Origin of the sequence: Desulfovibrio piger ATCC 29098, assembly GCF_000156375.1 — a bacterium.
GTDB classification, from domain to species: Bacteria; Desulfobacterota; Desulfovibrionia; order Desulfovibrionales; family Desulfovibrionaceae; genus Desulfovibrio; species Desulfovibrio piger.
Map to the genome: position 1 here is coordinate 174736 of NZ_DS996359.1, position 51375 is coordinate 226110.

General features: G+C 65.1%; 39 protein-coding genes, 4 tRNA genes, 1 pseudogene and 1 riboswitch (1 of these 45 only partly in view). Of the genes and pseudogenes, 11 read left to right on the forward strand and 33 right to left on the reverse strand.

Translation table 11 applies throughout. The features are described from left to right. Positions 1-475, reverse strand: the 5' portion of a protein-coding gene (locus DESPIG_RS07425; RefSeq protein WP_006006980.1) for an Hsp20/alpha crystallin family protein. Its footprint begins 62 nt before the window's first position; only the first 475 of its 537 coding nucleotides appear in the window; its start codon is at positions 473-475; its stop codon lies off the left edge, out of view. 195 nt (positions 476-670) lie between these two features. After that, positions 671-825, forward strand: a riboswitch (FMN riboswitch). 120 nt (positions 826-945) lie between these two features. Between DESPIG_RS07425 and ribB the strand changes: the two genes are divergently transcribed. Further along, complete coding sequence (gene ribB / locus DESPIG_RS07430; protein ID WP_040369678.1) at positions 946-1602, forward strand: 3,4-dihydroxy-2-butanone-4-phosphate synthase; 657 nt, start codon at positions 946-948, stop codon at positions 1600-1602. A gap of 198 nt (positions 1603-1800) precedes the next feature. Here ribB and DESPIG_RS07435 read toward each other — a convergent pair whose 3' ends face one another. Beyond that, positions 1801-2775, reverse strand: a complete 975-nt coding sequence (locus DESPIG_RS07435; RefSeq protein WP_006006986.1) for a DMT family transporter — start codon at positions 2773-2775, stop codon at positions 1801-1803. A 128-nt stretch (positions 2776-2903) separates the two neighbouring features. On the opposite strand from DESPIG_RS07435, the gene DESPIG_RS07440 reads away from it, so the two are divergent. Beyond that, positions 2904-3812, forward strand: coding sequence for a LysR family transcriptional regulator (locus DESPIG_RS07440; RefSeq protein WP_006006988.1), 909 nt, complete (start codon positions 2904-2906; stop codon positions 3810-3812). Between the two features lie 187 nt (positions 3813-3999). Here the strand turns inward: DESPIG_RS07440 and DESPIG_RS07445 are convergent, their stop codons facing one another. The 3 genes from DESPIG_RS07445 to DESPIG_RS07455 all read right to left on the reverse strand — a co-directional run bounded on the left by DESPIG_RS07445 (position 4000) and on the right by DESPIG_RS07455 (position 7041). Beyond that, positions 4000-4470 (reverse strand): hypothetical protein, encoded by a 471-nt coding sequence (locus DESPIG_RS07445; RefSeq protein WP_006006990.1) that lies wholly within the window; start codon positions 4468-4470, stop codon positions 4000-4002. Between the two features lie 16 nt (positions 4471-4486). Beyond that, on the reverse strand, positions 4487-5845 hold the full coding sequence (locus tag DESPIG_RS07450; RefSeq protein WP_006006992.1) for a vWA domain-containing protein: 1359 nt from the start codon (positions 5843-5845) through the stop codon (positions 4487-4489). A 203-nt stretch (positions 5846-6048) separates the two neighbouring features. Next, on the reverse strand, positions 6049-7041 hold the full coding sequence (locus tag DESPIG_RS07455; RefSeq protein WP_006006994.1) for an AAA family ATPase: 993 nt from the start codon (positions 7039-7041) through the stop codon (positions 6049-6051). 106 nt (positions 7042-7147) lie between these two features. On the opposite strand from DESPIG_RS07455, the gene DESPIG_RS12880 reads away from it, so the two are divergent. Continuing rightward, complete coding sequence (locus DESPIG_RS12880) at positions 7148-7792, forward strand: class I SAM-dependent methyltransferase (RefSeq protein ID WP_050760292.1); 645 nt, start codon at positions 7148-7150, stop codon at positions 7790-7792. 92 nt (positions 7793-7884) lie between these two features. On the opposite strand, the gene DESPIG_RS07465 is transcribed toward DESPIG_RS12880, so the two are convergent. From DESPIG_RS07465 to panC, 6 genes are all read right to left on the reverse strand, one after another. Continuing rightward, entirely contained in the window at positions 7885-8934 is a 1050-nt protein-coding gene (locus DESPIG_RS07465) for an acyltransferase family protein (RefSeq protein WP_006006998.1), read from the reverse strand. Between the two features lie 96 nt (positions 8935-9030). Next, a complete protein-coding gene (gene recD2, locus DESPIG_RS07470; RefSeq protein ID WP_006007000.1) occupies positions 9031-11328 on the reverse strand; it encodes an SF1B family DNA helicase RecD2 in 2298 nt (765 codons plus the stop codon). 111 nt (positions 11329-11439) lie between these two features. Beyond that, positions 11440-12537 (reverse strand): chorismate synthase, encoded by a 1098-nt coding sequence (gene aroC / locus DESPIG_RS07475; RefSeq protein WP_006007002.1) that lies wholly within the window; start codon positions 12535-12537, stop codon positions 11440-11442. 1 nt (position 12538) lies between these two features. After that, complete coding sequence (locus tag DESPIG_RS07480) at positions 12539-13939, reverse strand: Na+/H+ antiporter NhaC family protein (protein ID WP_006007004.1); 1401 nt, start codon at positions 13937-13939, stop codon at positions 12539-12541. Positions 13940-14402: 463 nt separating this feature from the next. Further along, positions 14403-15575, reverse strand: a complete 1173-nt coding sequence (gene metK, locus DESPIG_RS07485) for a methionine adenosyltransferase (protein WP_006007010.1) — start codon at positions 15573-15575, stop codon at positions 14403-14405. A gap of 155 nt (positions 15576-15730) precedes the next feature. Next, positions 15731-16579, reverse strand: a complete 849-nt coding sequence (panC, locus tag DESPIG_RS07490) for a pantoate--beta-alanine ligase (protein WP_006007013.1) — start codon at positions 16577-16579, stop codon at positions 15731-15733. A 171-nt stretch (positions 16580-16750) separates the two neighbouring features. Here panC and DESPIG_RS07495 point away from each other — a divergent pair, with 171 nt between their 5' ends. From DESPIG_RS07495 to DESPIG_RS07505, 3 genes are all read left to right on the forward strand, one after another. Next, on the forward strand, positions 16751-17335 hold the full coding sequence (locus DESPIG_RS07495; RefSeq protein ID WP_006007018.1) for a hypothetical protein: 585 nt from the start codon (positions 16751-16753) through the stop codon (positions 17333-17335). Positions 17336-17483: 148 nt separating this feature from the next. Continuing rightward, positions 17484-18848, forward strand: a complete 1365-nt coding sequence (gene rimO, locus DESPIG_RS07500; RefSeq protein WP_081446851.1) for a 30S ribosomal protein S12 methylthiotransferase RimO — start codon at positions 17484-17486, stop codon at positions 18846-18848. Positions 18849-18984: 136 nt separating this feature from the next. Beyond that, positions 18985-21321, forward strand: a complete 2337-nt coding sequence (locus DESPIG_RS07505; protein ID WP_169304817.1) for a long-chain-fatty-acid--CoA ligase — start codon at positions 18985-18987, stop codon at positions 21319-21321. 188 nt (positions 21322-21509) lie between these two features. Here DESPIG_RS07505 and DESPIG_RS07510 read toward each other — a convergent pair whose 3' ends face one another. After that, entirely contained in the window at positions 21510-22193 is a 684-nt protein-coding gene (locus DESPIG_RS07510) for a metal-dependent hydrolase (protein WP_006007021.1), read from the reverse strand. Positions 22194-22424: 231 nt separating this feature from the next. Here DESPIG_RS07510 and DESPIG_RS07515 point away from each other — a divergent pair. Beyond that, a tRNA-Arg gene (locus DESPIG_RS07515) sits at positions 22425-22501 on the forward strand. Positions 22502-22701: 200 nt separating this feature from the next. Here DESPIG_RS07515 and DESPIG_RS07520 read toward each other — a convergent pair. From DESPIG_RS07520 to DESPIG_RS07540, 5 genes are all read right to left on the reverse strand, one after another. Beyond that, positions 22702-24912: a hypothetical protein gene (locus DESPIG_RS07520; protein WP_006007022.1), complete on the reverse strand. Its 2211-nt coding sequence runs from the start codon at positions 24910-24912 to the stop codon at positions 22702-22704. A gap of 25 nt (positions 24913-24937) precedes the next feature. Continuing rightward, positions 24938-25399, reverse strand: coding sequence for a CesT family type III secretion system chaperone (locus DESPIG_RS07525; RefSeq protein ID WP_006007023.1), 462 nt, complete (start codon positions 25397-25399; stop codon positions 24938-24940). 304 nt (positions 25400-25703) lie between these two features. Further along, a tRNA-Asp gene (locus tag DESPIG_RS07530) sits at positions 25704-25780 on the reverse strand. A 79-nt stretch (positions 25781-25859) separates the two neighbouring features. Beyond that, positions 25860-25936: transfer RNA gene (locus DESPIG_RS07535), tRNA-Asp, on the reverse strand. 4 nt (positions 25937-25940) lie between these two features. After that, positions 25941-26016: transfer RNA gene (locus DESPIG_RS07540), tRNA-Val, on the reverse strand. Between the two features lie 207 nt (positions 26017-26223). On the opposite strand from DESPIG_RS07540, the gene DESPIG_RS12885 reads away from it, so the two are divergent. Then, positions 26224-27552 carry a polysaccharide deacetylase family protein gene (locus DESPIG_RS12885; protein WP_081446852.1) on the forward strand — a complete coding sequence of 443 codons (1329 nt, stop codon included), beginning with the start codon at positions 26224-26226 and terminating at the stop codon, positions 27550-27552. A 118-nt stretch (positions 27553-27670) separates the two neighbouring features. Here DESPIG_RS12885 and nspC read toward each other — a convergent pair whose 3' ends face one another. The 12 genes from nspC to DESPIG_RS07605 all read right to left on the reverse strand — a co-directional run bounded on the left by nspC (position 27671) and on the right by DESPIG_RS07605 (position 43889). Then, the gene (gene nspC / locus DESPIG_RS07550) at positions 27671-28900 is read right to left on the reverse strand and encodes a carboxynorspermidine decarboxylase (RefSeq protein ID WP_006007025.1); all 1230 of its coding nucleotides are present in this window, start codon (positions 28898-28900) and stop codon (positions 27671-27673) included. Positions 28901-29053: 153 nt separating this feature from the next. Beyond that, on the reverse strand, positions 29054-30256 hold the full coding sequence (locus DESPIG_RS07555; RefSeq protein ID WP_006007027.1) for a saccharopine dehydrogenase family protein: 1203 nt from the start codon (positions 30254-30256) through the stop codon (positions 29054-29056). Between the two features lie 412 nt (positions 30257-30668). After that, positions 30669-31418 (reverse strand): FadR/GntR family transcriptional regulator, encoded by a 750-nt coding sequence (locus DESPIG_RS07560; protein ID WP_006007029.1) that lies wholly within the window; start codon positions 31416-31418, stop codon positions 30669-30671. 430 nt (positions 31419-31848) lie between these two features. Continuing rightward, positions 31849-33441: a CoA-acylating methylmalonate-semialdehyde dehydrogenase gene (locus DESPIG_RS07565; RefSeq protein ID WP_006007031.1), complete on the reverse strand. Its 1593-nt coding sequence runs from the start codon at positions 33439-33441 to the stop codon at positions 31849-31851. A 113-nt stretch (positions 33442-33554) separates the two neighbouring features. Then, positions 33555-36056, reverse strand: coding sequence for a (2S)-3-sulfopropanediol dehydratase (gene hpsG, locus DESPIG_RS07570; RefSeq protein ID WP_006007032.1), 2502 nt, complete (start codon positions 36054-36056; stop codon positions 33555-33557). 9 nt (positions 36057-36065) lie between these two features. Then, positions 36066-37571 carry a tripartite tricarboxylate transporter permease gene (locus tag DESPIG_RS07575; protein WP_006007033.1) on the reverse strand — a complete coding sequence of 502 codons (1506 nt, stop codon included), beginning with the start codon at positions 37569-37571 and terminating at the stop codon, positions 36066-36068. A gap of 11 nt (positions 37572-37582) precedes the next feature. Beyond that, complete coding sequence (locus tag DESPIG_RS14545) at positions 37583-38125, reverse strand: tripartite tricarboxylate transporter TctB family protein (RefSeq protein ID WP_006007035.1); 543 nt, start codon at positions 38123-38125, stop codon at positions 37583-37585. A gap of 10 nt (positions 38126-38135) precedes the next feature. Further along, positions 38136-39128, reverse strand: a complete 993-nt coding sequence (locus tag DESPIG_RS07585) for a tripartite tricarboxylate transporter substrate binding protein (RefSeq protein WP_006007036.1) — start codon at positions 39126-39128, stop codon at positions 38136-38138. Positions 39129-39588: 460 nt separating this feature from the next. Next, positions 39589-39921: a CGGC domain-containing protein gene (locus tag DESPIG_RS07590; RefSeq protein ID WP_006007040.1), complete on the reverse strand. Its 333-nt coding sequence runs from the start codon at positions 39919-39921 to the stop codon at positions 39589-39591. A gap of 19 nt (positions 39922-39940) precedes the next feature. Beyond that, the gene (locus tag DESPIG_RS07595; protein ID WP_050760295.1) at positions 39941-41131 is read right to left on the reverse strand and encodes an ATP-grasp domain-containing protein; all 1191 of its coding nucleotides are present in this window, start codon (positions 41129-41131) and stop codon (positions 39941-39943) included. A 248-nt stretch (positions 41132-41379) separates the two neighbouring features. Next, positions 41380-42699 carry a homoserine dehydrogenase gene (locus DESPIG_RS07600; protein ID WP_006007046.1) on the reverse strand — a complete coding sequence of 440 codons (1320 nt, stop codon included), beginning with the start codon at positions 42697-42699 and terminating at the stop codon, positions 41380-41382. An 8-nt stretch (positions 42700-42707) separates the two neighbouring features. Continuing rightward, complete coding sequence (locus DESPIG_RS07605; RefSeq protein ID WP_006007048.1) at positions 42708-43889, reverse strand: aminotransferase class I/II-fold pyridoxal phosphate-dependent enzyme; 1182 nt, start codon at positions 43887-43889, stop codon at positions 42708-42710. 168 nt (positions 43890-44057) lie between these two features. On the opposite strand from DESPIG_RS07605, the gene mtnA reads away from it, so the two are divergent. The 3 genes from mtnA to DESPIG_RS07620 all read left to right on the forward strand — a co-directional run bounded on the left by mtnA (position 44058) and on the right by DESPIG_RS07620 (position 47979). Then, positions 44058-45107, forward strand: a complete 1050-nt coding sequence (gene mtnA / locus DESPIG_RS07610) for an S-methyl-5-thioribose-1-phosphate isomerase (RefSeq protein WP_006007050.1) — start codon at positions 44058-44060, stop codon at positions 45105-45107. Positions 45108-45166: 59 nt separating this feature from the next. Next, positions 45167-47074, forward strand: coding sequence for a TIGR04326 family surface carbohydrate biosynthesis protein (locus tag DESPIG_RS07615; protein WP_006007052.1), 1908 nt, complete (start codon positions 45167-45169; stop codon positions 47072-47074). 329 nt (positions 47075-47403) lie between these two features. Further along, positions 47404-47979: a hypothetical protein gene (locus tag DESPIG_RS07620; protein ID WP_246118339.1), complete on the forward strand. Its 576-nt coding sequence runs from the start codon at positions 47404-47406 to the stop codon at positions 47977-47979. A 516-nt stretch (positions 47980-48495) separates the two neighbouring features. Here the strand turns inward: DESPIG_RS07620 and amrA are convergent. From amrA to DESPIG_RS07645, 4 genes and pseudogenes are all read right to left on the reverse strand, one after another. Next, positions 48496-49062, reverse strand: a complete 567-nt coding sequence (amrA, locus tag DESPIG_RS07625) for an AmmeMemoRadiSam system protein A (protein WP_006007058.1) — start codon at positions 49060-49062, stop codon at positions 48496-48498. 522 nt (positions 49063-49584) lie between these two features. Further along, positions 49585-49821 carry a dissimilatory sulfite reductase D family protein gene (locus DESPIG_RS14390; protein ID WP_006007064.1) on the reverse strand — a complete coding sequence of 79 codons (237 nt, stop codon included), beginning with the start codon at positions 49819-49821 and terminating at the stop codon, positions 49585-49587. Between the two features lie 60 nt (positions 49822-49881). Further along, on the reverse strand, positions 49882-51027 hold the full coding sequence (gene dsrB / locus DESPIG_RS07640; protein ID WP_006007066.1) for a dissimilatory-type sulfite reductase subunit beta: 1146 nt from the start codon (positions 51025-51027) through the stop codon (positions 49882-49884). 17 nt (positions 51028-51044) lie between these two features. After that, a pseudogene (locus DESPIG_RS07645) lies at positions 51045-51375 on the reverse strand (dissimilatory-type sulfite reductase subunit alpha); the annotation flags it as partial.

Sequence of the window (51375 nt, forward strand, 5' to 3'; positions counted from 1 at the left end):
CGATGGTCAGCACACCGTTCTTGTGGCTGGCGCTGATGTTTTCCACATCAGCATCTTCAGCCAGGCCGATCTGGCGGCAGAAGGAGCCGTAGACGCGTTCCTGCACATGGCAGACGGGTTCCTTGGCTTCCGCCTTTTCGCCTTCGGCGGCAGGGGCGGCGCAGCTTTCCATCTTCTTTTCACCTTCAACGGTCAGCATGCCGTCACGGACTTCGACCTTGACTTCATCGGGATCCACACCGGGCACTTCCATGTGGATGGTGTAGGCCTTGTCATCGCTGTGGATGTCCAGGCTGGGACGGATGTCGGCCTGCGGCTTGTCCATCAGGCTGGTCGGCCAGCCGGGCGTGAAGAAACCATTGAACAGACGGTCGATATCGTGATGCAGGCGATCCAGGGGCTGGAAGCTCTGTTCGGGCTGCTGGGCGTTGCGGGGAGAGAACCAATGCTGGGGATATACACGGATAAGGCTCATTTCAATGCCTCCTGATATTTTTCCTTGTTGACATAGAGGTAAGGTGGGATGGCTAGTTGTCAACATGTTGTGGAAAACTTTTTTCAAAAATGGGGAAAGACGCCACCGCGCGTCCCGGCCTGTCCCCGGCAGCCGGGGAGGCTTCCGTCTTTTATGGCCGGGGATTGCCAAATGCCGGAGGCGGGCGTATGGTGGCTCCATTCTCAGGGCGGGGTGCAAGTCCCCACCGGCGGTGATGGCGGTTTTCCGCATGAGCCCGCGAGCGCCGTACCATGCAACGTGGTGCGGGTCAGCAGATACCGGTGAGATCCCGGAGCCGACGGTAACAGTCCGGATGAAAGAGAACGGTTCGTTTTTCTGCCGTGTGGGGCGCAAAAAAGGACGGTCTTGGCGGCCGCCCCGCAGCGCGCACGGCAGCCGTGCCCTGATGCACATCTTCCGGCCCGTCCGGGCCGACCAAGGAGACGATGATGCATCAGTCCCCCGATATCCTGGCTTCTTTTGGTGATTGGGAAACGCGTATGGAACGCGCCCTGGCCTCCGTGCGTGCGGGCAGGGGCGTCCTGGTGGTGGACGACGAGGATCGCGAGAACGAAGGCGACCTTATCTATCCCGCCCACAGCCTGACCGATGCGCAGATGGCCCGTCTCATCCGCCATTGCAGCGGCATCGTGTGCCTGTGCCTCACCGATGAGCGCGCCACCCGCCTGGGCCTGCCGCCCATGGTGGCCCACAACACCAATACCCAGCAGACCGCTTTCACCATCTCCATCGAGGCCGCCGAGGGCGTGACCACCGGCGTTTCCGCCGCCGACAGAGTGACCACCATCAAGGCCGCCGTGGCCGAGGGTGCGCGTCCCGAGGACCTGCGCCATCCCGGCCATGTGTTCCCGCTGCGTGCCCGTCCCGGCGGCGTGCTGGAACGGCGCGGCCATACCGAGGCCACCGTGGACCTGATGTCTCTGGCGGGCCTGCCGCCCTGCGGTGTGCTGTGCGAGCTGACCAACGATGACGGCACCATGGCGCGTCTGCCGCAGGTGGCGGACTTTGCCCGTGCCAACGACCTGCCCCTGCTGGCCGTGGCGGACATCGTGCGCTGGCGTGAACGGCAGGAAGGCCGGGCCTGAGCCCCAGCCGTCTGATCCCCTTTTCCTGTCCCAGGACAGGGCTTGCCGTGGTCGCCGGCTGGAGTTGATGAATACCAGGAAAGAAAGCTGCCGGCGGCCGGCCGGGCAAGTATGAAAAAAAGGACGCTGTACGGCGTCCTTTTTTTCATGCCCGGGCCTGATCCCGGCGGGGGACGGAGGAGGGGCGCCCCCGCAGGATCAGTGCTGGCGGTGCAAGATTCGGTCGATGAGGAAGGGACGCACGGCCAGGAGCGTCTCCCAGGTGGGGATCATGGAGACCACGGAGGCCACCAGCATGAGGCCGATACCGGCCCACATGTTCCAGGGGATCTCTTCGCCAAGGATCAGCATAGCCAGGATGGGCGCCAGCACGGGCTTGAAGAAGAAGACCAGCGAGCCCTGCATGGCGGAGGTGGCTTCCATGCCCATGAAGTAGCAGGCATAGCCGCCCGCGGTGACGAAGACGCAGATGTAGAGCACGTTGAGGAGGTTGCCCGTGGTGTAGCCGCTGAAGAAGGGCATGGCGGCGAACATGGGCAGACCGGCGGCCTGGAGGGCATCGGCCACGGCGGGGATGTGGCTGATGAGCATGAGGACGATCATCTCGGCGCTGGCGGCCAGGCAGCTGAAGCAGGTGACGGCCACGCCGGAATACTGGGCGCACTGCTTTTTGCCCAGCACGGCATAGAGCGCGAAGGTGGCGGCCGAGAGCAGCACCAGGGTGACGCCCGTGGGGTCGAGCGTGGTGTGCAGCGGGTCGATGATGATCAGGGCGGCCAGCACTTCCATGACCAGGGCGGCGATGTGCTGGGGCCGGATGTCGGCGCGCAGGATGAGATAGGCGAAGGCCAGCACCAGCACGGGGTTGCAGCTGAACAGCACGCTGACCACCGAGGCCGGGGCGTAGAGGATGGACATCTGGTAGAACATCATGCTCACCACCAGGCCCACGAAGCCGAGCCAGGCAAAGCCTTTCCACGCGGCGGCGGTGACCCGTGCCCCGTGCTGGCGCAGGCCGCGCAGGGCAAAGGGGATGAGCAGCAGGCCGCCCACGAGGAAGCGGGTGCAGTTGAGCTGCATGGGATTGAAATCATGGGCCACGGTCTTCAGGGCCACTTCCATGGAGCTGAAGAAGACGGTGGCAAGAAAGATGAAAATGTATCCGCGGTTCATCGTTCAAGGTCCCTGGTTGGAAACTGTTGCTGGAGAAGTGCTGCGCTTGCCTATAGCAAGGGCCCCTGATACGGTAAAATGCTTAGTTGATATCGTAGATATATCAAAAATGCATGACAGGAGAGCGCATGGAGCTGAACTGGGAGCTTTGCCGGATATTCTATCAGGTGGCGCGTTGCCGCAATTTCAGCCGGGCGGCGGCCATGCTGTTCACCAGCCAGCCCGCGGTATCGCGCTCCATGGCGGCCCTGGAGCGCGAGCTGGGCTGCCGTCTGTTCATCCGCAACCGGCGCGGCGTGGAGCTTACGCCCGAAGGCCGCATGTTCTACGCCCATGTGGAGGCGGGCTGCGAGCAGTTCCGCCGGGGCCGGGAAGAGCTGGAACAGGCCGTGGGCCTGCAATCGGGCAGCATCGCCCTGGGGGCCAGCGAGACGGCTCTGCGCCACTGGCTGCTGCCGCGGCTGGACCGCTTCCATGCCCTGTATCCGGGGGTGCGGCTCCGGCTGTTCGGCGGTACGTCCCGGCAGGCCATCGATGAACTCAAGTCCGGGGCCATCGACTTTGCCGTGGCCGCCGTGCCCGGTGGCGGCTTCCGGGCCCTGAAGGAGACGCGCCTGTGCCCGCTGCGGGATGTCTTCGTGGCCTCGTCGGCCTTCGGGCAGCTGCGCGGCAGGGACGTGCCCCTGGATGAGGTGATGCGGCATCCTTTCATCTGCCACAAGCAGGGCAGCCTCACCTTTGAATTCCTGGAAAGCATGTGCAAGGCGCGGGGCGTGGACTTTGCCCCGGCCATGGAGCCGGACACCACGGGCCTGGTGCTGGATCTGGCCCGGCACGGCCTGGGCATCGGTTTTTTACCGGAAGTGGCCGCCAGAGAGGCCTTGGCCGCCGGGGAGGTGTTCGCCCTGCGGCTCGCGGAGGAACTGCCGTCGCGCAGCATCAGCCTGCTGGAGTACGACGGCCATACCCTGAGCCTGGCCGCACGCCGCCTGCGCGACATGCTCACCGAAGACGCGGCGGCCGGGGACGCGCTGTGAGGACTGAGGCCGACCAGGCACGGGCCCACAGGCTTTTTGCCGACCCTCTTTTCCAGGGGGACGGCACGGTGGCCGCTCCTGCGAGATCTGCCGGACGTTGACGGCATGACGAAAGGCCTTCCCGGGGGAAGGCCTTTTCCTTTTGGCGCGGTTTTGCCCTTCCGGGCAGGAGAAGTGTCAAAAGGCCCTAGGCCTTGCCCACGGCTGCCAGGAAACGCTGGCCGAGGATGGCCGGAGCCACGGTGCGCAGGGCCGTGCCGCCAAGCTCCAGGCTGTTTTCCTCATGCATGGGGCGGCTGGCCCCGGCCCGTTCCAGTTCTTTTTCAAAGGCTTCGCGCAGCAGGCGGAAGGAGGCCTCCACCTCGGGATAGCTGTTGTCCTCGCGCCAGGGCAGGCGCAGGCTCTGGCTGCCGTGCCGCCCTTTGTGGGACGGGATGGAGAGCTGGTAGCACGGCCGGTCATCAGTGTCCTGTCCGGCCCGTTCGTGCTGCCCGGGCCAGCAGTGTTCCTGCCAGGATTCCGGCGGTTCGGGGATGAGCGAGGTGATGCTCAGCGGCGGTGTGGCCAGCTCTCGCTCGAAGTCTTCCAGGGTGACGGCATAAGTCAGGACAGGGCGCAGGTTGCCGCGCTTTTTCTCTATTTTCCAGGTGATCCGCATACGGGCTCCTTGATGGTCAGGCTCCGGCGGGCAGACGCAGCAGCTCGCCGAAGGGGGGCTGTTCCCCTCCCTGTCCCCAGACGGCCCAGAGCAGGGGGCAGGCGGGTTCGTCGGGGAAGGAGGAACATTCCAGATCCGTGAACCAGAGCAGGCAGGCCGGGCGCAGGCCGTTGTCGTCCAGCCAGCGGCCCACGGGCTTAAAGTCCGTACCGCCGCCGCCCACGGGGCTCAGATGCAGGGGCAGGTCCTGCCGCCGAAAGGTCCGCACGGCCTGCACGCGGCTGTCGTGGAAGATGACCACCAGCTCCGTCTCGTAGGCCGCCAGGATGGACGACAGCTCCGCGCAGAACAGGGAGAGAGCGGCATCGTCCACCGATCCCGAGCAGTCCACGGCCACGGCCAGCTGCGGGATGCGCTGCTCCTGCCGCCCGGGCAGGTAGATGCCGTGATGCAGGTAACGCCGGTTGGGCGCGCTCCAGGTATAGTCATTGAGCGCGCAATTCTCCAGGAAGCGGCGCAACAGGCCGCGCCAGTCCGTGCCGCCGTCGTGGCGGCCGCCGCGCAACAGGCGACTGAAGCCCGCAGGCTCGCGGCCCATGTGCCGCGCCCGTTGCAGGGCCTGTTCCAGGCGCAGTTCGGCCTCCTGTTCCGCCTTGTGGCGCGCGTCTCCCTGCCCGTCCTCCAGCAGGGGATGGTCGCGGACCTCACCGGAAAAATACGGGACAGGCTGTTCTTTTTCCGGCTTGTCCCCGGCGGGGCGGGCCTTGCCTGCGGCTTCCGGGGCGGCATCATCCGTTTTTCCTTCACGGGAAGGGGCGGCCGCAGGGGTGTCCTGCCGCTCTTTCCCGTCATGTTCTTGCCGGCTGGCCTCCTTTTCCCGGGGCCTGCGCCCGGCGGCCTGTTGCTGCGCACCGCCGTGCAGGGGTGTGTCCTGCAGGGCGGCAAGGCGGCCATAGACCTCGTCCACGCTGAGCCCCGCATATTCGGGATGCTCCAGATGTCCCTGCGGCAACCGGAAACCGGCGCCGAGCAGCAGGGCATCCACCACCACGTCGCAGGCTTCGTTCCAGAGCCGGGCATCGCGCCCGTTGCGCCGGACATGGTGGGCGCAGGCAAGATGCATGACCTCGTGGGCCTGGGCCCCCACCAGCCGCTCGTGGGGCAGGGTGGCCGCCCAGACAGGGTTGAAGCCCAGCGTGCGGCCGTCGGTCCAGAGGTGGCGGCAGGAGCTGTCCGCTTTCAGCTCCAGATGCAGGGCCAGGGAGCCGAAAAAGGGCTGCCGGAGCACCAGTTCCGCCCGGGCCCGGATCATGGCCGTGAGGGCTCGCTGCTGCAGGGGGGTGGCCGGAACGTCCGCCGCAAGGCCGTGGCGCATACCTTGTGGTGCGGACGGGCGTTCCGGCCGGGGTCCCTGCCCTGCTGTCCCGGGCGTTTCCGGGGAAGGCGGGCATACCGCGGCGTCTGGTTTGGAGCGGGTGTCTTCGGCCGTTGGGACGGCATCCCGGCGGCTGACGGAGGAGGGGACACGCACGCCCCGGGAGAGGGGGGCTCGGTGCAGGGCAGGAAGATCGTCCCTGTTCACATCAGGACCTCGGCGTTGTCGCGGGCCCAGCGGGCAAAGGGCTCGCTCTCCACCACGGCGGGATCCTGACGGACGGCATCGCGCATGAGCAGCACGCCGAACTCGGCGGGCAGGCGTCCGGCATAGGCGGCCAGGGCTTCCATGGTGGCGGGCGCGGTACGCAGGGCCAGGGCCTCGCACAGGGCATAGAGGGAGGCCGGGTCAACGGGCACGGGGGCTTCTTCGGGAGCGCTGAGGACGCTCTCCACGCTGGGCAGATGGCGCCATTCCCGCAAAAAGCCGCTCAGTTCCGCCGCGGCCGCCTGGCCTATGGTCCCGGCCAGCAGCTCTTCTTCCAGCGGGCCTTCCGGGGCGGCATCGAGGATGCGGGAGGCGAATTCCCAGGAGCGCGGCGAGGCGAAGGCCCTGTCCGACGAGCGGGGATCGAAATTATGCAGCAGACGCGGCCGGAAGCGCAAAAAGGCCTGGATGTCCTCGCGGATACCGTTGTCTCGGGCCCAGTCCAGCCAGTCGTCGATATGGCACTCCACATCCAGATGCACCATGCGGTTGGCCAGGGCCGAAGGCATGCGGTAGGTCACGGCCCGGTCGCTCTCGCGGTTGCCCGCGGCCACCACGGCCCAGCCGTCGGGCAGGCGGTACTGGCCCACGCGCCGGTCGAGGATGAGCTGGTAGCAGGCGGCCTGTACCAGCGGGGGCGCGGCGTTGAGCTCGTCCAGGAAGAGGATGCCTTCTTCCGTGTCCTGCGGATGGGGCAGGAATTCCGGTACGCACCAGGAGGTGATGCCGTCGTCGCTGATGTGGGGCAGGCCGCGCAGGTCCACAGGGTCCAGCAGCACGGCGCGCAGGTCGTAGAGCTTGCGGCCCTGACGGCGGGCCACGTCGGCCACCAGCCGGCTCTTGCCCACACCGGGCGGTCCCCAGAGGAACACGGGTTGCCGGATACGCACCAGATGGTGCAGTGCCTCACAGACATGGCTGGGTCTCATGCAGGGGTCCTTTTAAATAAATTGAATTTCATTTTCAATTACGATATACGGGGAGGGCATGCAAGGCAAGTCTTTTTTGGGGGCGGCCGCATGCAAGGAGCAAAGCATGGATATCTGGCAGCATATCATCCATCCCAGGGACGTCTGGGGGCATCTTTCCCGGTACCTGAAACAGGGCGGGCACGCTGCCGTGCAGCGGGAAGTCGTGCGTTCCCTGCGGCTGAGGGCGTGCGACGTTGTCCTGGATCTGGGCGGTGGCGGCCATGCCCTGGCACAGCTGGCCCTGTATTCGGGGACCGTCTACGGCGTGGCCGCCAGCACGGCAGCGGTATCGGCGGCCACGGTACGCAACCGCCATGACGTGGCCCGGGGCAGGATCCATATCTGCCGGGGCGCATTCCCCGCCCTGCCGTTCCCTGCGGCCATGTTCCACGTCATCACCGCGTTCGAACCCGCGTTCTGGGCAGGGGACCTGTCCGCCTGCCTGCGCGAGATCCGGCGCCTGCTGCGGCCCGGCGGCCAGTGCGTGCTGGTGTGCGCTGACGAGCGGCAGAGCGGCGGCCACGTCCCGGCCGGACAGGGGCCGGACGAACTCAACGCCCTGGCGGACAGGGCCGGGCTGCTATGCCTGCCGCCCCTGCGTTTGCGGGGCAAGGGCCGTGTGGTCCTGCACTGGTTGCAGCCCGCCTGCGATCTGTGCCGCCCCATGCCGCTGGACGTGTTCCCGGCGGGCTGGGCCCAGGCCTGCTAGGGGGGTGGGGGAAGGGGCTCCCATCCTTTCTCCCTTTTATGCGTCACCGGCGTTGGCCCGCAGGACTGCGGCCAACGCCGGTGTTTTTTGTCCTAGCCGCCGATGAGGTAGCGCGAGCGTTTGCCCATGATCTTCTTGATGGCCAGGATGCTGAGGATGCAGAGGCCGATCTCCACGGTCACGGTGAGGTTGGCGATGGTGAAGACCTGCCCGGGCAGCGCGGCGCCGAGCACCTGGAACAGGGGCTGCTGGAAGATGCCCTGGAAGATGGCGTGCAGGAAGAAGAGCGGGAAGCTGTAGCGGGCCAGGAAGTCCAGGGCCAGCACTTCCCTGTCCATGCCTTCCAGCAGCTCCAGCACCCAGGAGCCGATGCAGAGTTTCTGCACATAGTAGGCCCCTTCGATATTGGGCATGAAACTGCCGAAGTAATGGTCGGCCACGATGAGCAGGGAGGTCAGCACGGCCGTCACGCGGATGGCGCCGAGGTGGCGGCGGATGAAGGCCATGCAGGCGTCACGGTTGCGGGCGCAGTAGACGCCCATGAGGAAGATGGGCACGAAGAAACAGAGGTTGCGCAAGGGCGAGACCAGCAGGCGCGGCACCATCAGGGGCAGGACGGAGGCCGGGAGCAGGATCTTTTGCAGCAGCCCGGTGGGCAGGTGGAAGATGAGCGGGCCGACGCTGAACACGGTCATGATGAAGGGGATGTACCAGTACGGCACCAGACTGGCCGACCCGTAGGCCAGACAGCGCAGCACGTCCCACAGGGAGGCCACGGGCGTGCCGTCATTGATGAAGGGGATGTCGTAGCCGAACCAGTGGTGGGAGACCCAGCCCGCAGCCAGCAGGAGCAGCGAAAGGATGAAATAGGGACAGAAGACGTTGACGATCTTGGACTTGTAGAAGCGCAGGGGGGAGAACTGGCCTTTCCGGCGGTTCACGAAATCGAACAGATAGCCGGAGATGAAGACGAAGTAGATGGTGGCGGAGTGGAAAAGACATAATCGCAGGCTGTCCTGGAGCCTGGCGGCGTCCTCGCTGCCCGCGAGGACGGGGCCCACCCACATGTGGGTGAGCATGACGGAGACGATGGCGAAGGCCCTGAAATAGTGGAAGGTCAGGTCATAGTTCTTTTGCGTCATGCAGTACCTTTGATCCGGCCGGATATCCGGCGCAGGAGTGGCGAAATTCCTTATCGTACAGATAAGGATTATTGCCTCCTAAACCGGATGGGCGGCCTATGTCAACGGTTGCAGACGCAGGGCAAGGCGGGTGTGGCGGGTGCGGGTCTTGTTGTTCTTGACGGCCATGTGCAGGGCGCGGCTCTCGCCCACCAGCACCACCAGCTTCTTGCCGCGCGTGACGCCGGTGTAGACCAGGTTGCGCTGCAGCAGCACATAATGCTGCATCATCAGCGGGATGACCACGGCAGGGTATTCTGAGCCCTGCGATTTGTGGATGGAGATGGCGTAGGCGGGCGTCAGCTCGTCCAGCTCCTCGAAGTCGTAGGGCACCACGCGGTCGTCGTAGCGCACGCTCAGGGTCCGCTCCTTGCCGTCCAGAAAGACGATGCGGCCCACGTCGCCGTTGAAGACGTCCTTGTCGTAGTTGTTGCGGATCTGCATGACCTTGTCGTGCAGGCGGAAGCTGCGTTCGCCGCGCCGCACTTCCAGCCCGTTGGGGTTGAGGCTGGCCTGCAGGCGCAGGTTGAGCTGCGCCGCGCCCACGGCGCCCTTGTGCATGGGCGTGAGCACCTGGATGTCGTTGACCGGGTCCAGGCCGAAGCGGCGCGGGATGTGGTTGCGCACCAGATCCACCACCATGTCGGCGGCGCGTTCCGGATCGTTCTGGTGGATGAAATAGAAATCCGAGAGCCTGTCCTTGCTGGATTCCAGCGAGGGCACCTGCCCCTTGTTGATGAGGTGGGCGTTGCAGATGATCTCGCTCTCCGCCGACTGGCGGAAGATCTCGGTCAGCTCCACCACGGGCACCGCCCCGGAGGCGATGATGTCGGCCAGCACGTTGCCCGGGCCCACGGAGGGCAGCTGGTGCACGTCGCCCACCAGCACCACGGTGGCGCCCATGGGCACGGCCTTGAGCAGGTGGTAGAAGAGCAGGGTGTCCATCATGGAGGCCTCGTCCACCACCAGCAGGCCGCAGGCCAGCGGGTTGTCCTCGTTGCGGGCAAAGCCGTCCTCCTGCGGGCTGTATTCCAGCAGGCGGTGGATGGTGCGGGCCTCGCGGCCCGAGGTCTCGCTCATGCGCTTGGCGGCGCGGCCCGTGGGCGCGGCCAGCAGGATCTTGGCCTTGACCTCGGCGAACAGGCGGATGATGGCGTTGATGATGGTTGTCTTGCCCGTGCCGGGGCCGCCGGTGAGCACCATGACCTTGCTGCGCGCCGCGGTGCGCACGGCCTCCAGCTGTTCCGGGGCCAGGCTGATGGACAGGGACTCCGTGACCTTCTCCACCAGGGCGTCGGGCTCGGCAAAGCGCACGGCCTTGGGCGAGTGCAGCAGGCGGTGCAGATAAAAGGCCGTCTTGGATTCGTAATGGTGGTAGCGGCGCAGGTAGACGGCCACTTCCGGCGCTTCCGCCTCGTCGCCGTCCTCGCGGAAGACAGCGGGCAGGCGCCCGGGCAGCTCGTCCAGGCTCTCGCGCACCACGCGTTCTTCCTGTTCCAGGGCCAGCACGGCCTGCCGGGCCAGATCGCGGTCCACGGCCAGCTGCTGGCAGGCCTGGTCCAGCAGTTCCTCCTCGGGCAGGAAGACGTTGCCGTCGTCCGTGGCCTTTTGCAGCACATAGAGCAGCCCGGCCTGGATCCGCAGGGGGTGATCCTCGGCAAAGCCCAGCTTGCGGGCCGCGGCGTCGGCCGTCACGAAGCCGATGCCCCGGATGTCCATGGCCAGGCGGTAGGGGTTCTCGCGCACCACGTTGAGGGCCTCGCCGCCGTAGGCGCGGTAGATGCGCACGGCATAGGCGGGCGTGATGCCGTGGGGCTGCAAAAAGAGCAGCAGGTCACGGATGCCCCGGTGTTCGGCCCAGCTTTCCTTGATCTTCTCGAAACTCTTCTTGCCCACGCCCTTGATCTTGAGCAGGCGTTCGGGCTCTTCGTCCAGCACGCGGATGGTGTCCGTGCCGAAGGCGGCCACGATGCGTCCGGCCATCTCCTCGCCCACGCCCTTGATGAGGCCCGAGGCCAGGTACAGGCGGATGCCTTCGCTGGTGGCGGGCAGCATCTCCTCGGCCATGTCGAAGGCCAGCTGGCGGCCGAAGCGCGCGTTGTTGACCCAGCGGCCGCTGACCTGCAACTGGACGCCCACCTGCGGATTGACCATGTGGCCCACGCAGGTCACGGGATCGCGGCTCACCGTGCGGCTGGGCGCGCCCTTGACCTTGGCCTCCACGGGCAGGGCTCTGTCGGGCAGCAGGCGCAGCACGGTATAACCGTTCTCTTCGTTGTGGAAGACCACACGCTCCAGCGTGCCGGTGAGTTCCACGGCATCGGGATCGCGCAGCAGGGGAAGATCGTCGGACATGGCGGACCAGATGAGCGGTTTTTGGGGGGATGGGGGAGTTCGAGGGGGAAGGGAGACCTTTTTACCGCAGGAAAAAGGGCCCCTTTCCCCCTCGCCAGACTTTCTTGAGACTTAGAACCAGTCCACGCCGTCGGGCACGGGCAGGACGGCCATGCGTTCCTGCAGCAGCAGGGCGTCGGCCAGCACCAGGGCGGTCATGGCCGTGAGCACGGGCACGATGCGCGGGATGGCCGCCAGGTCGTGACGGCCGCCGATGAGCACGCTGGCGGGCTGGTCGTGGACGTCGATGGTCCGCTGCTCCTGCGCGATGGAGGCGATGGGTTTGACGCCCACGCGCAGCACGATGTCCTGGCCGCTGGAGATGCCGCCCAGGATGCCGCCCGCATGGTTGCTGGCAAAGCGGCCGCCGGGCAGCATGGGATCGTTGTTCTGCGAGCCGGTGAGGCGCGCGGCGGCAAAGCCTTCGCCCACTTCCACGGCCTTGACCGCGCCCACGCCCATGAGGGCATAGGCCAGCCGGGCGTCCAGCTTGTCGAAGCAGGGCTCGCCCAGGCCGGCGGGCACGTTGCGGGCCACCACCTGCACCACGCCGCCCAGGGTGTCCCCGGCGGCACGGGCCGCGGCGACGCGCTCTTCCCAAAGCGGGACCACGCTGTCGGCGGCGGCGAAGAAGGGACGGCTCAGGGCCGCATCCAGATCGCATGCGTCAGGGGGCACGGCGATGCCGCCCAGCTCCACGGCCCCGGCCACGATCTGGATGCCGCGCGTGGCCAGCAGCTTTTTGGCGATGGCCCCGGCCGCCACGCGGGCCACGGTCTCGCGCCCGGAGGAGCGGCCGCCGCCGCGATAGTCGCGGATGCCGTGGAACTTTTTGAAAAAGCCCCAGTCCGCGTGCCCGGGCCGGAAGACTTGAGCCAGGTTGCCGTAATCGCGGGAGCGCTGGTCCTCGTTGGCGATGTGGAAGGCGATGGGCGTGCCGGTGGTCAGGCCCTGGAACACGCCGGAAAGGATGCGGACGGTATCGGATTCCTTGCGCTTGGTGGCCGTGGCGCCCTGTCCGGGCTTGCGCAGGTCAAGCTCGCGCTGCAGGTCTTCCTCGCTCAGGGGCAGACCTGCGGGGCAGCCGTCCAGCACGCCGCCCAGACCGGGCCCGTGGGATTCGCCGTATGAGGTGAGGCGCAGGATGCGCCCAAAGGAATTGCCTGCCATATCACGCCTCCGTACTGCGGGCCTTGATGCGGGGCAGGCCCAGGATGATGGCCAGGATGCCGGCCACGGCCAGCAGCATGCAGTACCAGTTGTTGATGGTGATCTCCAGCGGCGAGATCTTGGCCAGGGAACCGGCCAGCAGCAGCTGGGCGGCCCAGGGGATCAGGCCCTGGAAGACACAGGAAAAGATGTCCAGAAGGCTGGCGCTGCGGCGCGGATCGATGCCGTTCTTGAGGGCGATTTCGCGGGCCAGGCCGCCGGTGAGGATGATGGCCACGGTGTTGTTGGCCGTGCAGATGTCGGCCAGGCTGGCCAGCAGGGCGATGCAGGATTCCCCCACCCGCGAGGAGCCCTTGCCGCCGCTTTTCCCGGCCAGGCGACGGGCCAGGCCGTCCACACGGGCCAGCAGCCAGGCGATGCCGCCGTGGTAGCGGATGAGCTCGCCCAGGCCGCCGATGAGCATGGACAGGACCATGATCTCGTTCATGCCGGTGAAGCCCTTGTAGATGTCCTGCCCCCAGCGGAGCAGGCTGTAGGGCACGATCTGGCCGTCCGCGCCGGGGATGCCGCAGAACAGGCCCACCAGACCGCTGAGCAGGATGCCCGTGGCCAGGACGATGAAGGCATTGAGCCCGGTCAGGGCCAGCACCAGCACGGCGATGTAGGGCAGGACGCGGATCAGCTCGAAGTCGTGCAGGGTCACTTCGGTACCGCCCGAGGCCGAGAACCAGAGCAGGGCCACGGTGAGCAGGGCGGCGGGCAGGACGATGAGGAAGTTCATGCGGAACTTGTCGCCCATCTCGCAGCCCTGGGTGCGGGTGGCGGCGATGGTGGTGTCCGAGATCATGGACAGGTTGTCGCCGAACATGGCCCCGCCCAGCACCACGCCCATGAGCACGGGCACTTCGATGCTGGTCTGGGCGGCCACGCCCAGGGCGATGGGCGTGATGGCGGCCACGGTGCCCATGCTGGTGCCCATGGCCGTGGACACGAAGGCGCCGATGAGGAACAGGCCGGGCAGGATGAAGGCCGGCGGCACCAGCGAAAGGCCGAAGTTCACCGTGGCATTCACGCTGCCGATGGCCGTGGCCGTGGCGGCAAAGCCGCCCGCCAGCAGGTAGATCATGCACATGGTGATGATGTTGATCTCGCCCACGCCGGTGAGGAAGATGGTGATCTTTTTGGACAGGCGGGCCCGGCCCTGCATCAGGGCCAGGGCGATGGCGGGCAGGATGGCCACGGTGGCGGAGAGCTGGTAGAAGGCCATGTCCACACCGGCCAGGCTCAGGCTGACGCCCGTACCGATGAAGATGAGCAAAAAGAGCAGCAGGGGCAGGATGGCGGCAAAGGAAGCCGGCGCTTCCTGCTGTTCCTGCGGGGCCATGTAGGTTTGCGGGTTCATGATGCCTCGGCACGCGGAAAGGTGGATGGGATGGCGGCAGGCCCGCGGGCCCCGCCTTGCGGGTCAGTGGCTGTGCCGCGCGCCGGGCGCGGCGGCGGATGTCACGGCATCCGTAATCGCTCAATGTACTTAATACGCACAGGGCTTGCAAGTTGCAGGCCGGGCGCGAGCGCCTAGGGGGAGGGCCGCCATCCCGGCAGGGGCGGGCGCCCTGCGGCATGGCAGCGGGCCGAAGCGGGGCCGGTACGATGCCTGACGCATCCCGGTCCGGCAGAGGGACCTGCGGGGCCGCAAGGGCCGGTTCCCGGTGGCGGCAAGATGCCGGGAGGGGCTTGTCCCTCTCCTATGCGGTCATCGGGGCGAGTGGCCGCATAGGGCCGCCCACGGGAGGACGGGACGCCCGGCGGCGGAAACAAAAAAGGCCGGGGGAAGCCCCGGCCTTCGTCAGGATATGTCGTGCGGGCTAGACCTTGGCGGCGGTGCGCAGGTCGGCCACGGCGTCGGTCTTTTCCCAGGTGAACTCGGGCAGCTCGCGGCCGAAGTGGCCGTAGCAGGAGGTCTTGGAGTAGATGGGACGCTTGAGGTCCAGACGCTTGGTGATGAAGTAGGGGCGCATGTCGAAGACTTCACGCACGGCCTTGGTCAGCACTTCGTCGGGGATCTCGCTGGTGCCCTGGGAGGAGACCAGCACGCTCACCGGGTCGGCCACGCCGATGCAGTAGGCGATCTGGACTTCGCACACGGGGGCCAGACCGGCGGCCACCACGTTCTTGGCGATGTAACGGCCCATGTAGGCGCCGGAACGGTCCACCTTGGAGGGGTCCTTGCCGGAGAAGGCGCCGCCGCCGTGATGGCCGCTGCCGCCGTAGGTGTCCTGGATGATCTTGCGGCCGGTGAGGCCGCAGTCGCCCATGGGACCGCCCACCACGAAACGGCCGGTGGTGTTGATGAAGATCTCGCAGTCCTTTTCATCGAAGTAGCCGGAGGGCTCCAGCACGGGACGGATCACGTGCTTCTTCACGGCTTCGATGATGTCGGCCTGGGAGGCGGAGGCGGCGTGCTGGGTGGAGACCACCACGTTGTTGATGCGCACGGGCTTGCCGTCCATGTATTCGAAGGAGACCTGGGTCTTGCCGTCAGGACGGAAGAAGGGCACGGTGCCGTCCTTGCGCACCTTGGTCAGCTGCTGGGAGAGCTGGTGGGCCCAGAAGATGGGGGCGGGCATGAGGGTGGGGGTCTCGTTGCAGGCAAAGCCGAACATCATGCCCTGGTCACCGGCGCCCTGATCTTCGGGAGCGGCGCGCAGCACGCCCTGGGCGATGTCGGGGGACTGGTGGTCGATGGAGGAGATCACGGCGCAGGTGTCGGCGTCGAAGCCCATGTCGGAGCTGGTGTAGCCGATCTCGCGGATGGTCTCGCGCACCACATGGGGCAGGTCGGCGTAGCCCGTGGTGGTGATCTCGCCGGCGATGACCGCCATGCCGGTGGTCACCAGGGTCTCGCAGGCCACGTGGGCGTTGGGGTCCTGGGCCAGCAGGGTGTCCAGGACGGCGTCGGAGATCTGGTCCGCCACCTTGTCGGGATGGCCTTCGGTCACGGACTCGGAGGTGAAGAAATATTTGCCCTTGGTTTGCATTGGTCTGTTCTCCATGGTTCAGTATGGCCCGCGGCCGTCGCCGGGCCGCAGGTCGCCTGCACCGCCCGTGCGGGCGGCCGGGCAGGCATGGGGAAGCCGGACCGGCGCATCGGCACCGGTCCGGCCCCTGCCGAAAAAAGATGATGGCCTGTCCGCTAGTCCCTGAGCAGGATATTGTCGATCAGGCGGGCCTTGCCCATGCGGATGGCACAGGCCATGAGGGCCGGGCCTTCCACGGTGTCCAGGGGCTCCATGGACACGGGGTCCACCACGCTGAGGTAATCCAGACGGCCCAGGGTCAGGTGGTCCGCCCAGGTGCAGAGGGCGGCCTCACGCAGGATCTTGGCGTGGGTCTGTCCCTTCTGGGCCATGTCGCGGGCCAGCTGCAGGCCGCGATGGATCCAGGGGGCCTGGCGGCGTTCTTCCTCGGTGAGGTAGACGTTGCGGGAGGAGAGGGCCAGGCCGTCTTCCTCACGCACGATGGGACAGGTCTCGATGCGCACCGGCACGTTGAGGTCGCGCACCATGCGGCGCAGGATGGCCTGCTGCTGCCAGTCCTTCTGGCCGAAGACGGCCACGTCGGCCTGGGTGATCATGAACAGCTTCAGCACCACCGTGCAGACACCGCGAAAATGGGTGGGCCGGCTCAGGCCGCACATGATGCGGGAAAGGTCCGGCACCTCCACCCAGGTGGCGTGGTCTTCCGCGTACATGGACGCGGGCTCGGGGATGAAGATGGCGTCCGCGCCGTGGGCGGCGGCGATCTGCGTATCGCGCTCGATGTCGCGCGGATAGGCGGAAAGGTCTTCATTGGGACCGAACTGGGTGGGGTTCACGAAAAGGCTGACCACAAGACGCTTGGCAAGGCCGCGGCCCTGGTCCATGAGCGCCTCGTGACCGGCATGGTAATAGCCCATGGTGGGCACAAGGGCGATGTCTTCGCCGGCCGCGTGCCAGGAGCGGCACTGGGCCGCCAGATCTTGGGGATTGGTGAATATCTGCATATCAAGGTATGGTGATATAGTTAGTGGGGATTCCCTTATACCTGCTGCGGCAGGCCTTGTAAAGCCGCAAAAGCCCCGCGGGCGGGCCGGGGAGAAAAAACTTCTGTCCTGTCCGGCGTTTCCGGTTGCCTTGCCCGGGGGGAACAGGCATAACAGCATGCGGAGGTTCGTATGCTCAAACCTTTTTTCCAGGGGAAACTGGATACGTTTTGTGCCATCTATGCCGTGCTCAACGCCCTGCGCCTGACCCACGGCATCCAGACGCTCAAGGCGCGCGACATCCTCAACGAGACCCTGCTTTCCCTGGCCGAGAAGCCCGGTGCCCTGCGGGCCGTGCTGGAGCAGGACACGGACTACATGCAGCTGGTGGACGACATGATCCAGGCCCGCCAGCAGCGCTACCCCCTGCTGGTGGAAAAGCCCTTTGCCGAAGGCGAGGCCGTTTCGCCCGATGCCCTGTGGGACGCCTGCCGCGAGTGGCTGGCCCCGGGCGAGGGCCGCTGCATCCTGTTCCGCTTTTTGCGGCACCTGACGCCCGAGACGCCGCCCATGAACCGGCACTGGACCTGCGCCGACCGCATGGACGGGGACCTGCTGCATCTTTTCGACTGCAGCCACGAAGACGAAGCCGTGACGCTGATCCCGCGCGGGAGCTTCGTGACCCGCAGCGCCGACGTGCAGCGGGAACGCCTGCTGGTCATCCAGCCGCACAGCCTGCGCTTCCTGGCCCTGCCGTGGCGCGTCCACGCCTTCTAGCCTGACATTTCTCCGTTCCGCCCCGTTCCTGCGGGGCGGTCCCGCACGGCGGCGTCCCTGCTGCCGGACGCAGTCTATCCCGTTGCCTGCGCAACCATATCGCGCAATTTGTGATGACAAAAAAAACAGAGACGGATAGGCTATCTCCATGACTGTCCATTCCTTTTCTTCCGCAGCCGGAGCGGCCGCGCCCCTGACGCGCGCCCGTGTGTCCGGCTCTTTGCCGGTGTGGTCCCTGAGTCTGGGCTGTCCCAAGAACCGTGTGGATACCGAGCATCTGCTGGGGTCGCTGGGCATGCCCGTGCACAGCGTGGAACACATGGGCCGGGCACGTCTGGTCTTCATCAATACCTGCGGTTTCATCGAACCCGCCGTGCGCGAGTCCATCCGTTCCATCCTCGATGCCGTGGAGCGTCTGGGCCGCTGCAAGCGCCGCCCCCTGCTGGCCGTGGCCGGCTGTATGGTGGGGCGCTACGGCGTCAAGGATCTGGCCGCCGACCTGCCCGAGGTGGACCTGTGGCTGCCCACCGGTGAGCTGGAAAACTGGCCCGTCATGGTGCGCGAGGCCCTGGGCCTGCCCGCCGCGCCCGCGGCGCCGGGCCGCCTGCTCTCCACGGGCCCGTCCTATGCCTGGCTCAAGGTGGGCGAGGGCTGCCGTCACAAGTGCGCCTTCTGCACCATCCCCTCCATCCGGGGCCCGCTGCGCTCCGTGCCTGCGGCCGACCTGCGCGAGGAGGCCCGCGGCCTGCTGGCCGGCGGGGTGCGCGAACTGGTGTTGGTGGCCCAGGACCTGACCTCGTGGGGCAGCGATTTCGACACGCCCCAAAGCCTGCCCCATCTGCTGGACGAGCTGCTGCCCCTGGACCGCCTGACCTGGCTGCGCCTGCTCTACCTCTATCCCAGCGGCGTCACGCCCGAAATGCTGCGCTACATGCGCGAGGCCGGGCCGCAGCTGCTGCCGTACTTCGACATCCCCTTGCAGCATGCCCACCCCGAAGTACTGACCCGCATGGGCCGTCCCTTCGCCAATGATCCCCGCCGCGTGGTGGACCGCGTGCGCGAGGCCTTGCCCGAGGCCGCCCTGCGCACCACCTTCATCGTGGGCTATCCCGGCGAGACCGAGGAACATTTCCAGACCCTGTGCCGTTTCGTGGAAGAGACGCGCTTCCGCCACTTGGGCGTCTTCGCCTATCAGGCCGAGGAAGGCACGCCCGCGGCGGCCATGCCCGACCAGGTGCCCATGGAAGTGCGCGAGGAACGCCGCGCCACGCTCATGGAGATCCAGGCCGAGATCAGCGAACAGCAATTGCAGGAATCGGTGGGCCAGACCATGCCGGTGCTGGTGGATGCGCCGCATGACGAGTGGCCGGGCCTGCATGTGGGCCGCGTCTGGTTCCAGGCGCCCGAAGTGGACGGCATCACCTATGTGAGCGGCCTGGGCGTGGCCCCCGGCGCGCTGGTGCAGGGCGATATCGTGGAGAGCAGCACCTACGATCTGACCGCCCTGGCCTGATCCCTTTTTGATAGTGTTCGGCAGGGGCGCTTCGGCGCCCCTCCTGATGACGGCCCCCGGTCTCCGGGCCGGGGGATGACAACGCGTGTGCCGTAAGGCCGCGCCCAACTTTTGCAGCATGCATCTGGAGCAGCGCATGACTACCCCTTCGCAGACGGAAACGGCCCGCCCCCTGGACGGCGCCATGGAAAACATCCTGGACGACGGTCAACGCCCCGGCTGGTGGCGGCATTTTGTGGGCCACGAAGACACGGAATGCGTCATCCGGCCCATGCATCTGGCCTCGCTGCTGGACAGGGCCGCCCGGACGCACGGCAACCGTCTGGCCATCCGTTTCCAGAATTTCCAGATGACCTACAGCCGTCTGCACGAAGCGGCGGAACGCTTCGCCGAGGCCCTGCGTCTGCGCGGCGTCAAGCCCGGCCAGCGGGTGGCCGTCATGCTGCCCAACATCCCGCAGACCGTCATTGCCTTCTGGGGCATCATGAAGGCCGGGGCCGTGGCGGTGATGACCAATCCGCTCTACATGGAAAAGGAGCTGCTGCACCATTTCAATGATGCCGGGGCTGAAGTGCTGGTGACCCTGGACCTACTCTGGGCCAAGCTGGAGCCCCTGCGTGACCGCCTGCCCCTGCGCCTTGCCGTGGTCACGACCATCTCGGACGGTCTGGCCTTCCCGCTCAACTGGCTGTACCGCATCAAGGCCCGCCGCCAGGGCCAGGTGCCGCAGGTGCCCTACGGGCAGGAAGTGCTGCGCTGGAAGGATTTCATCAAGGTCCGCGGCCGCTTCAGCGTGCCCACCGACGAGGATCCCGGTGACGCCCTGGCCCTGCTCCAGTACACGGGCGGCACCTCCGGCCAGCCCAAGGGCGCCATGCTGGGCCATGCCTGCATCTCGGCCCAGATGCAGCAGCTGCTGGCCATCCTCCATATGGACTGGGAAAACTGCAAGCCCATGTCCTTCCTGAGCATCATGCCCTTCTTCCACGTTTTCGGCTTGGTGGGCAACATCATCCTGCCCACGGCCCTGGCGGCCACCACCATCCCGGTGCCGCGCTACACGCCCGCCGACCTGTTGCGGACCATCGCCCGTTTCCGCCCCACCTTCTTCGTGGGCGCGCCTTCGGTCTACATGTCGCTCATGCAGCAGAAGGACATCAAGAAATACGACCTCACCTGTATCGAGATCTGCGTCTCCGGTTCCGCGCCGTTCCCCACCGAGGCCCTGCGCCGCTGGGTGAGCATGACCCACGCCAGCATCACCGAAGGCTTCGGCCTGACCGAAGCCTCGCCCTGCGTCACGGCCAACCCGCTGGACGGCCCGCAGAAGGAAGGCTCCATCGGCGTGGCCTTCCCTCACACCGAGATCCGCATCGTGGACATCAACGACAGCAGCCGTGTCCTGGGCCCCAACGAAGAGGGCGAGATGCTGGTGCGTGGCCCGCAGGTCATGCAGGGCTACTGGAACCGTCCCGAGGAGACGGCCGCCACCCTGACCGACGGTTGGCTGCATACCGGCGACATCGCCTACTACGACGAAGAGGGCTACTACTACATCGTGGACCGCAAGAAGGATCTGGTCATCGTGGGCGGTTACAACGTCTACCCCCGTGAAGTGGACGAGGTCCTGTACGAGCATCCCAAAGTGGCCGAGGCCGTGGCCGTGGGCGTCAAGCATCCCACCCGAGGCGAAGTGCTCAAGGCCTATGTGGTGCCCCGTCCCGGCGAGACCCTGACCACGGCCGAGCTGACGGCCCATTGCCGGACGCGTCTGGCCAACTACAAGGTGCCCAAGTTCTTCGAGTTCCGCGAGGAGCTGCCCAAGAGCCTCATCGGCAAGGTGCTGCGTCGCATCCTGCGTGACGAGGAGGCCGCGCGCGTGGCCCAGGGACAGGGGGACGAGGACCGTCTGCTGCCCACGCCGGACCAGCCCGCCGCGGCGCCCACCCGTGCCCAGGCCCTGGGCCAGCAGGCGGGCGAGCTGCTGGACGAGGCCCGGGAAAAGATGGATTCCCTGCGCGGCCAGGCTGAAGAGATGATGGAGGAGGCCCGCCAGAAGGCCGGAGAGCTGCGCCGCCAGAGCGGTGAACTGCTGGACGAAGCTCGCGGCAAAGCCGGAGAGATGATGGAAGAAGCGCGCCAGAAAGCCGGTGAACTGCGTCGCCAGAGCGGCGAGATGGTGGACAAGGCGCGCGGCAAGGCGGGCGAACTGGGCCAGCAGGCCGGTGAGCTTTTGGAAGACGCCCGGGAAAAGATGGGGTCTTTGCGCGGCCAGGCCGGAGAAATGATGGAGGAAGCCCGCCAGAAAGCCGGTGAGCTGCGCCGCCAGAGCGGTGAAGTGGTGGACGGTGCCCGCCAGAAGGCCGGGGAACTGTTGCAGGAAGCCCGCGGCAAGGCCGGTGAGCTGGGCCAGCAGGCGGGCGAGCTGCTGGACAAGGCCCGCGGCAAGAGCGGTGACGACGAAAAGAAATAAGCAACACCATATCCGGGAAGCGGCCCTGCGCCCCTGCGCGGGCGGGATCGGCCCGGCTTCCTGACGCTGAAAAAGCGAAAAGCCCTTCCTGCGTGGCAGGAAGGGCTTTTTTTGCCCGCCAGGATGCGTTGAAGGAACGTTACGGGGGGCCCCCTGCCGGTGTGCGGGGAGATCCCTCTCGAAAGACGCTAGATCTGCACGGACTGGCCGGGCAGCAGGTCGATGCAGGTACAGCCGGGAGCCACGCGGGCCAGTTCGGCCTTGAAGGCTTCGGTATCCTGGGCCAGCACCGGGAAGGTGCCCCAGTGCATGGGGATGACCTGCTTGCAGCCCAGCAGCTTGCAGGCCAGGGCCGCCTGGCGGGCGTCCATGGTGAAGACGCCGCCCATGGGCAGCAGGGCCACATCGATGGGGTAGAGCCGGCCCCACAGCTCCATGCCCGCGAAGATGCACGTATCGCCCGCATGGTAGATGTGCTTGCCGTCAGGAGTGCGGATGATGTAGCCGGCCGGGGAACCCGACTCGCTGGAGTGATAGGCCTGGGTCATGGTGAACTCGAAGCCCGCGTGGGCCACGGTGCCGCCCATGTTGAAACCGATGTAGTTGAGCAGCTGGGCCGACGGCACACCGGCGGCTTCCAGTTTTTGGGCCGTGCCCACGATGGCGCCCAGCATGGCGCCGGTGTTCTTGCAGATGGCCACGGCATCGCCCACATGGTCGGCATGGTCATGGGTGACCAGCACCACGTCCACCGGGCCGATGGTTTCGGCCGTGACGCCGGAAGCGGGCGTCAGGAAGGGGTCCACGACGACATGCTTGTCGTCACAGCTGATATTGAAGGCCGAATGGCCGTACCAGAGGATCTGGCTCATGGTTGTTCTCCTTGTTGGGGGGGACCGCAGAGCGGTGGAAGCCCCGGAACGGGGAGTAAAATTATATCTTAACACTAGGAGATTGTCACGAAAAGAAGCGGCCCTGCCGCGGTGCCGGGCGGCGTCGCGCCGGGAGAAGGGGCGTGGCCCGTTTCCCGGCCTGTGACGGGATGTGCCGCCGGGCGGGCAGGGCTTGACAGCAGCACGCCCTTTGCCTAGAAAGACATGTGTGCGCCCGTAGCTCAGTCGGATAGAGCGTTGGCCTCCGGAGCCAAAGGCCGTGCGTTCGAATCGCGCCGGGCGCGCCACAGATTTCAAGCCCTCACGAGGAAAGCCTCGCGAGGGCTTTTTTTTGTGCCTGTGCCTGCCTCTCAGGCCGGAGCAGGGTTCAGCTGCAGGCAGCACCACAGACCGACGAAAAACGGGGCATCCGCTCATGGCGGATGCCCCGTTCCGTTTTCAGGAGGGCAGGGGGCAGCCCCGATGCGGGGCTGGTCGTTGACTGCCGTTAGCCCTGATGGGTGTTGAACAGTACGTCGAGATCCTCGATGCGGAACTGCAGCGGTTCCCGGCCGTTGGGCAGCAGGAAGGAGGCGCTCACGTTGATGCCGGAGGAGGCACGGGGGCCCAGGCCCTCATCGACCCTCTGGTAGCAGAGTTCGATATTGACGCTGTACGAGCCGTCAGGATGATGGAAGACCTCGATGGGCAGGCTGTTGGAGAGGGAATTGCCCTGGAGGTTGTTGATGCGGAAGGTCTCGTCGGCGGTGGCCGGGTCGGCCATGAGGAGCATCAGGATGTCGGCGCCGCTGGCCTGATGCAACGGGCTGCAGACGCGCCCGGCTTCTTCGGCGGAAGGGAATATGGCGATGAGGGCGTCCAGCTCCTGTTCCAGCCAGGGCAGGTTCTGGAGACTGCCCCCGCCACCGATCCTGTGCCCGTTGATGGTGATGCCGCGCCGGGCGAAGTCCTTGAGAAACTGGTCGGAGAAGAAGTTGCACTTGCGGATCAGCGCGGGAGAGGCCAGATCCTGTCCGGACAGGGCGGCGGCCCCGTTGCCCGGAGGGGTGGACAGGACGGTGGCATTGAGCCCGTCGAGCATGCGTTGCCGGGCGGCGGCCATGTCGAAGGCCTGACCTTCGGGCAGGGTCAGGCCCAGGCCCTGGGGCACGAACCGGCGCGCCTCGGCCATGCGCATCTGGCCAAGACCGGGAGCCCGGTCGAGGATGTCATAGAATTCGTCGCTTTCCGTAGCCTGGGCCAGGGTATCCAGGACGTTCATGAGCAGGAGTTCGTTGCGGGAACGCAGGCCTTCGTCGGCCTCCTGGGCAAGGTCACGGCGCAGGACATGCAGGGGGGAGCCCCCGCCCAGGGCACGGCGGGCCGCGTAGTCGGCGTCCATACGGGCAGCGACGCGGGCGGCCAGCTCCGGCGGGACGGGCTGCTTTGCCCGTTCGAGCTGCTGGAAAAGCTTCCGTTCGTCCTTGCTCAGGGGCTCCAGATTGCCGAGGCCCAGCATCCTGCATGCGGCGCGGGCCGTCAGGATGCGGACCAGGCCGGCTTCCGGCCCGCCCTCGATGCCGGGACGCAGCATGCCGTCCGGCTGTGTGGTGGCGGCGTGCATGGTCTGGGCATAGGTATCGAAGTCCCTCTTCAGTCCGGCGGGGGTGGCCTCGGCCAGCGTCAGGGTGCGCAGGAACCGGCCCGTATCCAGTACGGCGTCGCATATGGCCTGCGCCATGGCCGCGTTCACGGGCTTGGAAGAGTGCAGGATCTCGTCCTGCAGGATGCGCTTGGCCTCCCGGGGCATGGCCGGGGCGTGTTCCACGGTATCCAGGGCCGCCACGAAATTGCTGATGACCTTGTCAGCCACCGTGGCGGCTTCCGCCAGTGTGGGCTGGTGTATGTTGTTGCTGTCGTACAGGCAGCGGGCGGTGAGCTTGTCATGGATGGTCTGGACCAGGGCGTCGCGGGTGGCGGGGCTGATGTCGCCAGCAAGGCCCCTGGTCCGCATGGCGGCGCCCAGACGGGCCATGAAGCCGCTGGGGCCTTCGCCGCTGACCTGCTCCGCCATGGCGGTGATGCCGGCCTTGGCTTCCTGCAGTGTCTTCATGCGGACGCTCTCGCCAAGAGCATCCAGGCTTTCGGCCGGTGTCAGCGAATGGTCGGCGCGCCGGGCCCTGGCTTCCAGATCGCGCAGGGCGGTTTCCCGATAGCCTTGGAGCTGTTCCGCCGTGGCCGGAGGCAGGCCGAAGCGCTGCCGCCGCGCGGCCATCTGCGTTTCCAGATCCGAGGGCGAGCCGTCGGCATGGGGGGCGCAGAGCTTCTGGAACTGGTCCCGGACATTGAGGAGCCGGGTCTCCAGACGGGCCTGGTCTTCCGTCGTCTTGAGGCGGATGACGTCCTGCAGCACCCGGGCCGCGTCACGCCCGCTCAGGGGGCGGCCGGCGGCCAGCCTGCTTTCCAGGCTCTTCCGGGCGATGGCCGCGAAGCGGTCGCCCAGATCGTCGGTCTGCCGGATGGTGTTGATGATCCCGGTCATGACGTCGCGGTTGGCCTGGGCGGCCGTGTCGCTGTGGCGCGAGCGTATCCAGCTGGCGATGCGGCCCCCCAGCGAGGAGGTGGTGGGGACGGTATGGCCCTGGCGATCTATCCCCAGATGTTCCTTGCCGAACGCGCCCAGCCGCTGGGCGATGATGTTCAGGTCGTTGATCTTCATGGCGAATCCTTTATGGCAGCAGCGTTCAGATCCTCAGCATGCCATCGTTCCAGCCCGTTTCCGCGGCGGCCTGGGGCGTGGCGGCCTGTTCCCGCAGTTGCGCGATGGAAGCGCGCAGTGATTCCACCGTATCCACATGACGGTCCATCTGGCGGTCGAGGATGGTCTCGTCCAGATGTTCCAGCGGCAGGCGGCGGGTATAGGTCACGGCGTCGAGCAGGGGCTCGATGCCCAGCACGCCGCCGTCCGTGCCCTTGTAGAAGCTGTCCAGCTCCAGCAGCAGGCCGTAGAGCGCCAGCTTGTCGGCATCGCCTTCCGGCAGGCCGCATACCCGGCTGTACAGGTAGAGGGTATCGTCGTTTTCGCCGCATTCAAGAGTGACCGTCACCTCGTCGAACTGGAGCGTGCAAACGCCGTTCTCTGTCTCAAGGCCGTCTATGCCGATGTTGGCACCAAATTTTGCAATGATGTTGGCAATGCTTTGCATATGTCCTCCTGTTTTTTACTGGTATTGCAAAAGATAGACCAGGATGCTCGTCTCGTCCATGCGCCGCGCGTCAGCGGGCCGGGCTGGACGGAGGCCATGCGTCCCGGCGCCGCGCGTCAGGCAGGTGCCCGCAGGGCGATACGTCCGCGCGGCGAAAACTCTATGGGAGGCCTTCCCCGGCAGGCAGGGCGGACGTGCGTTCTGCCCAAGAAGGCGACGCTTGCCGTGCGGCGGCAGGAGCGGAGAGAGGGGAGGGAGAGACGGGCACGAAAAAAGCGCCCTGCAGGTGCAGGGCGCCTTGCTATGGCGGAGCGGAAGGGACTCGAACCCTCGGCCTCCGGCGTGACAGGCCGGCGTTATAACCGTCTTAACTACCGCTCCAGATATGGAGTCGGGAAAGTATCCCGTATTCTTCTCAAAAAAAGCGCACCGTTTGCACAGTGCGCTTTTCTCGCAATTATGGCGGAGCGGAAGGGACTCGAACCCTCGGCCTCCGGCGTGACAGGCCGGCGTTATAACCGTCTTAACTACCGCTCCGTAGTGGTGGACAGTACAGGACTTGAACCTGTGACCCCCGCCGTGTGAAGGCGGTGCTCTACCAACTGAGCTAACTGTCCGTCGTTGTCCTCTCGAACAAGAGTGTTTGTACGGGAAACGCCCCTCGGGGTCAAGAAAAAAATCGAAAAATGTGAAAAAAGTTTTGTTTCGATCATAATTATCTGGAATAAAAGGATAAAAAATTGATATTCGTTCCTGATAAATGGTCTTGCAGTCCCGGGGGGCCGGTGTTAGGTAGAAAAACACTTCAGTTCAGGGTGGAAAAGATGATGTTTTCCCGTTTCCGGCAGGGCCGCAGGCCCACCGGCAAAAAAGATCGTGATGCGCGTTTCCCCTCGCGCATGGGCATGGGGCTGCTGCTGGCGGCCCTGCTGTTGTTGCCGGGCTGTGCCCAGGCCGTCCCGGACAGCGGCACGCCGTTGCGTGTCTCCACGCCCCGGGCGCTCTCCGGCCCTCTGGAGCCTGCTCCCCTCTCGGCGCTGGTACTGAATGATGCCAGTGTCCGCCAGTGCCGGGTCTATGATGGTGTGCGCATCATCGCGCAACCCATGCAGGAGAACCTTTGCGCCCTGAGCTTCGATGACGGCCCTTCGGCCAATACGCCGCAGATCCTCGACATCCTGGCCGCGCACAACATCCCGGCCACCTTTTTCGTGCTGGGGCGGAACGCCGAGCACCGGCCCGACCTCGTGCAGCGCATCCATGACGAAGGCCACGAGATCGGCATCCATACCTATTCCCATCCCAATCTGCGCCACCTCAACCTGGCGGCCCAGAGCGAGCAGATCGGCAGGGTGCAGCGCTTTTTGCGCTCCCTGGGCATCGAGGCCCGTTTCCTGCGCCCGCCGTACGGTTCGTTCAACGATGTCACCCTGAAGGCCGCCGAGCAGATGGACCTCAAGGTCGTGCTCTGGTCGCTGGACAGCGAGGACTGGCGGGGCGTGCGCGAAGATTACGCCGCCCTGGTCAATACGCGGGGCCAGCGCTACATCAACAATGACCTGCGCGGCATCTTTCTTTTCCACGATACGGTGCACGGCACGCTGGAGAACCTGCCGCGCATCATCGCGCAGTTGCAGGCCGGGGGGTGCCAGCGTTTCGTGACGGTCAGCGATTTTCTGGACGGCAGCCTGGACCCCGAACCGCCGTTGCTCATGGCCCGCCGCACCCGGCATCCGCTGCCTGACGGTCGCGAGCTCATGCCGCCGGAGAGCTTTCCCGACGTGCAGCTGGCCGGACAGGAGAAGGGCCGCAGCGGTTTCGATGCCGCCCAGCGTGCCTCTTCCACAAAGGATACCAGCCTGATCTGGGCCGCGGGCAGCACCCCGGTGCCCATGGCCCGCAGCAGCAGCCCCCGCTGGGGCAAGGCCGCGGAACAGGCCCGCGAGCAGCAGGCCCGGCGTCTTGAGCGTCTGGAACAGGAGCGGCAGGCCGCAACGGCCCAGGCACAGCAGCCGTCAGGGCCCGTCCATGCCGTGCGCGGCACCGTGACGCCCCAGCGCGATTTCGGCACCAGCGCCGGTGAGGTCTATCCCGGCAGCCGTCCCGTGAGCTCCGTCGAGGATCTGGCCCCGGCCACCTCCGTGCAGCAGTAAAAAATGAGGGGAGAGCCTTCATAGTCCTTCCCCAGCGTATTCTATCACGCAAACAAACAGCCCCCGCATGATGTCATGCGGGGGCTGTTGCGTTCGGGAAAAGGTCTGTGACCGATTCCTAGGACAGGCGGGTCTTGAAGTCTTCGTAGCCGAAGCGGCGCACCAGACGGAAGCGGGCCGTGGCGGCCGGGGCGGCGGCGTCGAGGTCGGCGGCCAGGCTGCCGATGGACGGCAGGCGCAGGCCGTTGAAGGTGGTGGTCTTGACCATGCTGTAGATGGCCATGTCGGTGAAGATCAGGCGGTCACCGGCCTTGAGGGGCGCGGCGAAGCTGTATTCGCCGATGACGTCCCCGGCCAGGCAGGACTTGCCCGCCAGACGGCAGGTCCAGGGCTTTTCGCCGTTCTCGCCCGCCAGGCGCAGTTCGCCGTCTTCCGGGGCCAGCAGGTTGGGGCGGTAGGGCATCTCCAGCACGTCGGGCATGTGGCAGGAGGCCGAGGTGTCCAGGATGGCGATGGGCATGTCGGCCTGCACCACGTCCAGCACGGTGGCCACCAGCCAGCCCGCATTGAGGGCCACGGCCTCGCCGGGCTCCAGATAGATCTGCGCGCCGTAGTTTTGCTGCATGCGCGTGATGCAGCGGCAGAGGCGATCCAGATCATAGCCTTCGCGGGTGATGTGATGGCCGCCGCCGAAATTGATCCACTTGCACTGGGCCAGCTGCTTGCCGAAACGGGCCTCCACGGCGTCCAGGGTGCGTTCCAGCGCGTCGGAGCCCTGTTCGCACAGGGTATGGAAATGCAGGCCGGAGATACCTTCCGGCAGCGTTTCGGGCAGCTGGTGCGGCCGGATGCCCAGACGGGAGCCCGGGGAGCAGGGATTGTAGATGGCCACGGCGCCTTCGGAATGTTCGGGATTGATGCGCAGGCCGCAGCTGATCTCGCGGCCGTTGTCCCGGCACCAGTCCCGGACCTTGGGACCGAAGCGTTCCCACTGGGCCAGGGAGTTGAAGACCAGGTGATCCACCAGCGGCAGCAGCTCGTCCAGTTCTTCTTCCGTCCAGCCCGCGGCAAAGGCGTGCACTTCGCCGCCGAATTCTTCGCGGCCCAGGCGGGCCTCATCCACGGAGCTGGCGCAGGTGCCCCACAGGGGGCCGTGGCCTTTGGCGCGGGAGAGCAGGGAAAAGCTGTCCCAGGCGGCAAAGCCCTTGAGGGCCAGCAGGATCTTGGCGCCGGTGCGCTGCTGCACGCTGTCCAGGATGGCCGCATTGGCCGCCAGACGGGCTTCGTCCAGCACGAAGCAGGGCGAGGGGACGGTACGGGGATCCAGCAGGGGCAGGAGATGCTTCATGTTTTGGTCTTTTGCAGGGGTTGGGGTGAAGAAGGGGCTGCCGTCCGGGGCCTGGCCGCAGGAGCGGCGGACAGTTTCCCGGGCCGGAGCGCAACGGGGGAAGGAGCCCGCGGGCCCCTTCCCCCTGAAACGGCGTTGCTGGCGTGAAAGGGACTAGTCCTTCACTTCCACGCACTGCCACGGCAGGCCGTAGGCGTTGAGGTCGGCCATGAAGGGGTCGGGGTCGAACTGTTCCATGTTCCACACACCGGGCTTGAGCCACTGGCCGGAGACCATCATCTTGGCACCGATCATGGCGGGCACGCCGGTGGTGTAGGAGATGGCCTGGGAGCCCACTTCGGCGTAGCAGGCTTCATGGTCGCAGATGTTGTAGATGTAGACGGTCTTTTCCTTGCCGTCCTTGATGCCGCGCATGACGTTGCCGATGCAGGTCTTGCCCTTGGTCAGCGGGCCCAGGGAGGCGGGATCGGGCAGCAGGGCGCGCAGGAACTGGATGGGCACGATGTCCTGGCCCTGGAAGCGCACGGGATCGATGCGGGTCATGCCCACATTGCCCAGCACCTTGAGGTGGTTCAGGTAGTTTTCCGAGAAGGTCATCCAGAAGCGGGCGCGCTTCAGGCCCTTGAGGTTCTGCACCAGGGATTCCAGTTCCTCGTGGTACATGAGGAAGCACTTCTTGGGGCCGATGCCGTCGGGGAAGTCGTAGGTCATGGACCAGGACAGGGGATCGGTCTCCACCCATTCGCCGCGTTCCCAGTAACGGCCGCGGGCGGTCACTTCGCGGATGTTGATCTCGGGGTTGAAGTTGGTGGCGAAGGGCTGGCCGTGGTCACCGGCGTTGCAGTCGATGATGTCCAGCACGTGCACTTCGTCCAGCTCGTGCTTCATGACCCAGGCCGAGAAAACGTTGGTGACGCCGGGGTCGAAACCGGAGCCCAGCAGGGCGGTGAGGCCGGCCTGCTTGAAGCGCTCCTGGTAGGCCCACTGCCATTTGTATTCGAACTTGGCGGTATCCAGGGGCTCGTAGTTGGCCGTATCCAGATAGTGCACGCCGCATTCCAGGCAGGCGTCCATGATGTGCAGGTCCTGATAGGGCAGGGCGATGTTCAGCACGGTGTGGGGCTTCACCTGACGGATGAGGGCGCAGAGCTCGGGCACGTTGTCGGCATCCACCTGGGCGGTGGCGATGTCGACGCCCAGACGGGCCTTGACCGAGCGGGCGATCTCGTCACACCGGGAAAGCGTACGGCTGGCAAGGGTGATCTTGCCGAAGGCCCCTTCTTTGGCCAACTGGGCGCACTTGTGCGCCACCACGCTTCCCACGCCACCGGCGCCGATGATCAGAATATCCGCCATGACTTCTCCTTTTGAATCCGTTTTGTCCGTGATTGATGAAATGCGGCCCGCCAGAACAGGCGGTCATCCCCTCCATAGCCCACAGAGGCAGGAAGGTAAAGGGCAGGCCTGCCATGCCCGCTGCGGGAGGCCCGGCGGGAGCATAGAGGGCAAAGGCCGGCGGGGGATGGGGCCGTGTGCCGTTGTGCGCTGGTGCGGCGCGGCCTGCTGCGGGCCGTTCCAGGATGCCTGTGTTTTGTGACGGTTTGTCGACAGTATGCGGAGGGCAGGGGGATATGCCGCAGGCCCGGCAGGGGGCGTGACGGACGGAAGGAAGGATGCGGACCTGCGGGGCAGGCGGATGGGGAAGGGACGGCGGGCAAAAGGGCCGCCAAAAGAAACGGGCATGCCACAGGGGCATGCCCGCAGGGGATCAGTTGAATTCCCGCAATGTCAACCGCTGATTGTCGTCCGCGATCTTTTGCAGGGCGTTCCCGACGGCTTTGACATCAAAGGCCATGGCCTTGGCGGCGGCCTCGGAATCATGCGCCTTCAAGGCAGCGACGATATGGTCGTGCGCCTCAATGACAGCCGCCGAGAAAACCTCGTCAGGCTGGAGGGCCTGCTTCGCCTTGCGCAGGAGGTATTCCACAAAGTCCGAGATCAGGATCAGGATGGGATTGCCGCCGATGCAGGCGATCTTGGCATGGAACGAGATCTCGATCTCGCGCAATGCCGAAGACTTCTTTTTGGCGATCTCCTTCTTGGCCCTGTTCTGCAGTTCTTCGAGTTCCGCGATCTGTTCTTCGGTGATGCACTGTGCCGCACGGTAGGCGAAGTGCGGCTCGATGATCTCGCGTACTTCCGTCAGGTGGGCCAGGGTCAGGTCCTTGCTGTGCAGGAAGTTGATGAGGCCCATGTGGGCCGTCTCTTCATTGACTTCGGCCACAAAGGCACCGCCGCCGATGCCGGCCCTGATCTCCAGCAGGCCCTGCATCTCCAGGACGCGCAGGGCTTCCCGCAAGGTCTGGCGGCTGACGTTGAGGTTTTCTGTCAGTTCCTGTTCCGAGGGCAGCTTGCTGCCCCGGGCAAGTGCTCCGGACAATATCTGCTCCCGGATGCGATAGACGATTTCCTGTGGAACTTTGCGCTTTCGTACAGGGCTATCCAGATTCCGCAGCATATATTCTCCTTACGATTGGCAGAACAGCCAGCTCAGGGGCATTGATCGATGTCCCGGCCCGCAGTGCTTTGCCGGGCCGTTGCCGCAGGTGTCGGCCACGATCGGAGAAGCCGGCGGCAATGGCGGGAGAAGGGACAGCAATGGACCGGAAACGTTATGGAAAGTCTTTTTCCGGCCCTTTCCCATGACGCCTTGACATGTTTATATTATGATATTTTATTATTTTTTGTTAGTCAATAATTTAAAATCCCTCACGTATGTTTATCATATAACATATTGATATAGAAAGATATTACTTGCATGTCGGCAAGCATGCATCCCTAAGGGCTTCCCGCACCCCTCCATAAAGCCTGAAAGCCGGCATTCAAGGGACCGGCTTTCAGGGCTGTTTGATCATGAATAAAAGAGAACTATATCACTAGGTTGTTCCCTAGGCATGCTTGTTCTGCAGGCCAGGCAGCATGCCGTCCCAGGTGTCGACGTGGGCAGTGGTCTCCTCGTTGAACCAGGTGGAAGTGACGTTCTTGCTTTCCGTATAGAAGCGCACGCCGTCCGTCCCCATCACATGCAGGTCGCCGAAGAAGCTCTGCTTGTGGCCGGTGAAGCCGAAGGAGCAGACCGGCACCGGGATGCCCACGTTGATGCCCACCATACCGCCGTGCGTCTGCTTGGCGAATTCCCGCGCGTACCGGCCGCTGGAGGTATAGATGACGGAACCGTTGGCGAAGGGGTTGGCGTTCATGACTTCCAGGCCTTCCTCGAAGCTCTTGACGCGCTTGACGCACAGGACGGGGCCGAAGATCTCCCGTGTCCCGACTTCCATGTCGGGGGTCACATGGTCGAGGATGGTAGGCCCGACGAAGAAGCCCTTCTCATAGCCGGGCACGGAGATGTCGCGGCCGTCGAGGACCAGCGAGGCCCCTTCCGACAGGCCCTTCTCGATCCAGTCGATGACGCTTTTCCGGTGCCTGGCCGTGACCAGGGGGCCCAGCTTGGAGGTCTTTTCCCAGGCGGGGCCGAGGGTCAGTTCCTGGGCCTTGCTGGCCAGGAGCTGCACGAAGGTGTCGGCGATGCGTTCTTCCACCACGATGACCGGGAGCGCCATGCAGCGTTCACCGGCGCACCCGCAGAAGGCGTTGATGATGCCGGCGGCGCTGCGGTTCATCTGGCAGTCGGCTATGACCAGGGCATGGTTCTTGGCTTCGCCCAGGGCCTGCACACGCTTGCCGGCCTTGGCGGCCTCCGCGTACACCTGGCGGCCGATGGTGCTCGAGCCGACGAAGCTGACGCCCACGATGTCGGGATGGTTGATGAGGTGGCTGACATCGGAGGCATTGCAGGTGACGACATTGAGCACGCCGTCGGGCAGGCCGGCCTCCTGCCACAGTTCCGTCATGCGGAGGGCCGACTGCGGGGCGGAGCTGGCCGCTTTGAGCACGAAGGTGTTGCCCGCCGCGACGCACAGGGGGATCATCCAGCCGTGCGGGATCATGGTGGGGAAGTTCCAGGGCACGAGGCCCAGGAAGACCCCCATAGGTTCCCGGTAGAGGATGGTGTCGTAGCCGGACGAAACGTTCATGAGGCTTTCGCCCTTCATGAGCTGCGGCATGCCGCAGGCGAATTCGATGACTTCCCTGGCCTTCAGCACATCGCCCATGGATTCGTTCCAGGTCTTGCCCTCTTCGATGCAAAGCAGGCGCACCAGTTCGTCCAGGTGCTCGTCGATGAGCTGCTTCATCTTGAACAGCACCTGCACCCGCTTGTAGACGGGGGTGTCCGCCCACTTCCTGTAGGCCTTCTTGGCCGCGGCCACGGCGCTGTCGAGTTCCTCGATGCTGGAGGCCGGGACCTGGGCGATGATCTCACCCGTGGAGGGGTTGTAGGCATCGCGGTACAGGCTGGTGGTGGAGGGCACCCATCTGCCGTCGATGAAATTGTGGAGACGGCGGAGTTCACCCAGGCCCTTGGGGTCCGCGCCCTGCTGGAGAACGGAGTAGAATCTGTTTTCGGCGTTTTGGGACATGATCGTCTCTCCGTGGGTTCGGTGTGGAAGGATAGGGATTATATCATAATAACATATTATTATAATATATATCTTGAAGTGGTCGGGATCCCGGCCCTCACGGGCCGGGACTGTCAGATGCTCTCCTGTTCCGTCCGGGCGATGATGTCATCCTGCATGTCGGACGAAAGATCCACGAAGTAGGCGCTGTAACCGGCTACGCGGACGATGAGGTTCTTGTACTTTTCGGGTTCGGCCTTGGCATGCAGCAGGGTCTCGCGGTTGATGACGTTGAACTGCACGTGCCAGAGCTTGAGGTCCACGAAGGTCCTGAAAAGGGAGACCAGACGCTGCGTGCCCGCATCGCCCTCCACCACCTTGGGGGTGAACTTCATGTTGAGCATGCGTGCCGCCCGGCGGCAGGCCCCCATGTTCTTGCTGGCGGCGTTGGAGAGGAAGACCCCCGTGGGCCCCTGATGGTCCGCGCCCGGCGAAGGGGAGGTCCCGTCGGAGAGGGGCGTCCAGGCCAGGCGCCCGTTGGCCGAGGCCGCCACCACACGCCCGAAGGGCACATGGGCCGTCACAGGCACATAGCGGACGTCGACAGGCATCTCCAGGGCCGGGGAATGGGCCTCGCAATAGTCCAGGGCGGCCTTTTCCATGGCCTTGCCGATGGCGTCCGCGTAGGCGTCGTTGTTGCCGTAGCAGGGGGAGTTCTGCAGGAGCATCCGGGTGGATTCGCACCCCTGGAAGTTGTTCTTCAATGCTTCCAGCAGTTCGCCCATGCTGATGGTGCGGTCCTCGTAGACCCGCTTCTTCACGGCGGACAGGGAGTCGATGACCGTGCCGAAGCCGATGAAGTCCACGAAGCCCAGTTCGAGCCCGCCGGGGATGTGTTCGGTATGCAGGTCCATGCCGTTTTGCATGCACAGCCGGTGCAGGGCGGAGCCCATGGGCTGGGCGAAGCAGCGGGGACGCAGCTTGTTGATGACATACTGGGCGGCAAAGGCCGTGCGCAGGCTGAAGCGCAGCTGTTCCAGGAAGGCTTCGAAGAACTGCGGCCAGGTCTGCATGGCGAAGGGATCACCGGTATCGGGGCCGATGCGCTGTTCGCCGGTCTTGAGCATCCTGCCGCGGAAAAAGACCATCTCCAGGCAGGCTGCCAGGTTGATGCGGCCACAGCTGGACGTGAGGGTGTCCCTGTTGGGCATCCTGACTTCGGTGCAGCCTGATGCCGCGTAATCGAGGGCTTCGTCCATGCGCGCGCCCTTGGCGATGAGCAGGGGGACGATCTCCTCGTCATTGAGGAGCTTGGGGTGCCCCGTGCCGTATTTCACTGTGGTGGCCACATCCCAGAGGAAGCTTTCCGGGCTCCTGCTGTGCAGTCGGGCCGCCAGATCGGGATAATGCAGGGGGAATTCCCGCTTGGATCGCAGGATGAGGTGGCTCAGGTCATTGGTGGCGTCCTCGCCGTCCACGGTCTGGCCGCCGATGGTCACGGCTTCCCAGTGGGCGTAGCCCTGGGTGAAGGCGTTCCCCTGGGGCATGATGTACATCTCCACGAACTGGGCCATGCCCGCCCACAGGCATTCCAGCAGTTCCACGGCCCTGTCGGGCGTGATGGCGCCCCGGTCGAGGTCGGCCTTGTACAGGGGCCAGAGATACTGGTCCATGCGCCCGTTGGAGATGGTCGTGCCCGTGCGCTGCTCAAGACGGGAGAAGAGCTGGACGAACCACTGGCACTGGACCGCTTCGTGGAAGGTACGGGCGGGATAGGCGGGAACGCGCCGGCATGTTTCCGCGATGAGGGCCAGCTCCTGCTTGCGCTGGGGATCCGTTGCTTCGGCGGCCACCTTTTCGGCCAGGTCGGCATGGCGGGCGGCCCAGAGCATGATGGCGTCACAGACGATGGTGATGGCTTCGTAGAACGGACGCAGCTCGTTGGTGTGCCGGGGGTTGTCGGGATCCAGAGCGGCCAGTTTGTCTTCCGCTTCCTTGCGGATGTCCACGAAACCGCGCCGGATGGCACAGCCGTAGTCATGCACCCATTGCAGGGACGAGCGGAACGAGGAGGACTCGTTGACGATATAGCGGGGGGCGATGCCCGTCTCGTCAGTGAACAGGACGTCATGGACCTCCTTGGGAAGGGCCTTGTTGAACTGTTCGTGGTAGGTCTTCCCCGACCAGTAGGGGGCGATCTCCTTGATGGCGATCTCCAGATCCCGGGGAGGGATCCCCGCCTGGGAGGTCTCGCGGGAGGCAAGGTCCCCCAGGGCGGAGGCGTAAAAGTCCCCTTCGATCTCGGGATACATGATGCTGTAGCGCGGCGACCTGCCGATGCGGCCGGCCAGGAGCTGATGGCCGTCGATGTGGACCTCGATATGCTCCGCCACATGGTACAGGGCCTTGGCCCAGCGCCAGACCAGGGGCTTGCCTTCCGTCAGCTTCATGGACTGGGTGAAGTAGAGGGCCCGCTGACTGTCGAGCATGGGCACGGCATCGGCGAAGGAATCGAGGATGGCCGCGATGCGCGGATGCTGCTGGTGGAAGCGCGCACGACTTTCGGGATCGAGCACGGCCTGTTCATGCGGAGAAAGGATCTCCTGGCCGCAACAGCTGTAATGACCCGTAGACATGATGTTCTCCTATTGCGGAAGGTCCGCGTTCCGGCGCTGGACGACTTCACGGATGCCGCGCCAGATGGTGAGCAGGATGGCGATGATGCCGGAGATCATGAAGAACGCGGCAAACGGACGGGAGAAGAAGATGGTCCAGTCATAGGTGGAAAGCTGCATGGACTTGGCCAGAGCCGATTCTCCCAGCGAGCCCAGGATGCTGCCCAGCACGATGCTCGCGGGCGAGTAGCCGCGGCGGCGCAGGAAAAAGCCCGCGATGCCGGCAGCCAGCATAATGACCACGTCGAAGGTGGAGTTGCGCAGGGCATAGGCACCGATGGTGGCCAGCACGAACACGATGGGCATGAGATAGTTGTTGGGGATGCGCAGCAGGTTGACCACGATGCGCATGGTCACATAGCCCAGGAAAAGGATGCAGCAGTTGGCCAGGAGCATGGACGTGAAGACCGACCAGACCATGCCTTCCTGTTCGACCATGATCAGCGGTCCGGGCTCAAGGCCGTGCAGCATGAACACGCTGAGCATCAGGGCCGTGGTGGAGCCGCCAGGCAGGCCCAGGGCCAGCATGGGGATCATGGCACCGCCGGTGGCCGCGTTGTTGCCGGTCTCGGAGGCCACCACACCGCTGATCTCGCCCTTGCCGAAATTCTCGGGGTTCTTGGACCAGCGGCGCGCTTCGCTGTAGCTCAGGAAGGCCGCCAGCGTCGCGCCCAGGCCGGGCAGCAGGCCGCAGAAGAAGCCCACGAACGAGGAGCGCAACACGTTGAAGCGCTGCTTCCAGAACAGGGAAAGGCTGGGGAACTCGATCTGCACCTTGGGGACTTCAGGCTTGAAGCTGATGGACTTGCCCGCGCTGGAAAGGACCTCGGTGATGGAGAAGAAGCCCAGCAGCAGCGGGATGAAGCTGATGCCGGAGGAAAGGCCCACGACACCGAAGGTATAGCGGGAGATGCCGCCCACGGGGTCCTGGCCCACGGTGGAGAGCAGCAGGCCGATGAACAGGGAGATCCATCCCTTGAGCGTGCTGGAGGCCCCCACGGTGGCGGCCACGGCACAACCGCAGAAGATGACGGCGAACATTTCCGGCGGTCCGAAAGAGCGGATGGCCCAGCGGGCGATGGCGTCCGTGCCGAGCATCATCCCCACACTGGAGAGGATGCCGCCGATGGCGGAACAGCTGACCGCCGTACCGATGGCCAGGCCGGCCTTGCCCTTCTTGGTCAGGGGGTAGCCGTCAAAGGCCGTGGGGGCGTTCTCCGGCGCACCGGGGATGTTGAAAAGGATGGCCATGACGGCGCCGCCGAACGTACCCGAGCAGTACATGACGCCGTAGATCATCAGGGCCTGTGCCGTATCAAGATAGGCGGTGAAGGGCAGGATGATGGCACCAAGAGTGACGACGCTGATGCCCGGAACGGCACCGAAGAAGAGACCGCCAAAAAGTGCCGTAAAAAAATACATTATATTTATGGGGTTGGAGAATATCCACTGTATCCCCTGGATGATGAGATCCATACTGAGCTCCTTTAATACAGCAAATTAACTATTTCAGAGTTTATAGTGTAGAATAACGGGATCGTACCCACAGGGAACGGTACGAACAGAAACTTGGTAAAGACAACGATGATGACACAGGCGACGGCAAGACATCTTAAAAGGACCTTCAGGAAGGACTTCATATGGATGATATAGGTGTACAGGGGAAGGAAGATGATCGTCGCAGAATAAAATCCTACATAGGGAAGCAGGATGACATAAAAAATGGGGAGTATGAAAACGCGAGCAAGAGTCTGAAGGTTGGTTCCGCCCTCTTCTATGGAGATGTCACCGTAAAAGAGCGTATGGACGAATATGATGACCGTGCAAAGGATCAGACCAAGGGACAGGAAGGCAGGCCAGAGGTTGGCGCCGTAGCGGTACAGGGCGATCTCGTCGTCAAAGGTGAACGTCAGTAAGAACGCTGCTATGCCGACAGCAAGGAGCACTGAAAATTCTATGACAGAATCCCTATTGATATGCATGGTATCCTCCTCGATGGCGCGATGACCCTCGGGTGGCCATCGCGCCATCCACAATCACTTATTCGTAGCCAAGCTCCTTGTACATTCTCTTGTATGTTTCGATCATGCTGTTGAGCAGCTTGATGCATTCGTCAAAGTCCCTGTACTTCATGTCGGCAGGATACTTGTCGCTGATGTACTTCTGGAATTCGGGGCTTTCATAGGCCTGCTTGAACACGGCCAGCAGATAGTCCTGCTTGTCCTTGGACATCTTGGGATTCATGTAGAAGCCGCGCACCTTGTACAGGTTGCAGACGCTGGGATCCAGTTCCTTGATGCAGGGGATGTCCTTGAATTCCGCGGGGCGGGTATCGGAGAAGGAGACGATGGGCTTCATGTCGTTGGACTTGATGTAGGCCGCCACGTCGCCGGGCTGTTCCAGCAGGGCGTCCACATGGCCGCCCACGAGGGAGCTGTAGCGCTCGCTGGGCTTGTCGAAACTGATCTGGCGGAACTTGACGCCCGCGGCCTTTTCCAGCTGGACGGCCTGGACTTCTTCCAGGTTGCCGCGCTGGGCGATGTTGCCCAGGGTGACCTTGCCGGGATTGGCCTTGGCGTAGGCGACGAAGCTTTCCCAGTCATGGAAGCGGGGATCGTTGGGACGGATGTAGATCTGGCTGTAGACGATCATGCCGATGGCGATGGGCACATAATCCTTGGTGGGGTCCTGCTTGAGCAGGCCGCTGACCAGGTGGGTCACGCCGTCGTCATTGTATTGCAGGAGGGTATAGCCGTCGGGAGGGGCGATCCAGAAGTCGTTGAAGCCGAGGGTCGCGTTGCCGCCGGGCTTGTTGACCACGAGGACCGAGACCTTCATGATCTTGCTGACCTGCTGCAGCATGGCCCGGGCCATCTGGTCAGCCCCGCCACCGGCCCCGAAGGGGACGATGAAGGTCACGGGCCGTCGGGGATAATCCTTGGGTTTTTCTATGGCCTGTACGGAGACAGCACCAAGAAGCAGTGTGCATAAAAGGGCACAGAGGAAGCGGGGGAGATGAAGACGTTGCAGCATGGGGACCTCCTATGGGTTGATGCTCCTGCTATGAGCATTCTTCTTCGTGACCTTTGTTTTTATATAAAATCCGTCAGAAAAAAATGTCAATAAAATATTATAATATTTTATTATTTTTAATATAACATGCTGTTTTTATTATTGAAAATGTCATGGCTGCATGGTGATTGACTCAAAAGAGCAAAACGGAGGGAGGAGGCCGGACTTACAGGGGAAGAGCGGGATGGTGTGGCGTCCCGCGGAGGCCGGAAGAAGGGAAGGAGGGCGGAAACAGCCTGCCGTTCCCCAAGGGCGGCGGGCGCATCGTGGTAGCGTGTTCTCCGGCGGGGAGCGTCAGGAAGGAAGGTGGGGACGGGACAGGGGGAGCGGGCCCCTTGCGCCGCAGCCGGAGACCGGAAGGCGGGAGCCTTGCGGCATCGGCGGCAGTCCTGCGGGCCCGTCCCCCAGAGATCGGATGCCGTTAATGCGTGTGGTCCAGCACGGGCACGCTGTCGCCCAGTTTTTTGCGGATGGCGGCGAGCATGGTCTCGTGGTGCGGGCAGGGGAAGCTGATGGGGTTGCCCTTGCAGATACAGGAGGCCAGGGCCACGGCTTCGGCGCCGCGATCCACCAGCATCTTGGCGCGGGCCACGGCCCGCTTGCCGGGACAGCCGCCGCAGGAGACGAAGCCGATGACCTCGCAGGGGCCCAGTTCTTCGAATGCGCCCTTGCCCTGGGCGGCAAAGGAAAAGTCCGTGGTGCCGGGGCAGATGTCCTCGGTCTGCATGCAGCGGATGATGCCGATCTTCTTCATGGGAGCCTCCTTGGTTTGCTTATTGGGCCTGGGGCGTCTCCTCGCTGTCTTCGGGGATGACGAAGCCCCGCAGGTCGTCACGCACGATGGCGTCCAGTTCCGCCCGGTCATGGGCCGGGGTCTCGGTGAACAGGAAGCCGAAGTGGGAATAGCGGTCGTAGAAGCCGCGGCGCAGGTGCAGGACCTTGTGGAAGCGGGCGCAGAGGGCGTCGTAGTCGAAGCGTCGCACCGGCGGGCAGGCGGCGGGCTTGTTGAGCACGATGAGGGTGTAGAGCTTGTCCTCGTGGCCGGGCAGGATGCTGCCCCAGTCCGGGCGCCGGTCGTCCAGATAGCAGCCGTAGGTGGGGAAGCCCCAGGCGAAGAGGCTGATATCCGTGCAGCACCAGCCCGCGAAGCGCAGCGGATTGAACTCGATGGGCACCATATGGCCGTCGGCGTCGCGGCGCAGTTCCACATGCACGGGGTAATCGCGCAGGCCCAGACGCTCGTTGAGCTGGTCGAACCAGTCTTCCAGCGGTCCGGCCATGCGGCGGATGATGTCCGCGCTGGTGTAGTACAGGCGGTCGCTCACGTCTTCGGAAGAGGCGAAATCGTGCTGGAGGATGTTGCAGATGACGGCCTTGCCGCGGCTGTCGAAGTAGACGTCCACGGCGTACTCCGTGCCCTGGATGAGGGACTCCAGCAGCCACACCTGGTTGTCCAGCACGGCGGCGGGATATTCCTTGCGCCAGCGCACGGCGCTGGCCGCGATGTCGTCACGGGCGGCGCGCCACTGCTGGGCGTTCTCGATGCTGTAGACGCCCAGGCTGAAGAAGCCCACGGCGGGCTTGAGCACGCAGGGGCCGGGCAGGCTGTCGAAATGGGTCTCCATGACGTCCCGCAGGGTCAGCTCGCGGAAATGGAAATCCGGAAAGAGCGGGGCCAGGCGCTGGCGGAACAGCAGCTTGTTTTTGAGCAGCTCGGTGGCGCGCACCAGCCCGGCATTGCCCGAACGGCTGTAGAGCCAGTCCAGGGCGTTTTCCGAATTGCTGTACAGGCGCTGCCCCCGGCAGCACAGGCGCCCGAAGTCGCGGCTGGAGACGAGGTTGAGGTGCAGCCCGTAATCCAGCCCGGCCTGCCGGGCAGCGGGCGTATCCAGGACGGGTTCCTGCCGGTCGGCGGCAAAGGTGGCCAGCTCCGGCGAGACATACGGATCTTCCAGAATGATCATGGGCCCCTCGTGCAGCATGGCTGCGTAAAAAGCGCAGGGCCGGGATGGTCCCTGACCCTGCGCGGTATGGTTGCTGGAGAAGCTCCCGGGACCCGTCCTTCACAAGGACATGGCCCGGCAGTGCGGGAGATGTCTCACGATGGCGCGGTCTTTCCCGCGAAGCCGGTCGCCACCTTTTTGATAACGCGCGCTGGGGAAGGAGGGGCGTTTGAGGAGAGGGGTCCCCCTCCCCCAACGGTCCATATCTTCTAGTCCAGCACGCGGAAGTACACGGCAGGCTGGCGCAGCATGCCGGTATCCAGGGTGCGCTGCAGGGCGGTGCTCATGGCTTCCTCGGTGGTCTCATGGGTCATGAAGACCAGCGGCACGCCCTTGCCTTCGTCGGTACGCTGGATGACCTGGGCCATGCTCACGCCCTGGTCGGCCATGCAGCCGGCCAGATCGCGCAGCACGCCGGGCTCGTCCTCGACCATGACGCGCACGTAGTAGCGCGAACGCCATTCCGCGGGCGGCACGATGCTGGCGCGGGGCAGGTCGTCACAGGCGTAGCCGGTGTTGTGCGGGTTCTCGTCACGGGCCACGGCCATGAGGTCGGCCAGCACGGCACCGGCGGTGGGCAGGTCGCCCGCGCCGCGGCCGTGGAAGAAGAGCGAGCCGCAGGCATTGCCGCTGACGCGCACGGCGTTGTACACGCCGCCCACGCGGGCCAGCAGCACGGTATAGGGCACCAGGGCCGGGAACACGCCCGCCTCCAGCCGCACCTTGCCGTCGTCCTGGCCGGGCTCGCGACGTTCGCGCACCTGGGCGATGAGCTTGATGCGGTAGCCGAACTCGCGGGCCAGGGCGATGTCCAAGCTGGACATGCCGCGGATGCCGCGCACGGGCATGGCCGTGTAGGGGTAGTTGACCCCGTAGGCCAGGCGGATGAGCAGGGTCAGCTTGTGGGCCGCATCGTGACCGTCGATGTCCAGGGTGGGATCGGCTTCGGCATAGCCCAGCTGCTGGGCCTGTTTGAGGGCCACATCGAAGTCCAGACCGTTGGAGGTCATCTCGGACAGGATGTAGTTGCTGGTGCCGTTGAGGATGCCCATCAGGGACGAGATGCGGTTGCCGGCCAGGCTGGTGCGCAGGGCCTCCACCACGGGCACGGCGCCGGCAACACTGGCCTCATAGCGCAGGATGCGGCCCTTGCTGGCGGCCTTCTGGAACAGGGCGAGCCCTTCCTCGGCCAGCAGGGCCTTGTTGGCGGTGACGATGTGCTTGCCGGCGTCCAGGGCGCGGTCGATGATGGCGCGCGGGGCGTCGATGCCGCCCATGAGTTCCACCAGCACGTCGATCTCGGGATCGTTGATCAGCTCGTCAGGATCGGTGGTCAGGTCGGCTCCGGGAGGCAGGGGCACGGTGCGCGCCTTCTGGGCATTGCGCACCAGCACCTTCTTGACCTGGATGTCCCGGCCCGTACGCTGACGGATGATGCCGGCGTTCTCTTCCAGCAGGCGGGCAAGACCGCCGCCCACGGTGCCGAACCCGGCCAGACCCACTACCAGAGGCTTGTTGCTTTCGGCCATAGTGTCCCCTAATCGCTGGAGCCGCTGAGCAGGCGGCGGATGTTGCGCACGGCCTGACGGGTGCGGTGGTCGTTCTCGATGAGGGCGAAGCGCACGTACTCGTCACCGTAGGCACCAAAGCCCAGGCCCGGCGAGACGGCCACCTGCGCTTCGGTGAGCAGCAGTTTGGAGAATTCCACGGAACCCATCTTGCGGAACTCTTCGGGGATGCGGGCCCAGACGAACATGGTCGCCTTGGGCGCGGGCACTTCCCAGCCGATGCGGTTGAGGCCGTCGATGAGCCAGTCGCGGCGCTGGCGGTAGATGTCGCAGATCTTGGTGACTTCTTCGTCGCCGCTGCGCATGCCCACGGTGGCCGCGATCTGGATGGGCTGGAAGATGCCGTAGTCCAGGTAGCTCTTGATGCGGCTCAGGGCGTGGATGAGCTTGGGGTTGCCCAGGCAGAAGCCCACGCGCCAGCCGGGCATGGAGTAGCTCTTGGACATGGTGTAGAATTCCACGCCCACGTCCTTGGCGCCCTTGGCCTGCAGGAAGCTGGGGGCCTTGTAGCCGTCGAAGACCAGGTCGGCATAGGCCAGGTCATGGATGACCCAGATGTTGTTCTCCTTGGCGAATTCCACGACCTTTTCGAAGAAGGCCAGGTCGGTCACTTCCGTGGTGGGGTTGTGGGGGTAGCACAGGAAAAGCAGCTTGGGACGGGGCCAGGCCTGCTTGGTGGCGGCGGTCAGGTCCTCGAAGAAGTCACGGCCGGGCCCGATGGGCACGCTGCGCACGTCGGCGCCGGCGATGATGGGCGCATATTTGTGGATGGGATAGGTGGGGTCGGGAGCCAGCACCACGTCACCGGGCGAGAGCATGGCCAGCGAAAGGTGGGCGAGACCTTCCTTGGAACCCATGGTCACGATGGCTTCGGTGTTGGGGTCCAGATCCACGTCATACAGGCGCTTGTAGCGTTCGCACACGGCGTCGCGCAGATGGGGGATGCCGCGGGAGAGCGAATAGCGATGATTCACCGGCTTCTGTGCGGCTTCCACCAGCTTGTCCACGATGTGCGGCGGGGTGGGAATGTCGGGATTTCCCATGCTGAAGTCAACGATATCGATATTCTGGCGACGCAGCTTCATTTTGAGGTCGCCTACCACCGCGAAAACGTAGGGGGGCAGGCGCTGGATGCGCGAGAACTCTTCCATGGGGACGCTTCTCCTGCTGAAGTTCAAAAACTTTAGCCAGATTAGCCAGTGCTTTCGGCATTTGTAAAGCACTTTGCCAAGATAAGGGCTTTGCGCTACCGTGGTCGGTATTGGACAGGCTACGCCATCTCACGGACCCTTTATCGCCCTTCAACCATCGAGGACCGCATGGAACACCATATCCGTTTCGACGCTGACGCCATGACCCTGTATCTGCTGGACCAGCGCGCCCTGCCCGGGCGCGAGGACTACCTGCCCATCCGCACCCTGGACGAGACCATCCGGGCCCTGCAGGTGATGGTGGTGCGCGGCGCTCCGGCCATCGGCGTCACGGCCGGTTTCGGCTGCGTGCTGGCCCTGGAGGAACTGCGCCGCGGCCTGCCCGCCGGTGCCGACTGGCGCACGGCCTATGACCGGGCCCTGGTGCGTCTGGAGGCGGCCCGGCCCACGGCCGTGAACCTGCGCTGGGGCGTGGAGCGCATGCGGGCCCTGTGGCAGGCCCATGCCGGTCTGGAGATGGAAGAGCTCATCCCCGTGCTGCTGGCCGAGGCCGAGACCATGCGCCGCGAGGACGTGGAGATCTGCCGCGAGATCGGCCGCCACGGTGCGTCCTGCATCAACGACGGCGACACCGTCCTCACCCACTGCAATGCCGGGGCCCTGGCCACGGCCGGTTACGGCACGGCCCTGGGCGTCATCCGCGGCGCCCTGGAAGCGGGCAAGAAGGTGCGGGTCATCGCCGACGAGACGCGGCCCTTCCTGCAGGGCGCGCGCCTGACCGCCTGGGAACTGCAGCAGGACGGCATCGACGTGCGCGTGGCCTGCGACAATGCCTGCGCCCTGCTGATGCAGAAGGGCCTGGTGCAGTGCGTGGTGGTGGGTGCCGACCGCATCGCGGCCAACGGTGACGCCGCCAACAAGATCGGCACCTTCGGCGTTGCCCTGCTGGCCAAACATTTCGGCATCCCCTTCTATGTGGCGGCGCCCCTGTCCACCATCGACCCGCGCACGCCCGACGGCGCGCACATCCCCATCGAGGAGCGTCCCGACCGGGAAGTGACCCATGTGGGCGAGACCCGCATCGTCCCCGAAGGGGTGCCGGTCTTCAATTTTGCCTTCGACGTGACGCCCGCTGACTGCATCACGGGCATCATCACGGAAAAGGGCGTCCTGCGCGCGCCCTACGGCCCGGCCATCGCCGCGGCCCTCAAAGACTGAGCCTGCACGGACGGCACCAGCCGTCCGTTTTTTCTTCCCCTGTCCGGAAAGGAGCGCCCATGAAAGAACTGACCTTGCTGGCCGACAGCAGAGCGCCGCTGGCCTTCCATCTGGAGACGTCCGCCGCCGTGGCCCACTGGAACCTGCGGGACGTGCCCGGCGACCATATCTCGCTGCCTGCCCTGTGCGATGCCCGGCTGACGGAGATCCGGCGCGAGCACGCCGCATGGGCCTGCCGGACGGGCCTCAGGCCCGTGGAGGGAGCGCTGCTGCACGAGCATTTCCAGGCCGGGGAAAAGCTGTCCATGTGGTGGTGTTCGCTGCTCTATGAGCGCCATCCCAAGATGACGCCCCTGCTCTACGAGATCTACAAGCTGCGCACCCTGGAGCATCTGCTGGATGAGGGCGGCTTCACGGCCCTGCGCCTGGTGGGCGGCGACGACCGGCTGTGCGAGACCCTGCTGGCGCTCTGCCAGGCCACGGGGCGGCAGTTCGCGGACTACCACGATCCCAAATGCCGTGACGGGCGCCGCCGCAGCCGCCTGCGCCGCATCTACGAGGCCTGTCCCTCCCTGCTGCGCGCGGCCGGGCGCTTCATCCACTGGTGGTTCCGGGTGCGCCTGCCCCTCCGGCCCAGGGGAGGATCCCTGCCCACCCTGCCGCCCGCGCATGTGTCCACGGGCACCATCGCCACCTATTTCCCCAATGTGGACATGGAAGCCGCGGCGGCGGGCCGCTTCCGCTCCCGTTACTGGGAGGGCCTGCACGACGCCCTGTGCGCGGCGGCGGCCAGGACGCCCGTGCGCTGGCTGTTCATCCGCTTCCCTTCGCCGCAGATGGATCTGGGCGACTGCATCAGGATGCGGGACCGCCTGCGCGCTGCACGGCAGGACGGCGTGAGCTTCCACTATCTGGAGGAGTTCCTCACGACCGCCGACCTGCGGGCCGCCTGGAAGCGCTATCTGCGTCTGGCCTGGACCAGCCGCCGTCTGGAGGCATCCATGCGCGAGCTTTGCCGCTTCGAGGGCTCCCGTCTGAACTTCTGGGCCTATATGGCCGATGACTGGGCCGAGACCTTCCGGGGCTGGCGCTGTCTGGAGCGTTGCCTGCAGCAGCGCGGCATCGACAACTATGTGAAGGCCGCCGGGCCCCAGCGCTGGTTCACCTTCCCGCTGGAGAACTGCCCCTGGGAACGCATGCTGACCCATGCCGCCCACACCACGCCCGGCGCGGGCGGGCCTGTGTACGGGGCGCAGCATTCCACCATCCGGCCCACGGACTTCCGCTATTTCGATGATCCGGCCACCTTCACGGACAGCGCCTGCGCGGCCTTCCAGCCCGACCGCATCTGCGCTAACGGACAGGGGGCCCTGCGGCAGTGGCAGGCCGCGGGTGTGCCGCAGGAACGTCTGGAGCTGGTGGAGGCCCTGCGCTACATGTACCTCGTTGATGCCCGCAAGTCCGCCGTACCGCCGCAGGAAGGGCAGACGCATCACCGCCTGCTGGTGGTGACCGGCTTTTTTGCCGACGAGACCGCCGACCATGTGCGCCTGCTGGCCCGGGCCGTGCACGCGGGCCTGCTGGATGGCTGGGAGATCGTGGTCAAGCCGCATCCGTATCTTTCCGTGGAGGCCGACCTGCGTCACGAGCTGGGGGCCCAGGCCGGGCGCCTGCGTTTTGCCGACGGCCCCATCGCCACCCATCTGGTGCCCGGCACCGTGGTCTGGTCGTCGGCTTCCACCACCGTGGTCCTGGAAGCGGCCCTCAAAAAGCTGCCCGTCATGGTCATGCTGCCCTCGGACGGCTTCGACCTCTGCCCCTTGCAGGACGTCCCCGGCCTGCTGCGCACCGGCAGCCTGGACGATGTGAAGCGGGCCCTGGCCCAGGCCGCGCCGCCCGCCCTGCCGGACGACTATCTGGAATTGCAGCCCGAGCTGCCCCGCTGGCGGGCCTTGCTGGAACTGTAGCCGACGGGCAGCTTTGTGCCCAGGGGGCTTTCCCCTGCGCTGTGGAGGTCGCCCGGTGCCTGCCGGACAGGCGCAGGGCGGCCTTTTATTTCGGGGCCCGTCATACGGCCGGCAGACGGGGTGCCTGAAAACACGGGGCTGCGTCTTGCCTGCGGCCGGGGCGTGTGCCTCATGCCGGCCTTTTGGCCTGCCGGATGCCTGCGCCCCGGGGCGGCCGCCCTGCGGGGGCTTGAAAAAACAGGCTCCGCTGGGTAGCGTCAAAAGAGCGGCTGTTCCCGGGAAGGACGCGCCGCGGAGCAGGCCCCGCAGGGGGCGTGCGGGAGGAGGTCATGGTGTTCAGCGAACGGGTCAGGAATTACGGCTCGCGCGGCAAGGGCGTGAGCGCACGTGACAACCATATCATCAAGGGCATGAAGGCCCTGCACCTGCTGGCGGCCCTGGCTTGGGCGGGCGGCGCCTTTTCCATGCAGGCCCTTGGTTTCCTCAAACTGGGCATGGACGATCCGGCGACCGTGAAGCTGGTGGAATACTGCCGCTATATCGTGGATTCCTGGGTGGTCATGCCCGGGCTCATCGGCTGTGTGCTCACCGGCCTGTTCTATTCCATCTTCACCTCGCTGGGCTTCTTCAAATTCGCCTGGGTCACGTTCAAGTGGATCATCAGTTTTTGCGCCGGATTCTGGGGCACCTTCTTCTGGCTGCCCGTGGGTGACCGCTGCATCGAATGGCTCACGCCCATGGGGCTGGACTGGCCCCTGCGCTTCGTGCGCTCCTGCATCCTGCCGGAAGAGCTCTGGGCCAGCCTGGTCCAGGTGGCCATCATCTTCGCCATGGCCCTGATCTCCATCTACCGCCCGCTGACCTGGAAGCTGTACGGCGATCCCATCGTGCCGCCCACGTCGTAGGAGAGATATTTTCGAGGGCAGCCCCGTTGCCTGACGCAGAAAGGGGGCCTTTCTTCCGATTCACGGCCTTTCCCTCATGCATTCCATCAGGCGGGAAGGAGGGGCAGGACGCAGCTGATAAAAGAACAAGGGACGCTCCCGTACGGGGAACGTCCCTTTTGTTTTGGTCAAGTACCCGGAGACAGGAGCCCGGCGGTCAGGCGTGATGCTTTGGGAGCTTGTTTTGTGCCTTTTGGGGTGGGCGAGGTGGGGAAAGGAAGGGTGCCCGTGGAGCATCAGGGAGTCCGCGACCGTGATCTGTTTTACCGGCAGCCACGGAGGCGGGATGCCGCCCCCGGCGGGGATAAAATGAAGAGGGAAGTCCCTCCTGCCGTCTCTGGAGGGGCTTCCCTGAAAATAACATCGTGGGGGGCTTTTTCGGCGACGGTGCACCGGGGAGCGGCTTTTGTCCATGCCCGTCAACACTGGAAGCAGGACATCGCCGGCAAAGGGGAAGCCCTCCCCAGGCTTCTTGTCTCAGGCCTCGAAGACCAGGCTTTCGAACCAGAAGAGCAGGGCCTGCGGATCGCGCCAGCTGCCGGCGGGCAGACCGGCCTTGCGGCAAAGGTGTTCCAGATATTGCCCCAGATCCCAGCCTTGTTCCACGGGCACCTGCGGCAGGAAGACGCCCTGGCGCATGCCCAGGCGCAGCAGCAGGCCGTGGCGGCCGATGACGATCCGCGCCGGGTCCGGGCAGGGGCTCAGGGGGCCCAGCACGGAGATGTGCAGGCTGCAGTGCGGCCATTCCGCCGCATCAAGGGCAGGGAAGCGGGGATCCTCGAAGGCGGCGGCGCGGGCCATGCGCCAGACGTTCCGCCAGAGCGGCTCCCGGCCCACCATATTGCCGATGCAGCCCCGCAGGTCGCCATCCTTGTTCAGGGTCACGAAGGAGCCCAGCGACTGGGCCAAGGTCCCGTCGGCCAGTGCGGACGGCAGGGGCGGCGGGCTGGCCTCCCGGCCCTCGAGGGCCGTGGTGATGCTTTCCCGTGCCAGCCGGGAGAGCCATTGCCGTTCTTCGTCATTGAGGGAAAAGGCGACGCCCATGACAGACCTCCGTAACGGGCGCGCAGGAAGCTGCGCTGTCCCGGTGGGCTCGCGGCCGCCGGATGCTCACCCGGGGAGCGGTGAGGGGCGACAGGTCGCGGCAGTATGTCTTCAGTGTAGGCGGGGCGGGCGGAGGATTCAAGCCGGAGGGGCAGGATGCGGGCAAAAGAGGCGTGCCCGGCGGCCACGGGGACCGGAGCCGGGGGACCGGCGCCCTCATCATGCGCGAGCCCGCTGTTTTTGTCTTTTCGGCGTAAGCGTCCGGTGCCTGTGGCCCTGCAGGGCAGAGAACCGGGGAAGGAGACGCTGCGGAGAGCGCCCTGCCGATACGGCGCGGACAGGGGGCCCCTTCCCTGCGAAAACGGAAATGCCGCGATGGCTCGCGGCATTTCTGTGGGGTAAGGCAGGGCACATGCTCCTGAACGGTATTTGGCGGCATACCGTATGATATCTCGTCCGTCACGGTCCCGACTGCGTGGGGTACGGACTGTTGCCGGTGCGGGAGGCACGACCGCCCGGCAGTTAATCTTCGCCCTCGGTGTGGGCCTGCTTACCGGCGCCCTTGAGGCCGTACATGGTGGTGGAGCCGGAAGACCAGAATTCCAGCACTTCTTCGTTCACCAGTTTGGTGAGGATCTTCTTCACTTCGCGGGGGCCCTTGTCGGGGAACAGCTCCGTGAAGTCCTTGAAATAGAATTTGGACTTGGAAGCGGACTTGCCCTTCAGGAATTCGACGATGATGTCTTTTTCGTCAGCCATGTTTTTTCTCCTGGCCCCGGCGACGCTGCGGAGCGCCGCCGGGGCGTTTTCAAGACCGGCCTAGAACTTGAACTGGGTGCTCTGACGCCAGGTGTAGTACGCCGGGTCGCGGAAGTCGTCGATCAGGTGGTGGGTGAACTTCAGGCCGGTCAGCTTGAAGAAGCTTTCCCAGCCGATGCGTTCGGCCCAGTCGCCCAGACGTTCGTACTTGTTGGCGTTGGCGGCGTAGACTTCGACGATGTGCTTCACCGTCTTGGTCAGGGTGGGCCAGCGCGGCGGTTCGTTGGGGATGTAGCCCACGACCACCTTGGAGAACTTGGGCATGCTGATGCGGTTGGACACCTTGCCGCCCACCATGATGGCGATGCCGTCGCCTTCGTGGTCGGCGATGGGCAGGGCGGGGCACATGGTGTAGCAGTTGCCGCAGTACATGCAGCGGTCCTGCTTGATGGCGATGGAGTTCACCTTCTTGCCGTCATGTTCGACCTTGGTGGGACGGACGGCAGCGGTGGGACAGGCGGCCACGGCCAGCGGGATCTCGCACAGCTGGTCGGCCCATTCGTGGTCGATCATGGGCGGTTTGCGGTGGATGCCCACCAGGCCGATGTCGGAGCAGTGCACGGCGCCGCACATGTTGATGCAGCAGGCCAGGGAGATGCGCACGGGCGCGGGCAGGCGCATGTTCTTGAAGTCCTCGAACATGGCGTCCATGACGCATTTCACGGGGCCGGAAGCGTCGGTGGCGGGGGTGTGGCAGTGCACCCAGCCCTGGGTGTGCACCATGTTGCTGACACCGGCGCCGGTGCCGCCCACGGGGAACTTGAAGGAACCGCCGTCGAACTTGCGGCTGTTGAGCTCGGCGCGCAGGGCCTTCATGGTGTCTTCGTCTTCCACCATGAACTCGATGTTGCTGCGGGTGGTCCAGCGCAGGTAACCGCCGCAGTACTTGTCGGCGATGTCGCACAGTTCGCGGATGTGGGTGATGGACATGGTGCGGGTGCCGCCCACGCGGACGGTGTACACCTTGTCGCCGCCCTCGGCCACGTGCATCAGCACGCCGGGCTCGAGGATCTCGTGGTACAGCCACTTGCCGAAATTCTTTTTGATGACCGGCGGGAAGAACTCATCATACTTGCGGGGACCGATATCGGTGATGCGCCCTTCCATGGGCTTGGCCGGATTGTAGCCGGAAGAAATAAAAGCCATGGTCTTTCTCCCTTACACTAGCGTTGATGGCGTTTGCGGAATTCGGCCAGGTCGCGGTTCCAGCCGCCGGGCACTTCCTCTTCCTTGAAGAAGATGTACGGGTTGGAGCGGGGAGCCGTGACGTGGTACGGAGCGGCCTCGGTGTCGGTGACTTCGAGCAGCTTCTGGAAGGAAAGACGCTTCATGGTCTCGCCCACGCGTTCGCGGTTCTTGCCTTCTTCCATCCACCAGTCCCAGATCTTTTCGATGACTTCCTTGATCTCGGTATACGGCGCTTCACAGGAGATGAAGGGCACCAGCAGCGAACCCATCTGGGCGCCGTCCACCACGGGGGCCTTGGCGCCCACC

Bases quoted from the DNA above. Each gene is read 5' to 3' on its own strand.
- ribB (WP_040369678.1), top strand. From the start codon at position 946: ATGCATCAGTCCCCCGATATCCTGGCTTCTTTTGGTGATTGGGAAACG.
- DESPIG_RS07435 (WP_006006986.1), bottom strand. From the start codon at position 2,775: ATGAACCGCGGATACATTTTCATCTTTCTTGCCACCGTCTTCTTCAGC.
- DESPIG_RS07440 (WP_006006988.1), top strand. From the start codon at position 2,904: ATGGAGCTGAACTGGGAGCTTTGCCGGATATTCTATCAGGTGGCGCGT.
- DESPIG_RS07445 (WP_006006990.1), bottom strand. From the start codon at position 4,470: ATGCGGATCACCTGGAAAATAGAGAAAAAGCGCGGCAACCTGCGCCCT.
- DESPIG_RS07450 (WP_006006992.1), bottom strand. From the start codon at position 5,845: ATGCGCCACGGCCTTGCGGCGGACGTTCCGGCCACCCCCCTGCAGCAG.
- DESPIG_RS07455 (WP_006006994.1), bottom strand. From the start codon at position 7,041: ATGAGACCCAGCCATGTCTGTGAGGCACTGCACCATCTGGTGCGTATC.
- DESPIG_RS12880 (WP_050760292.1), top strand. From the start codon at position 7,148: ATGGATATCTGGCAGCATATCATCCATCCCAGGGACGTCTGGGGGCAT.
- DESPIG_RS07465 (WP_006006998.1), bottom strand. From the start codon at position 8,934: ATGACGCAAAAGAACTATGACCTGACCTTCCACTATTTCAGGGCCTTC.
- recD2 (WP_006007000.1), bottom strand. From the start codon at position 11,328: ATGTCCGACGATCTTCCCCTGCTGCGCGATCCCGATGCCGTGGAACTC.
- aroC (WP_006007002.1), bottom strand. From the start codon at position 12,537: ATGGCAGGCAATTCCTTTGGGCGCATCCTGCGCCTCACCTCATACGGC.
- DESPIG_RS07480 (WP_006007004.1), bottom strand. From the start codon at position 13,939: ATGAACCCGCAAACCTACATGGCCCCGCAGGAACAGCAGGAAGCGCCG.
- metK (WP_006007010.1), bottom strand. From the start codon at position 15,575: ATGCAAACCAAGGGCAAATATTTCTTCACCTCCGAGTCCGTGACCGAA.
- panC (WP_006007013.1), bottom strand. From the start codon at position 16,579: ATGCAGATATTCACCAATCCCCAAGATCTGGCGGCCCAGTGCCGCTCC.
- DESPIG_RS07495 (WP_006007018.1), top strand. From the start codon at position 16,751: ATGCTCAAACCTTTTTTCCAGGGGAAACTGGATACGTTTTGTGCCATC.
- rimO (WP_081446851.1), top strand. From the start codon at position 17,484: ATGACTGTCCATTCCTTTTCTTCCGCAGCCGGAGCGGCCGCGCCCCTG.
- DESPIG_RS07505 (WP_169304817.1), top strand. From the start codon at position 18,985: ATGACTACCCCTTCGCAGACGGAAACGGCCCGCCCCCTGGACGGCGCC.
- DESPIG_RS07510 (WP_006007021.1), bottom strand. From the start codon at position 22,193: ATGAGCCAGATCCTCTGGTACGGCCATTCGGCCTTCAATATCAGCTGT.
- DESPIG_RS07520 (WP_006007022.1), bottom strand. From the start codon at position 24,912: ATGAAGATCAACGACCTGAACATCATCGCCCAGCGGCTGGGCGCGTTC.
- DESPIG_RS07525 (WP_006007023.1), bottom strand. From the start codon at position 25,399: ATGCAAAGCATTGCCAACATCATTGCAAAATTTGGTGCCAACATCGGC.
- DESPIG_RS12885 (WP_081446852.1), top strand. From the start codon at position 26,224: ATGATGTTTTCCCGTTTCCGGCAGGGCCGCAGGCCCACCGGCAAAAAA.
- nspC (WP_006007025.1), bottom strand. From the start codon at position 28,900: ATGAAGCATCTCCTGCCCCTGCTGGATCCCCGTACCGTCCCCTCGCCC.
- DESPIG_RS07555 (WP_006007027.1), bottom strand. From the start codon at position 30,256: ATGGCGGATATTCTGATCATCGGCGCCGGTGGCGTGGGAAGCGTGGTG.
- DESPIG_RS07560 (WP_006007029.1), bottom strand. From the start codon at position 31,418: ATGCTGCGGAATCTGGATAGCCCTGTACGAAAGCGCAAAGTTCCACAG.
- DESPIG_RS07565 (WP_006007031.1), bottom strand. From the start codon at position 33,441: ATGTCCCAAAACGCCGAAAACAGATTCTACTCCGTTCTCCAGCAGGGC.
- hpsG (WP_006007032.1), bottom strand. From the start codon at position 36,056: ATGTCTACGGGTCATTACAGCTGTTGCGGCCAGGAGATCCTTTCTCCG.
- DESPIG_RS07575 (WP_006007033.1), bottom strand. From the start codon at position 37,571: ATGGATCTCATCATCCAGGGGATACAGTGGATATTCTCCAACCCCATA.
- DESPIG_RS14545 (WP_006007035.1), bottom strand. From the start codon at position 38,125: ATGGCGCGATGGCCACCCGAGGGTCATCGCGCCATCGAGGAGGATACC.
- DESPIG_RS07585 (WP_006007036.1), bottom strand. From the start codon at position 39,128: ATGCTGCAACGTCTTCATCTCCCCCGCTTCCTCTGTGCCCTTTTATGC.
- DESPIG_RS07590 (WP_006007040.1), bottom strand. From the start codon at position 39,921: ATGAAGAAGATCGGCATCATCCGCTGCATGCAGACCGAGGACATCTGC.
- DESPIG_RS07595 (WP_050760295.1), bottom strand. From the start codon at position 41,131: ATGATCATTCTGGAAGATCCGTATGTCTCGCCGGAGCTGGCCACCTTT.
- DESPIG_RS07600 (WP_006007046.1), bottom strand. From the start codon at position 42,699: ATGGCCGAAAGCAACAAGCCTCTGGTAGTGGGTCTGGCCGGGTTCGGC.
- DESPIG_RS07605 (WP_006007048.1), bottom strand. From the start codon at position 43,889: ATGGAAGAGTTCTCGCGCATCCAGCGCCTGCCCCCCTACGTTTTCGCG.
- mtnA (WP_006007050.1), top strand. From the start codon at position 44,058: ATGGAACACCATATCCGTTTCGACGCTGACGCCATGACCCTGTATCTG.
- DESPIG_RS07615 (WP_006007052.1), top strand. From the start codon at position 45,167: ATGAAAGAACTGACCTTGCTGGCCGACAGCAGAGCGCCGCTGGCCTTC.
- DESPIG_RS07620 (WP_246118339.1), top strand. From the start codon at position 47,404: ATGGTGTTCAGCGAACGGGTCAGGAATTACGGCTCGCGCGGCAAGGGC.
- amrA (WP_006007058.1), bottom strand. From the start codon at position 49,062: ATGGGCGTCGCCTTTTCCCTCAATGACGAAGAACGGCAATGGCTCTCC.
- DESPIG_RS14390 (WP_006007064.1), bottom strand. From the start codon at position 49,821: ATGGCTGACGAAAAAGACATCATCGTCGAATTCCTGAAGGGCAAGTCC.
- dsrB (WP_006007066.1), bottom strand. From the start codon at position 51,027: ATGGCTTTTATTTCTTCCGGCTACAATCCGGCCAAGCCCATGGAAGGG.